This window comes from Shewanella sp. SG44-6 (genome assembly GCF_014164185.1).
Taxonomy (GTDB): domain Bacteria; phylum Pseudomonadota; class Gammaproteobacteria; order Enterobacterales; family Shewanellaceae; genus Shewanella; species Shewanella vesiculosa.
Genome location: NZ_JACJER010000005.1, coordinates 1 through 57671 on the forward strand (window position 1 = coordinate 1; position 57671 = coordinate 57671).

48 protein-coding genes (1 of these 48 running past the window's edge) are annotated in these 57671 nt (G+C 42.9%); 18 read left to right on the forward strand and 30 right to left on the reverse strand.

Annotated elements, in window-relative coordinates:
* The 3 genes from H5185_RS01630 to H5185_RS01640 form a co-directional block, all read right to left on the reverse strand.
* Nucleotides 1–148 (reverse strand): DUF1289 domain-containing protein (locus H5185_RS01630; RefSeq protein ID WP_182741163.1); only part of this gene is annotated, 148 nt, incomplete at its 3' end.
* A gap of 404 nt (nucleotides 149–552) precedes the next feature.
* The gene (groL, locus tag H5185_RS01635; protein ID WP_124015244.1) at nucleotides 553–2190 is read right to left on the reverse strand and encodes a chaperonin GroEL; all 1638 of its coding nucleotides are present in this window, start codon (nucleotides 2188–2190) and stop codon (nucleotides 553–555) included.
* Nucleotides 2191–2247: 57 nt separating this feature from the next.
* Nucleotides 2248–2538, reverse strand: a complete 291-nt coding sequence (locus H5185_RS01640; protein ID WP_124015245.1) for a co-chaperone GroES — start codon at nucleotides 2536–2538, stop codon at nucleotides 2248–2250.
* A 212-nt stretch (nucleotides 2539–2750) separates the two neighbouring features.
* Here H5185_RS01640 and H5185_RS01645 point away from each other — a divergent pair, with 212 nt between their 5' ends.
* Together H5185_RS01645 and H5185_RS01650 are read left to right on the forward strand one after the other, a co-directional pair.
* Nucleotides 2751–4184 (forward strand): MATE family efflux transporter, encoded by a 1434-nt coding sequence (locus H5185_RS01645; RefSeq protein WP_182741164.1) that lies wholly within the window; start codon nucleotides 2751–2753, stop codon nucleotides 4182–4184.
* Between the two features lie 90 nt (nucleotides 4185–4274).
* Nucleotides 4275–4634, forward strand: a complete 360-nt coding sequence (locus H5185_RS01650) for a hypothetical protein (protein ID WP_182741165.1) — start codon at nucleotides 4275–4277, stop codon at nucleotides 4632–4634.
* A 134-nt stretch (nucleotides 4635–4768) separates the two neighbouring features.
* Here the strand turns inward: H5185_RS01650 and H5185_RS01655 are convergent, their stop codons facing one another.
* Nucleotides 4769–5416: an FxsA family protein gene (locus H5185_RS01655; RefSeq protein WP_182741166.1), complete on the reverse strand. Its 648-nt coding sequence runs from the start codon at nucleotides 5414–5416 to the stop codon at nucleotides 4769–4771.
* 202 nt (nucleotides 5417–5618) lie between these two features.
* Between H5185_RS01655 and cutA the strand changes: the two genes are divergently transcribed.
* The 6 genes from cutA to H5185_RS01685 all read left to right on the forward strand — a co-directional run bounded on the left by cutA (nucleotide 5619) and on the right by H5185_RS01685 (nucleotide 12577).
* On the forward strand, nucleotides 5619–5945 hold the full coding sequence (cutA, locus tag H5185_RS01660; protein ID WP_124015249.1) for a divalent-cation tolerance protein CutA: 327 nt from the start codon (nucleotides 5619–5621) through the stop codon (nucleotides 5943–5945).
* A complete protein-coding gene (locus H5185_RS01665) occupies nucleotides 5942–7810 on the forward strand; it encodes a protein-disulfide reductase DsbD (RefSeq protein WP_182741195.1) in 1869 nt (622 codons plus the stop codon). The genes cutA and H5185_RS01665 overlap by 4 nt, the downstream gene beginning before the upstream one ends.
* 306 nt (nucleotides 7811–8116) lie before the next feature.
* Nucleotides 8117–9787 carry a cation:proton antiporter family protein gene (locus H5185_RS01670; RefSeq protein ID WP_182723628.1) on the forward strand — a complete coding sequence of 557 codons (1671 nt, stop codon included), beginning with the start codon at nucleotides 8117–8119 and terminating at the stop codon, nucleotides 9785–9787.
* A 184-nt stretch (nucleotides 9788–9971) separates the two neighbouring features.
* The gene (gene galK, locus H5185_RS01675) at nucleotides 9972–11114 is read left to right on the forward strand and encodes a galactokinase (protein WP_182741167.1); all 1143 of its coding nucleotides are present in this window, start codon (nucleotides 9972–9974) and stop codon (nucleotides 11112–11114) included.
* A gap of 25 nt (nucleotides 11115–11139) precedes the next feature.
* Nucleotides 11140–12174 (forward strand): aldose epimerase family protein, encoded by a 1035-nt coding sequence (locus H5185_RS01680; protein WP_182741168.1) that lies wholly within the window; start codon nucleotides 11140–11142, stop codon nucleotides 12172–12174.
* A complete protein-coding gene (locus H5185_RS01685; RefSeq protein WP_182723630.1) occupies nucleotides 12164–12577 on the forward strand; it encodes a DUF2391 family protein in 414 nt (137 codons plus the stop codon). Before H5185_RS01680 ends, H5185_RS01685 begins: the two co-directional genes overlap by 11 nt.
* Before the next feature lie 118 nt (nucleotides 12578–12695).
* On the opposite strand, the gene H5185_RS01690 is transcribed toward H5185_RS01685, so the two are convergent.
* Both H5185_RS01690 and H5185_RS01695 read right to left on the reverse strand, forming a co-directional pair.
* A complete protein-coding gene (locus tag H5185_RS01690) occupies nucleotides 12696–13133 on the reverse strand; it encodes a hypothetical protein (RefSeq protein WP_124015255.1) in 438 nt (145 codons plus the stop codon).
* 371 nt (nucleotides 13134–13504) lie between these two features.
* Nucleotides 13505–14509 (reverse strand): NAD(P)H-quinone oxidoreductase, encoded by a 1005-nt coding sequence (locus H5185_RS01695; RefSeq protein WP_182741169.1) that lies wholly within the window; start codon nucleotides 14507–14509, stop codon nucleotides 13505–13507.
* A 196-nt stretch (nucleotides 14510–14705) separates the two neighbouring features.
* Between H5185_RS01695 and H5185_RS01700 the strand changes: the two genes are divergently transcribed.
* From H5185_RS01700 to H5185_RS01710, 3 genes are all read left to right on the forward strand, one after another.
* Nucleotides 14706–15497: an ABC transporter substrate-binding protein gene (locus H5185_RS01700; protein ID WP_182696852.1), complete on the forward strand. Its 792-nt coding sequence runs from the start codon at nucleotides 14706–14708 to the stop codon at nucleotides 15495–15497.
* A 169-nt stretch (nucleotides 15498–15666) separates the two neighbouring features.
* On the forward strand, nucleotides 15667–18123 hold the full coding sequence (locus H5185_RS01705) for a M1 family metallopeptidase (protein WP_182741170.1): 2457 nt from the start codon (nucleotides 15667–15669) through the stop codon (nucleotides 18121–18123).
* Complete coding sequence (locus H5185_RS01710) at nucleotides 18123–18638, forward strand: DUF6702 family protein (RefSeq protein ID WP_124015259.1); 516 nt, start codon at nucleotides 18123–18125, stop codon at nucleotides 18636–18638. Before H5185_RS01705 ends, H5185_RS01710 begins: the two co-directional genes overlap by 1 nt.
* A 63-nt stretch (nucleotides 18639–18701) precedes the next feature.
* On the opposite strand, the gene dauA is transcribed toward H5185_RS01710, so the two are convergent.
* The 8 genes from dauA to H5185_RS01750 all read right to left on the reverse strand — a co-directional run bounded on the left by dauA (nucleotide 18702) and on the right by H5185_RS01750 (nucleotide 31950).
* The gene (gene dauA, locus H5185_RS01715; protein ID WP_182741171.1) at nucleotides 18702–20423 is read right to left on the reverse strand and encodes a C4-dicarboxylic acid transporter DauA; all 1722 of its coding nucleotides are present in this window, start codon (nucleotides 20421–20423) and stop codon (nucleotides 18702–18704) included.
* 270 nt (nucleotides 20424–20693) lie between these two features.
* Entirely contained in the window at nucleotides 20694–21950 is a 1257-nt protein-coding gene (locus H5185_RS01720) for a HAMP domain-containing sensor histidine kinase (protein WP_182741172.1), read from the reverse strand.
* Between the two features lie 12 nt (nucleotides 21951–21962).
* On the reverse strand, nucleotides 21963–22646 hold the full coding sequence (locus H5185_RS01725; RefSeq protein ID WP_182741173.1) for a response regulator transcription factor: 684 nt from the start codon (nucleotides 22644–22646) through the stop codon (nucleotides 21963–21965).
* A gap of 17 nt (nucleotides 22647–22663) precedes the next feature.
* On the reverse strand, nucleotides 22664–25825 hold the full coding sequence (locus H5185_RS01730; protein WP_182741174.1) for an efflux RND transporter permease subunit: 3162 nt from the start codon (nucleotides 25823–25825) through the stop codon (nucleotides 22664–22666).
* Nucleotides 25826–25828: 3 nt separating this feature from the next.
* Nucleotides 25829–27037, reverse strand: a complete 1209-nt coding sequence (locus H5185_RS01735; protein ID WP_182741175.1) for an efflux RND transporter periplasmic adaptor subunit — start codon at nucleotides 27035–27037, stop codon at nucleotides 25829–25831.
* Entirely contained in the window at nucleotides 27027–28430 is a 1404-nt protein-coding gene (locus tag H5185_RS01740) for a TolC family protein (protein ID WP_182741176.1), read from the reverse strand. The genes H5185_RS01735 and H5185_RS01740 overlap by 11 nt, the downstream gene beginning before the upstream one ends.
* A gap of 176 nt (nucleotides 28431–28606) precedes the next feature.
* Nucleotides 28607–29986 carry a sigma-54 dependent transcriptional regulator gene (locus H5185_RS01745; protein ID WP_182741177.1) on the reverse strand — a complete coding sequence of 460 codons (1380 nt, stop codon included), beginning with the start codon at nucleotides 29984–29986 and terminating at the stop codon, nucleotides 28607–28609.
* Nucleotides 29983–31950: an ATP-binding protein gene (locus H5185_RS01750; protein ID WP_182741178.1), complete on the reverse strand. Its 1968-nt coding sequence runs from the start codon at nucleotides 31948–31950 to the stop codon at nucleotides 29983–29985. Before H5185_RS01750 ends, H5185_RS01745 begins: the two co-directional genes overlap by 4 nt.
* A gap of 401 nt (nucleotides 31951–32351) precedes the next feature.
* Between H5185_RS01750 and H5185_RS01755 the strand changes: the two genes are divergently transcribed.
* On the forward strand, nucleotides 32352–34142 hold the full coding sequence (locus tag H5185_RS01755) for a flavocytochrome c (protein ID WP_124015267.1): 1791 nt from the start codon (nucleotides 32352–32354) through the stop codon (nucleotides 34140–34142).
* Between the two features lie 289 nt (nucleotides 34143–34431).
* Nucleotides 34432–34839: a VOC family protein gene (locus H5185_RS01760; RefSeq protein ID WP_124015268.1), complete on the forward strand. Its 408-nt coding sequence runs from the start codon at nucleotides 34432–34434 to the stop codon at nucleotides 34837–34839.
* Between the two features lie 204 nt (nucleotides 34840–35043).
* Here the strand turns inward: H5185_RS01760 and H5185_RS01765 are convergent, their stop codons facing one another.
* The 3 genes from H5185_RS01765 to H5185_RS01775 all read right to left on the reverse strand — a co-directional run bounded on the left by H5185_RS01765 (nucleotide 35044) and on the right by H5185_RS01775 (nucleotide 38466).
* Nucleotides 35044–36297: an OprD family outer membrane porin gene (locus H5185_RS01765; RefSeq protein WP_124015269.1), complete on the reverse strand. Its 1254-nt coding sequence runs from the start codon at nucleotides 36295–36297 to the stop codon at nucleotides 35044–35046.
* A 65-nt stretch (nucleotides 36298–36362) separates the two neighbouring features.
* The gene (locus tag H5185_RS01770) at nucleotides 36363–36719 is read right to left on the reverse strand and encodes a cytochrome c3 family protein (RefSeq protein ID WP_182741179.1); all 357 of its coding nucleotides are present in this window, start codon (nucleotides 36717–36719) and stop codon (nucleotides 36363–36365) included.
* Nucleotides 36720–36786: 67 nt separating this feature from the next.
* Nucleotides 36787–38466 carry an FAD-binding protein gene (locus tag H5185_RS01775; protein WP_182741180.1) on the reverse strand — a complete coding sequence of 560 codons (1680 nt, stop codon included), beginning with the start codon at nucleotides 38464–38466 and terminating at the stop codon, nucleotides 36787–36789.
* A 508-nt stretch (nucleotides 38467–38974) separates the two neighbouring features.
* On the opposite strand from H5185_RS01775, the gene H5185_RS01780 reads away from it, so the two are divergent.
* On the forward strand, nucleotides 38975–39667 hold the full coding sequence (locus H5185_RS01780) for a FadR/GntR family transcriptional regulator (RefSeq protein ID WP_182741196.1): 693 nt from the start codon (nucleotides 38975–38977) through the stop codon (nucleotides 39665–39667).
* A 335-nt stretch (nucleotides 39668–40002) separates the two neighbouring features.
* Nucleotides 40003–41739 carry a tannase/feruloyl esterase family alpha/beta hydrolase gene (locus H5185_RS01785; protein ID WP_182723517.1) on the forward strand — a complete coding sequence of 579 codons (1737 nt, stop codon included), beginning with the start codon at nucleotides 40003–40005 and terminating at the stop codon, nucleotides 41737–41739.
* 145 nt (nucleotides 41740–41884) lie between these two features.
* On the opposite strand, the gene H5185_RS01790 is transcribed toward H5185_RS01785, so the two are convergent.
* The gene (locus tag H5185_RS01790; protein ID WP_259396144.1) at nucleotides 41885–42631 is read right to left on the reverse strand and encodes a DUF1499 domain-containing protein; all 747 of its coding nucleotides are present in this window, start codon (nucleotides 42629–42631) and stop codon (nucleotides 41885–41887) included.
* 150 nt (nucleotides 42632–42781) lie between these two features.
* Nucleotides 42782–44362: a nitric oxide reductase transcriptional regulator NorR gene (norR, locus tag H5185_RS01795; RefSeq protein ID WP_182696868.1), complete on the reverse strand. Its 1581-nt coding sequence runs from the start codon at nucleotides 44360–44362 to the stop codon at nucleotides 42782–42784.
* 186 nt (nucleotides 44363–44548) lie between these two features.
* Between norR and hmpA the strand changes: the two genes are divergently transcribed.
* A complete protein-coding gene (gene hmpA / locus H5185_RS01800; RefSeq protein ID WP_124015276.1) occupies nucleotides 44549–45730 on the forward strand; it encodes an NO-inducible flavohemoprotein in 1182 nt (393 codons plus the stop codon).
* 158 nt (nucleotides 45731–45888) lie between these two features.
* On the opposite strand, the gene H5185_RS01805 is transcribed toward hmpA, so the two are convergent.
* The 9 genes from H5185_RS01805 to H5185_RS01845 all read right to left on the reverse strand — a co-directional run bounded on the left by H5185_RS01805 (nucleotide 45889) and on the right by H5185_RS01845 (nucleotide 51705).
* Nucleotides 45889–47046: a PP2C family protein-serine/threonine phosphatase gene (locus H5185_RS01805; protein ID WP_124015277.1), complete on the reverse strand. Its 1158-nt coding sequence runs from the start codon at nucleotides 47044–47046 to the stop codon at nucleotides 45889–45891.
* Between the two features lie 10 nt (nucleotides 47047–47056).
* A complete protein-coding gene (locus H5185_RS01810) occupies nucleotides 47057–47632 on the reverse strand; it encodes a phospholipid-binding protein MlaC (RefSeq protein ID WP_182723520.1) in 576 nt (191 codons plus the stop codon).
* Nucleotides 47632–48081 carry an outer membrane lipid asymmetry maintenance protein MlaD gene (mlaD, locus tag H5185_RS01815; RefSeq protein WP_124015279.1) on the reverse strand — a complete coding sequence of 150 codons (450 nt, stop codon included), beginning with the start codon at nucleotides 48079–48081 and terminating at the stop codon, nucleotides 47632–47634. The genes H5185_RS01810 and mlaD overlap by 1 nt, the downstream gene beginning before the upstream one ends.
* Before the next feature lie 12 nt (nucleotides 48082–48093).
* Nucleotides 48094–48888, reverse strand: a complete 795-nt coding sequence (locus tag H5185_RS01820; RefSeq protein ID WP_182696872.1) for an ABC transporter permease — start codon at nucleotides 48886–48888, stop codon at nucleotides 48094–48096.
* Nucleotides 48888–49685 carry an ABC transporter ATP-binding protein gene (locus H5185_RS01825; protein ID WP_182741182.1) on the reverse strand — a complete coding sequence of 266 codons (798 nt, stop codon included), beginning with the start codon at nucleotides 49683–49685 and terminating at the stop codon, nucleotides 48888–48890. Before H5185_RS01825 ends, H5185_RS01820 begins: the two co-directional genes overlap by 1 nt.
* A complete protein-coding gene (locus H5185_RS01830; RefSeq protein ID WP_124015282.1) occupies nucleotides 49678–50007 on the reverse strand; it encodes an STAS domain-containing protein in 330 nt (109 codons plus the stop codon). The genes H5185_RS01825 and H5185_RS01830 overlap by 8 nt, the downstream gene beginning before the upstream one ends.
* A gap of 6 nt (nucleotides 50008–50013) precedes the next feature.
* Nucleotides 50014–50415, reverse strand: coding sequence for an ATP-binding protein (locus H5185_RS01835; protein ID WP_182741183.1), 402 nt, complete (start codon nucleotides 50413–50415; stop codon nucleotides 50014–50016).
* 3 nt (nucleotides 50416–50418) lie between these two features.
* Nucleotides 50419–51192 carry a VacJ family lipoprotein gene (locus tag H5185_RS01840; protein ID WP_182741184.1) on the reverse strand — a complete coding sequence of 258 codons (774 nt, stop codon included), beginning with the start codon at nucleotides 51190–51192 and terminating at the stop codon, nucleotides 50419–50421.
* A gap of 294 nt (nucleotides 51193–51486) precedes the next feature.
* Complete coding sequence (locus H5185_RS01845; RefSeq protein ID WP_124015285.1) at nucleotides 51487–51705, reverse strand: DUF6500 family protein; 219 nt, start codon at nucleotides 51703–51705, stop codon at nucleotides 51487–51489.
* A 317-nt stretch (nucleotides 51706–52022) separates the two neighbouring features.
* Between H5185_RS01845 and H5185_RS01850 the strand changes: the two genes are divergently transcribed.
* A complete protein-coding gene (locus H5185_RS01850) occupies nucleotides 52023–52769 on the forward strand; it encodes a phosphatase (protein WP_182741185.1) in 747 nt (248 codons plus the stop codon).
* A 113-nt stretch (nucleotides 52770–52882) separates the two neighbouring features.
* Here the strand turns inward: H5185_RS01850 and ssb are convergent, their stop codons facing one another.
* Both ssb and H5185_RS01860 read right to left on the reverse strand, forming a co-directional pair.
* Nucleotides 52883–53593: a single-stranded DNA-binding protein gene (gene ssb, locus H5185_RS01855; RefSeq protein WP_124015287.1), complete on the reverse strand. Its 711-nt coding sequence runs from the start codon at nucleotides 53591–53593 to the stop codon at nucleotides 52883–52885.
* 65 nt (nucleotides 53594–53658) lie between these two features.
* Complete coding sequence (locus tag H5185_RS01860; protein WP_124015288.1) at nucleotides 53659–55026, reverse strand: MFS transporter; 1368 nt, start codon at nucleotides 55024–55026, stop codon at nucleotides 53659–53661.
* Between the two features lie 255 nt (nucleotides 55027–55281).
* Here H5185_RS01860 and uvrA point away from each other — a divergent pair, with 255 nt between their 5' ends.
* Nucleotides 55282–57671, forward strand: the 5' portion of a protein-coding gene (uvrA, locus tag H5185_RS01865; protein WP_182741186.1) for an excinuclease ABC subunit UvrA. 463 nt of this gene lie beyond the right edge of the window; 2390 of the gene's 2853 nt are visible here — the first part of the coding sequence; its start codon is at nucleotides 55282–55284; the stop codon falls past the right edge of the window.

Genomic DNA, 57671 nt, shown 5'->3' on the forward strand with positions numbered 1-57671 from the left:
TAACTTCAGATTTTTTGCCATCATATAGCGAAATCCAATTAAATCGCTCAGTTCTACCCCTTAAGCAACCAATACAGTAACCTTTTACATCTGATTGACAAACACCTATGCAGGGACTCGGTATGGAAAAAAAATTTAATTGCGCCACGTAATACCCTTAGATTTTAATATAAATAATTTACAACCTAACACTGTTAACTTAAGTATATTCATGATTAAACTATTTGATATTACGAGGTGCTCTGGATAAATAAAAGCGTTTCCCAAGTTTAATCAAATTGTAGTGCAAAGAAATAATACTTACACCTGAATTGAAGGAGGGGGAAGTCTGACGAATCCCAAATAACCAATAACAAAAAAGCCCCGATGCTGTTAAGTATCGGGGCTTTCATATTCTTTTACAAGAAGTTTGGCTTTAAGCTTTTAGGCTTGAAACAACAAATGATCTAGCGCAGGATAAATCGGGTTAGAACAAGGCGCTTTACCACGACGTTTAGCTTTCTTAAACGAGTGGTGAAGCAACGCAGTTATCACCGATTTAGACAAGCTAGATTACATCATGCCGCCCATTCCGCCCATACCACCCATTCCGCCCATATCTGGCGCAGAATCTTGTGGTACTTCAGCAATCATCGCTTCTGTTGTGATCATAAGACCAGCAATAGACGCGGCGAACTGTAGCGCGCTACGAGTCACTTTAGTTGGGTCTAGGATACCCATTTCTAACATGTCACCGTAGGTGTCGTTACCCGCGTTGTAACCGAAGTTACCTTCACCGTTTTTAACAGTGTTAGCAACAACTGATGCTTCTTGACCAGCGTTAGTTGCGATTTGACGTAAAGGCGCTTCCATAGCACGTAGTGCAATCACTACACCGTGTTTTTGGTCTTCGTTCAATACTTCAACATCTTTAATCTTGCTTGCTACGCGAACAAGGGCAACACCACCACCGGCGACCACACCTTCTTCAACCGCTGCGCGAGTTGCATGTAATGCATCTTCTACGCGCGCTTTTTTCTCTTTCATTTCAACTTCGGTTGCTGCGCCAACTTTGATGACTGCAACACCGCCAGCTAACTTAGCCATACGCTCTTGAAGCTTTTCTTTGTCGTAGTCTGAAGTTGACTCTTCAACTTGTTGTTTGATTTGCGAAACACGTGCAGAAATTTGCACTTGGTCGCCACTGCCGTCGATGATAGTGGTGTTATCTTTAGTGATGATGACGCGCTTAGCTGTACCTAAATCTTCTAGAGTCGCTTTTTCAAGTTCTAGACCGATTTCTTCAGCGATAACAGTACCGCCAGTTAAGATTGCAACGTCTTGTAGCATTGCTTTACGGCGGTCGCCAAAACCAGGTGCTTTAACAGCAGCAACTTTAACGATGCCACGCATGTTGTTCACAACGAGTGTGGCTAATGCTTCGCCTTCAACGTCTTCTGCAACGATAAGCAATGGCTTACCTGTTTTAGCTAGACCTTCAAGGATTGGTAGCAATTCACGGATATTAGAGACTTTTTTGTCTACTAATAAAATGAATGGGCTGTCTAATTCAATGCTGCCAGTTTCTGGCTTGTTGATGAAGTATGGTGATAGGTAACCACGGTCAAACTGCATACCTTCAACAACGTCTAATTCGTTTTCAAGCGCTTGGCCTTCTTCAACTGTGATAACGCCTTCTTTACCGACTTTTTCCATTGCGGTGGCAATGATGTCGCCGATTGACTCATCAGAGTTAGCAGAAATTGTACCTACTTGAGCAATGGCTTTAGTGTCTGAACACTCTTGAGAAAGTAGTTTAAGTTCAGCAACGGCTGCGATAACCGCTTTGTCGATACCGCGCTTAAGGTCCATTGGGTTCATACCCGCTGCAACTGCTTTTAGGCCTTCAACAACAATAGCTTGTGCTAATACTGTTGCAGTAGTGGTACCGTCACCGGCAGCATCATTGGCTTTAGAAGCAACTTCTTTGACCATTTGTGCGCCCATGTTTTCGAACTTGTCTGTTAGTTCGATTTCTTTAGCCACTGACACACCATCTTTAGTGATCATTGGCGAACCAAAGCTTTTATCTAAAACAACGTTACGACCTTTAGGGCCTAAGGTTACTTTAACTGCGTTGGCTAGGATGTTAACGCCTGCAAGCATTTTTACGCGTGCGTCGTTACCAAATAAGACTTCTTTTGCTGCCATTTTTTGATGTTCCTTTAAATTTAATGATTAAGTGGAAAGTCGATTGATGCGTGAGGCTTAGCCTACTACTGCCATCAGGTCAGCTTCTGACAGGATTAAGACTTCTTCACCGTCAATTTTTTCTTTCTTAACGCCGTAACCTTCATTGAAGATCACTACGTCGCCCACTTTAACGTCAAGTGGAGTAACTGTGCCATTTTCTGAAATACGACCGTTGCCTACAGCAAGGATTTCACCGCGAGTTGATTTTTCTGCTGCGCTGCCTGTAAGCACGATGCCACCTGCAGATTTAGATTCAACTTCTAAACGTTTAACGATAACGCGGTCATGTAATGGACGAATATTCATCTATGAACTCTCCTAATGATTTGATGCCCAAAAAACGAGGCTATTGACTAACAAATAAGGGTTTTCCCCTTGATGCATGTGATATGGGGGTGGTTAGTCGCAGATCCAAGGGGAATTTTAAAAAAAACTCTACTTTTTTTAAGTCTGTTTTATTAAAGTAACGCTAATCCTGATAGAATTCGGCTCCGTTAAAATATCAAAGCTGAGAATTGATGAAAGACAGACACGGGTTGCTCACAGCGCCAATTGGTCGTGTGCTGCTTAACATGACCTTACCGAACCTGATTGGGATTATGACCATTCTTGGTGGCAGTCTGGTAGACATCTTTTTTATCAGTCAGTTAGGCACAGAATCGCTCGCGGCAGTCAGCTTTACTTTCCCGATAACCTTAGTCATTTCCAGTATTGGTATTGGCATTGGCGCCGGCGTGTCGACCAATTTAGGTCGCTTGATTGGTTCTGGGCATGCGCCCGAATCCAGAGTGTTTTTATATGACGCCTTGTGTATGACCTTTGTGATTATTTGGGGCTTATCGATTCTCGGTTGCATCTTTATAGAACCCGTTTTCAGTTTACTGGGTGCTAATAGCGCCAGTTTGCCGCTCATTAATGACTACATGTGGTACTGGTATTTAGGCGCTCCAGCGCTGGTGTTATTAATGGTGGGTAATCAAGCATTACGCGCCACGGGTGACACTCATTCTCCAGCTAAAATTATGATGTTAGCCGCGATTGTTAATTTGATCCTCGACCCGCTACTTATCTTCGGTATTGGGCCTTTTCCACGACTTGAAATCCAAGGTGCGGCGATTGCGACAACACTGTCTTGGGTGGTGGCCATGTCGCTGTCGGGCTACCTGATCATTGTCAAACGTAAACTGGTGCAGTTTGCAGACTTTGATGTTGGCCGGTTAATTTTACACTGGAAAGTCTTATCGCATATTGCCCGCCCGGCAGCATTAATGAATGTGATTAATCCGATTGCCAACGGCATTATTATGGCGATGTTAGCCCGAATTGATCATGCTGGTGTGGCCGCATTTGGTGCCGGTATTCGCCTAGAGTCGGTATTGTTGATTGTGGTGATGGCGCTGTCGTCGAGTTTAATGCCGTTTATTGCGCAAAACTTAGGTGCTGGTCAACATGATCGCGCGAAAAAAGCCTTATTGATGTCATTGCGGTTTGCATTTGTGTTTCAAACGTTATTGTTTATTCCGCTGTATTTTTATGCTGAGTCTATTGCCGGGCTATTCACTCATGACCCACTGGTTATCGAATGGCTGAGTTTTTATATTATGATATTGCCTGTCTCTTATGGGCCGCTTGCCATTGTGATTATGGTTGCCACTAGCTTAAATGCTTATCATAGACCCTTGAGTTCACTGGTAATTAACTTATGCCGCTTAATGTTATTGATGCTACCGCTGGCGGCGCTAGGCTCTTATATTGGTGGCGTGAAAGGGATTTTATTGGCACTCCCCATCGCCAATACGTTAATGGGTATAGCTTGTTATTATCTGGCGACTAAAATTAGCGAACCCGAAAAGATTAAGCATGCTGTGCCTTGCCCAGATAACGCTAATCACACCGCATCTGACGAACAAGTCAATGCAACCAAGCCAAGCACTCGCCTCAGTGAATATTAAACTGTGTTAATAATGGCCGCCGAACTTGCTTTTTAATCGCGCTAAGGTGATTAATAAGCTTATATTTGAACGCAATAAATCTGGTTTATGATGAAAAAGTCCATTTATGCTGCCATGCTCTCAGGCATTATTTGCCCTGGCAGTGGCCAACTCTGGTTAGGGAAAAAGCTACTCGGCTGGGGGTTTATCAGTATCAGTTTGCTGTGCGTGTTGGTGATAATGAACCAGATAATTAGCCGCGCCCAAGTGATTGCCGAGCAAATTTTGGCCGGTGAGATTGGCAATGATTTAAGCTCCATTTATGCTGCTGTCTCTGGGGCGGCACTCGACACTGCAGGTGCCAGCATGTCGGCCTTAACTTGGGTGTTTTTGGCCAACTGGGGCTTAAGCATTATTAGTGCATTTTGGTTAGGCGCGCAGCAAGACAAGCAGCTTCAGCTACAAAAATAAAAACCGCAATAAACACAAAAACAGCCGAGTAATGCATCTGCATCAATCGGCTGCTTATTCTTATCTGTCATCAAAACGCGGTATTCCGTCAACCGCAGATAACGTTGATCAAAGATTAAATTCGTTTAGTGCGATTAAGACGGTTTGTGGTCGTCTTTTGGCTTAATCGGCTCAACATCAATAATATCGTCATACTTATTTTGATCCGTTTTGGCATGCTTATCTTGAGGCGGGTTTTCACTCACATCAACATCATGTTGCTCATGCTCAATTTGATGGCTACGTGGGCGATCATTTTTATGCTCAAAATCACCGTCGAAGGTATTACCCTGCTGATCAAATGGCTTTTGCCCAGCAAAAGGACCCGATTGTCCGAAAGGACTTTGGCCACCAAAACCAGGTTTAAAACCACCATTGGCGACCACACGCAATTGCATACGCTTATATAAAAACGCGGCAATGGGAGAGCGGGTTAATGGGGTTAATAGAATTAAACCAATAAAGTCGGTCACAAAACCAGGAATAAGCAATAACACCCCGGCGGCGGCAAGCATCATGCCTTCAACAATTTCTTGTCCGGGTGCTTCACCACGAGCTAATTTTTGTTGCACGCTCATTAACGTGCTTAACCCTTGGCTACGTACCAATGACACACCAACAACGGCAGTAAAAAGTACCAAGGCGACGGTAGTCCATGAGCCAATTGAACTGGCAACTTCAATGAGTACATTGAGCTCTATAACGGGTACTAAAACAAATATTAACAATAAAATAAAAAACATATTGGCCTCTAATGATCGCTTTTTGATAGAGTGGCGACCGATAAAATAACTGTTGCCGATGAAACTTAAATGGGGGTGAACGGGTCTATTTTCAAGACGCGTCACGAATATCATCTCAGTTTAATGAAAATGATGCTAAAACATCGTACTGTAATGCATTGCAGTATAACGCCTTTAACTTAAGTAAACTTTAAGACAACTTATGTATAAACCTGAACAGCTACTTATTTTAACCTCTTGCCCAAATGCTGAGGTCGCTGCAGGTATTGCGACAAAATTAGTCGAAGCGAAATTGGCAGCATGCGTACAAATAGGCCAAGCCGTTGAGTCAATTTATCGCTGGGACAATAAAATTTGTCAGTCAAATGAAGTACCAATACAAATAAAATGTATGGCATCAGATTATCATTCAATTGAACAACTCGTGATCAAAATGCATCCTTATGAAGTACCAGAATTCATTGCCACTCCGATTATCGGTGGTTTTGGCCCTTATTTACAATGGATAAAAGACAACTCACCATCATGAAAAAAATCGTCGCACTATGCCTAACATCTCTGTTACTGATGTCATCAATCCTCCTCGCGCCAGTAGCACACAGCGCGAATGCCTTGGGGAATAAATTCAGCTTTTTAAGCAGTGAACCTGAATTAATGAAGGTCAACGATGCTTTTGTGTTTGACTACCAACAACAAGGTAATCAGCTCAAAATCAACTTTGTGATTGCTGAGGGTTATTATCTATACCGCGACAAGTTGCAGTTTTCTGTCGATGGTGCAGTTATTGGTGATATTGAATTACCTCATGGTAAAAACCACCATGACGAATATTTTGGCGACCAAGAGGTGTTTTACTCGTTCGTTGAAATTCCGATTGCGTTTAAAGAAGCCCAAGAAGGTGCGGTGTTTCATGTCACCTTTATGGGTTGTGCTGAAGGTACTTTGTGTTACCCACCGACCAAGCGTGATGTGACCTTATCAGCCATTGAAGCGAATGATGGCAAGATAGTCAGCAAAAAAGTGATTGGCGCCCCTGATGACACGCAATCAGCAAAAGTAACCAATGCAACTGATGCTCCTGCAACCCCTATCACTGAGCAAGACACGTTAAACCAAATGCTGCAAAACGATAGCCTGTTGTGGACCTTAGTGATTTTCTTTGGTTTAGGTATCGGCTTAGCATTAACACCATGCGTGTTCCCTATGTACCCTATTTTATCGGGCATTATTGTTGGCCAAGGCCAAAAATTGTCAACGGCCAAAGCCTTCACCCTCTCTATGGCCTATGTACAAGGCATGGCGATTACTTACTCCTTACTCGGACTAGTTGTTGCCTCTGCTGGACTTAAGTTTCAAGCAGCCTTGCAACACCCTGCAATTTTGATTTTCTTAGCAGTGATGTTTGTATTGCTGAGTTTGTCGATGTTTGGCATGTACGATTTAAAACTGCCATCTAAATGGCAGGAAAAAATGAACTCAATGTCGAACAACCAAAAAGGTGGCAACCTGATTGGCGTGTTCATGATGGGCGTGATTTCAGGCTTAGTCGCCTCACCTTGCACCACAGCGCCATTATCTGGCGTGCTTATTTACGTGGCGCAGTCTGGCGACTTGCTACAAGGCTTTTTAGCCCTATATGTACTGAGTATGGGCATGGGCTTACCGTTATTAGTTATTGGCACTTCCGGTGGTAAAATTTTACCTCGCGCAGGGGCTTGGATGGACATTATTAAAACCATCTTTGGCTTCTTGCTGATTTCAGTGTCTATTGTGATGATTGGCCGTATTTGGCCAGGTTTAGTATCCGATTTACTCTGGTCTGTATGGGCAATCAGCTTAATTGCTTACTTAATGCATCAAAATAGATTGTCAGAGTTTAACTGGAAACAAAGCACCCGTGGAGTACTGCTATTGTTGGCGTTAATGGCAAGCTTCTCTTATGGTTTCCAAGCAATGATGGCTGGCTTTGGCCATACCTCTGTGCAGATGAACCAAGCGGGTGTTGAAGGTAAAACCAAAACCGAAGCGAATCACTTTATCCGCATTAAATCGCTAGACGATTTAGAAGTAGAATTAGATAAGGCCAGTATTAGCGGCAAAACGGTAATGTTAGATTTATATGCCGACTGGTGTGTGGCTTGTAAAGAGTTTGAAGCCATTACCTTTAAAAATGCTGATGTAGAAGCACGGATGAAAGAAATGGTGTTATTACAAGCGGACGTGACTGCCAGTGATGATATTGATATTGAGTTGTTAGAGCATTATGGCGTATTGGGTTTACCGACATTATTAATGTTCAATACCGACGGCAAACAACGTGAAGATTTACGGGTAACCGGATTTATGGGACCAAAAGACTTTGCAGCCCATTTAGATATCCTTTTAGCAAAATAAATCGCCTGAGTAATATCGCGCATTAACGCAATGCGCGATATCTACACGGCAAATATAATGCATTCACTTTATTGACTAAATAAGTTACCTAACAGGCTATGTTGCTCATCATACTTAGCTGTAAGTAGGGTATTAAGTGCAGTTATAAAGATAATCTGTTAGTAAAATCTTTGCCTAGAACACAATATAAAACAGTATCTTTAATCACTAAAGATGCTGTTTTTTGCTTTTGTGGTATTAAAGTCACCGTAAGTTAACCTTTTTCTTATACAATATAATTTTTATATTCCTCATCTAAGGAGTTTTATGGAACCCGCTATCCTTATTATCACTCTGCTTTGCGGTATGTTGGTTAGCCGTGTTGGTTTACCGCCACTCATAGGTTATCTTGCTGCTGGTTTTGTATTATTTACCTTAGGAATTAAAGACACTAGCTTGCCTATTTTGCAACAGCTTGCCGACCTAGGCGTTACCTTACTGCTGTTTTCCATTGGCCTTAAACTTGATCTAAAGAGTCTTTTTAAAGCCGAAGTATGGGCTGGTTCAAGTTTGCATTTAATCGGTTCAATTCTGTTTTTTGTGCCTGTACTTAAGGTATTAGGCTTTTTAGGCATTGAGCAACTAGATGGGTTTAGCTTTAATCAACTGATGCTAGTTGCGTTTGCTCTGAGTTTTTCAAGTACTGTATTTGCGGTAAAAGTACTTGAAGACAGCGGTGATATGCAGTCTCTATATGGTCGAGTAGCGATTGGTATCTTAATTATGCAAGATATCTTCGCGGTAATATTTTTAACCATTTCCAAAGGTAACATTCCATCTGTTTGGGCCTTTGCCTTGTTGTTACTCCCATTAGCAAAGCCACTGATATACAAAGTGTTTGACCGAGTAGGCCACGGTGAAATGTTAGTGTTATTTGGCCTAGTAATGGCCTTAGTTGTGGGCGCATGGCTATTTGAAGCCGTAGGTTTAAAGCCAGATTTAGGCGCTCTAATTGTGGGGATTTTACTCGCAGGACATGCTAAATCATCTGAATTAGCTAAATCGATTTATTTCTTTAAAGAGCTATTCTTAGTCGCATTTTTCTTAACCATTGGTTTAAACGGTTTGCCGACACTGGCAGATATCGGCTTAGCCGCTATTTTAGTGGTGTTAATCCCGGTTAAGATTGTTATGTTTATCTACTTGCTAACCCGCTTTAAATTACGTTCGCGCACCTCGTTATTAGCCTCATTTAACTTAGGTAACTACAGTGAGTTTGGTTTAATTGTAGCTGCTGTTGCGGCGCAAAAAGGTTGGTTACCACCGCAATGGCTGATTATTATTGCGGTCGCCTTAAGCATTAGTTTCTTATTTGCAGCACCGCTGAATAACAGCGTCGCGAAGATTTATTTACGTTATCAAACCAGACTAATGAAACTAGAACGCCATCCTTTGCACCCTGAAGATCGCCAGATTCCAATTGGTAATCCACGCTTCTTAATTTTAGGTATGGGCCGAATTGGTTCAGGTGCTTATGATGAATTACGTTCAAAATACATAGGCGAAATATTAGGTATTGAGCATAAACAAGAGCTGGTCGACTTTCATCGCAATCAAGGTCGTAATGTCGTTCAAGGGGATGCTGGCGATACCGATTTTTGGGAAAAGCTCGAACGAGCTCCTAATTTAGAGTTGGTTTTACTGGCAATGCCAAATCACGTCGGTAACTTGTTTGCCGTTCAACAACTAAAAAGATTAAATTACGAAGGTAAAATCAGTGCCATTGTACAATACACAGAAGACGCCGATTCGTTAAAAGACTCAGGTGTGAATACTGTGTACAACTTGTATGAAGCAGCAGGTAGAGGTTTTGTTGACCATGTGATTAAAGAGCTACTTGATTCGCCATCAGTCATCGCATCTGAATCCGCCGGCGAAATAACCAATGAGAATCACGCTATAGCGGCAGATGAGCAGCCCGTTAAGTCAACATCATAAAATCTGTCCCTAAGTTGCGATCCATTTAAAACGCCTAGAAATATCTCTAGGCGTTTTTGTTTTCCACAACGTATTTTCAATTTTGCGTCGGATAAACAAATCACAGTTACAGATCGAGTAAAGTCATGCTATAACTCCACTAATAAGACTTTTTCTTGTCACCCTTTGTTGGATTTTTTGAAGTATGTCAAACCCTGCTCAACGCGCGACTAAATTATTCGTGCAAACTTTTGGCACTAAGCCCGATGATTTATACCAAGCGCCCGGGCGAGTTAACATTATGGGCGAACATACCGACTATAACGAAGGCCTCGCATTACCTGCCGCCATTAATTTTCATACTGTTATTGCTGTAAAGCATCGCGATGATGATTTATTTCGCGCGGTCAGTACCGCTTTTCCGGGGCACATTAAACAATGGTACTTTGGCGAAGAAGGAACCGTAGCTGCTGGCGATGATTGGAGCCATTATTTAAAGGGCGTTACAGCCGCAATGAACCAATCAGGTTTACAGGCAAAAGGCTTAGACTTAGCGATTGTCGGTGATGTGCCGCTTGGGGCAGGTTTATCATCTTCAGCAGCACTGGAAATCGCGTTTGGTACTGCTATCAGTAATGCCAGCCAATTACATTTATCACCTATTGCTATTGCCCAATTAGCACAGCGCGGTGAAAGCCAATTTATGCAATTAAATTGCGGCATGATGGACCAAATTATCAGTGCGATGGCAGAGCCCGATCATGCCTTATTGATTGATTGCTTAGAACTAGAAAGCGAAGCTGTGCTATTGCCTGAAGAATTAAGCTTGATTGTGATTGATATAAAACAAGATCGTCATGTTTTTACACAGCAGTTTGAACAGCGCAAACAAGAATGCAGTCAGATCACTGCGATACTTGGCCTCGATTCTCTTCGCGATTTATCACTCGCCCAACTGAATCTAAATAAAGAGGTATTGAGTGATGAGCAGTTTCGCCGTGCTCGCCATGTGATCACTGAAAACCAACGCACCAGTAATGCAGCCCGAGCATTACAACAGAATAATATTGCTCGTTTTAGTGAGTTAATGGCGCAGTCTCAAGTTTCAATGCGTGATGATTTTGAGATTATTACCCCAGAAATCGATTGCTTGGTGACTATGGTTGCATCGCTGATCGGCGAACAAGGCGGTGTGCGGATGAGCGATGGCTGTGTATTAGCTCTGGTTAATCATGATCTCACCGATGAGGTGATTAATGTGGTTGAAAAGCAATATTTTAAGCAAACAGGTATCGAAGCAACAATATACTTGTGTTCAGCAAGCGGCGGTGCAGGACGCATCAGTTAATATTTTACAAAAGTGGGAAGCATAAATGGTACGTTTTAGTGTATTGGAACCTTGGCAAGATCCCCGTGGTGGAGAGATTGAACGGGTAAGAATCGATAATGGCATCATCGCACTCGAAGTATTAAGTTTAGGCGGCATTATTCGATCATTATGGACTCCCGATCGCAATGGTGAACGTAAAAATATTGTCTTAGGTTGCGACAGCGCCGAAGATTATTTAGCCCAACAAGCACATTTAGGTGCGATTGCAGGACGTTATAGCAATCGTATTGCCAATGGTAAAACTCAATATAATGGCCAACAATACTCACTGAGTATTAATCAAGCGACTAACTGTTTACATGGTGGCGCGGAGGGGTTTAATCGCAAATTATGGCAGCTTGGGCCATTAAGTGATGGCATGCGCTTAACCTTAAAAAGCCCTGACGGCGACATGGGGTTTCCAGGTAATTGCACCGTACAGCTCGATTACCGCTTAGCGGGTAACAATGTGTACATTGAAATGCTGGCCAGCACAGATAAAGCCTGCCCCATTAGTTTAACCCAGCATAGCTACTTTAATTTAGACGGTAATCGTAGCGATACCAATGCTCAACATACTCTACAAGTGGATGCTAAACATTACCTCACAATGAATGATGTTGGCATACCAACGTCAATGCAAGCTACCGCAGGCAGCGATTTAGACATGGCTGTACCTACACCAATGTCGGTGCAGACCGAGCGCGCAGCATTGGCCGCCACTAAAGGTTTTGATCATTGTTATGTGTTAGATAACCCAGGGGCAGACTTGCAACGTTTTGGTTGCTTAGCCAGCCCAAATAGCGGCCGCAGTATGACGGTTTATACTAACCAACCCGGCATACAAGTTTACGGGGCTAATTTTTTGCAAGGCACTATTGGTAAAAAACAACGTCCACTTTGCGATCACCAAGCCGTGTGTATTGAACCGCAGATGCTACCTGATTCACCTAATCAACCAGACTTAGCTGGTGATGTGTGGGTAAAACCGGGACACGTTTATCATCACATCACTCGATATCAGTTTGATGCAGAATAATCCGCCTGTTAAATCTGATTTTAATGCTGAAGACATTGGCCAAATTGCCATAGGGGCTTTTGCCCTGTCGGTGCCGATTGCATTTTCTGAAGAAGCTTGGCATTTATCAGCCAGCTTACCAAGCTTAAATTTGGTCTTGATAGTGGTACTGTCGCTAGCGTTTATTGCCTTATTTGCCTACCAGAGTGTATTTCAGGCCAATATTATTAAGCGCAGACAAGCATTTCTATTACGAGTCGTTGCTGCCTATATATTGACGTTATTAGTCGTGGGAATAGTGCTTTTAGCATTAGATAAATTGCCGTTATGGGACGATCCCATTTTAGCATTTAAGCGGATGATATTAATTGCGATGCCCGCATCGATGGGCGCAATTATTGTTGATAGTTTTGACAAAGAATAAACGTCATAAGCAATAAAAAATTATTGCTTATGACGTTGTCAATCTATGACCAATATAAACCAGTAATGCGGCTAATCACACAATACATTAAGTCTAAAACTTAATGTATTGCACAGAATTAATCGTCTATGCTATCACCTATTTCATCAAAGCTGTCATCATCATCATCTGAGTCATCAAATTCTGGAATGTCATCATCTGAATCAATAACTTCATCTGGTTCTGGCACTGGTTTAGCCTTACGAGGAGGCGCTGTGTCTGGTACTTTTGACAAGTCGATACGTGATTGATGCTTTAACATAAACTCAGCACGTGCCGCTTTCCAAGCATCATTAAACTCAGCGATTGCCGCTTTTGTTTGCTCATCATCTAAGTCATGTAAATTCACTTTAACGATGTCTTCTACATACTCAACAATCGTATTACGAATTGTATTGTAAAAGTAGATGCGCCCTGGAGACGCTTGTGGCAGTTGGTTATCATGAACAACAATAGTATTACCTTTTGATGTTCTTAATTCACCAAACCAAACCTGTTTTTTTGCTGTGTTATACATATATGCTAACGCCCTTAAATCAACACATATCCTAAAAATGATGCAGCTTGATGGCTAATAAAACAGCCAATCTACAACACGATTATTTGTTCTGTATTTACGTGGGTATTTAAACAGAATATTTCTGAGAATCAATGCCTAAAACGATGATTTTTTCAAGTAATCGCATAAAAATGTCCGTCGTAGTCGATTTTTAACACTTTACTGTCTTTTTTCTCACAAAATAATCGTCCACAAAGGCAATTAGCCACTTTTAGGCTAACCACTTTGTCTTGACGACTTTAGCTTAAAAAAATCAAGCTTCAAGTTTTTTAGCAAAATATATGCTGATAAATATTCCGAATGGATCGGCACACACATAACGCCGCGGCTTAGGCTTGTAGATTTAATACAATCTTGCCTTTATGTTGCCCAGATTCCATACGCTGATGTGCCTCGACGACTTGAGCAAAAGCAAATACGCTATCTACAGGAATACTCATTTCACCACTGTTTAATAATGGCCATACATATTGCGCTAAGCCTTGAGCAATTTGCGCTTTATTTTGCACGCTTTGTGGTCGTAATGTTGAACCTGTCCACACTACCCGTTTTGCCATAATGCGAAAAATATCTACATTTGCCTGAGGACCCCGTTGCATCGCGACGGACACCATACGCCCATCAGTGGCTATGGCTTTGAGATTTTCATTAATAAAGTCGCCACCAGCAATGTCCATAATCACATTGACCCCTAGGCCATCCGTTGCCGCTAAGATAGGTTCGACAAAGTGCTCTTCATTATAATTAATGGCCACACTGGCCCCTTGATCCAAACAATATTGGCATTTTTCAGCGCTACCAGAAGTCGCAAATACCTTAGCACCTAAGCGACTGGCCATTTGGATTGCGGTCGTGCCGATACCGCCAGATCCACCATGGATCAGTACGGTTTCACCTGCTTTAAGCCCGCCACGAATAAATAAGTTACCCCACACAGTAAAAAAGGTTTCTGGCAGAGCTGCCGCTTGTACGTAACTGTAACCGGTAGGAATAGGTAAACAATGGGCGGCATAAGTGTTAACCAGCTCGGCATAACCACCACCAGGCACTAACGCACACACTTTGTCGCCGACCTGCCACTGAGTTACATCATCTGCCACGGCAACAATTTCACCGGCCACTTCTAAACCTAGGATTGGGCTAGCATCTGCTGGCGGTGGATAAGCCCCCACACGCTGTTTAATGTCTGGGCCATTCACTCCAGCAGCATGTACCTTAATCGTCACTTGACCCGCGGATGGCATCGCAAGAGTTGATTGTGCCATGGTCATCACGCTTGGTTCGCCAGGTTGCTCAACCATCACATGAGTAAATTGTCTATCTAATGTCGCCATAAAAATGTTCTCTCGGTTAATTGCAGTTAAAAAGTAACCAATGTTAACTATCTGTTATTGGCACACTGTAGCTGTTCACAATATGAACATATTTGTTAGTAAATACTTAAATAGTATCTTTTTTAATCAAAAAAAGATTGCCTCTTCACTTTAAACAATTACTATACGCGCCCGTTCATCCCATGGAGCACAATACTTGCTAAAGTACCTGTTCATTTTACTGTCTGTTTTCAGTATTCACGCCCATGCCGCGCCAATTCGTATTGCCTCAGATATTTGGTGCCCATATGCCTGTGATACTAACACTGGTTATGTTGTGGAATTGACTCGTCGCGCTTTTGAAATTCAAAATCAACCTGTTGAATTTATGATAGCCCCTTTTAAACGAGTCATGCTTGAACTTCAAAGGAACAATGTCGATGCTGTCATTGGATTGTCTAAAAAAGCGATAGGCAACTATCAATTACTGAGTAATGACGTGATTGTGGGCTATAAAAGTAACGACTTTTATACTCTAGTTGACAGCACTGAGTCATTTGAGCAAATATCCGACCTCAATAATACCCAACAGGTTGCCGTTGTCACTGGCTACCAATATGGCAAAGAACTGGATACATGGCTTAACTCCCACCCGAGCACCTATTTTGCCTCGGGTAATGACCCTATCGCGATGAACATTATTCGCCTTATAAAAGGCCGCCACTCGGTGATTATCGACAACAAAAATGTCATTGAGTACACCGCAAGTCAACTAAACTTAAATCAACAACTTCGTTATGCAGGCACTATAGGTAAACCGGTTCCTTTATATATTGGTTTTAACCCGCAAAATAAAGCCTATGTGAGCGCTTTTGACCGCGGCATACAGATGCTAAAAGCCAATGGCGAATATAAGCAAATTATGGATAAATACAAAATATTACCGGAAGTCACCTCAGCCGACGCCCGCTATAAAAACCTGCAAAAGTTTTTACCTATCCTTGATTAAACTCGCTGTTTTTATGCCAGAGGGAATTGGCATCAGCAAGGTGCAAAACTTAGTAACACTCTTCTCACTGCATAACCTTGTCATTTTCGTTACACTGCGCCAACAAAAAAATAATAAATCATCATTTTGGGATTAATGGCATCAGCTTGCTGAAGTCATAGGAGTATTTATGCGCGTGTATCTTCACCTGCTGATATTGGCATTGACCAGTTCAGCAATCTTCACCAGTTCGGCTTCAGAAATTGTCCAGAGTAAAGGTCGGTTCGACGACAAATTTCGACAACTTGAAGAGAGCCTTCCCACACCAAATGATTATCGCAATGCTGCTGGCGAACCAGGTAAAGAATATTGGCAACAACAAGTAGATTATAAAATCAATGTCACATTAGATGAACAAAAGCGTGCTATTCAAGGTGAGCAAGTCATTACTTATCATAATAATTCTCCGTATACGCTTAAATATCTGTGGTTCCAATTAGAACAAAATCGTTTTAAATCTGACTCAATTGCTGAACGAAGCAGCGCCTTTTATGGGGTTGATGGGAGCGTTAGGGCTGAGAACACTTATGGCGATAGCGCATTTGCAAAGATCAGCCTGCAAGATCTTCGTCGGCAACAATTTTTAGCCGACAATAACTTGGGTTACCAAATTGCGGCGGTAACCGGTGCCAATAAAAAACCACTGAAATACACCATAGTTGGCGCTCAAATGCGGGTCGATTTACCGACGCCCCTAAACAGCAAGCAATCGACGCAACTGCGCATTAATTACGGCTACAATATTTTAGAAGAAGATGCCGTAGGTGCTCGCTCTGGATATGAGCATTTTCCAGACGATAATCGTGAAGGTGGCAATGACATCTTCTTATTAGCGCAGTGGTTTCCGCGAGTCGCCAGTTATTCAGATTACGAAGCATGGCATAACAAAGAATTCTTAGGCAGCGGCGAGTTTACGCTCGAGTTTGGTAATTACGATGTGAGCATGACAGTACCTAGTGACCATATTGTGGCCGCTACCGGCGTGCTCCAAAACAGTAAAAGCGTGCTGTCATCTGAACAACTCAAGCGTTTAGATAGCGCCAAAAAAGCTGACAAACCAGTATTTATTGTCTCTAAAGACGAAGCTCTAGCCAATGAATCGAGTACAGCCAAAGGCACTAAAACTTGGCATTTTAAAGCCGAAAATGTGCGTGACTTTGCTTGGGCATCATCACGTAAATTTATCTGGGACGCTCAAGGCTACCAACAAAAAAACAGCCAAAACCCACATGTAATGGCGATGTCGTTTTATCCTAAAGAGGGTGGCGAGCTGTGGCAGCAATATTCAACAGCGGCAGTGATTCATACACTTGAAGTCTATTCACGCTTTACCTTCGATTATCCCTACCCTGCAGCGATCAGTGTTAATGGTCCCGTTGGCGGCATGGAATACCCGATGATCAGCTTTAATGGCCCACGTACTATTTGGCATGAAGATGGCAGTCGCACATACACCTTGGCTGAAAAACAATTCTTAATCGGCGTGGTGATCCACGAAGTCGGTCATAACTATTTTCCGATGATAGTCAACTCGGACGAGCGTCAATGGACTTGGATGGATGAAGGCATAAACAGCTTTTTAGACGGCATTGCCACCCGTGAATGGGACCCTAGTTTATCTTGGGGACGTGAGCCAACTGATGTTATTGAATACATGAAGTCTAATGTCCAAGTTCCGATTATGACTCAGTCAGACAGTGTGTTGCAGCTTGGTCCCAATGCCTACATTAAACCTGCTGTTGCATTAAACATTTTGCGTGAAGTGATATTAGGCCGTGAGCTATTTGATTTTGCCTTTCAAGAATACAGCCGTCGTTGGATGAATAAGCGCCCGACACCAAGCGACTTTTTCCGCACCATGGAAGAAGCCTCTGGGGTTGATTTAGATTGGTTTTTCCGTGGCTGGTTTTACACCACAGATCATGTCGATATCTCGCTAGATCGTATTTATAAACTGCGCTTAGACAGCAATAATCCTGATATTGATTTTGATCGTCGTCGCCAAGATTATAACGATAAACCTATGCCTTATTCGGTTGAACGTAATCAACAAAGTGGCCAAAAAACCTGGGTAGAACTTAATCCAGGTAATACTGATTATCATGACCAACATGATCAATTCAGCGTCACCAATAAAGATCGTAACAAGTACAACAAAAAACACGCCGAACTGGATCCGTGGGAGCAACAAGTCTTGGCGCGGGCATTGAAAGAAGATAAAAACTACTATGTGTTTAACTTCTCCAATCTTGGTGGTTTAGTGATGCCAATTTTGCTCGAACTCACGTTTGAAAATGGTGATACCAAGTCATTGGTGCTGCCAGCTGAAATTTGGCGCCGCTCACCGTTTGAAGTCAGCAAACTGATTGTGACCGACAAAGATAATGTATTAGTGTCTGCTGTGGTTGATCGTCGCGGCGAAACTGCCGATGTGGATATTGAAAATAACTATTATCCTCGTCAAATTATCCCATCACGCATTGAAGCCTTTAAAGAGGAAGAGCGTAAGGGTAATAAGTATCGCGATATCATGCATGACAATAAAGAAGCCCTGAAAGATCCTGTAATTAAAGTGAAGAAAAAGTAATGCGTCAATTGGTTCTAATATTACTGAGTGTTATTGGCTTAAGTTTATTGGCTGGCCAAGCCCATGGCCACCAGCAAAAAGAAGCCTACACCAGTATTGTGTTTAATCAGCGCAGCGGTATGTTGGAAATTCAGCATCGATTTTACTTACACGACGCTGAGCATGCTGCTCAACAAGTCATTGATAGCAATGCCGATTTAATTAGCGATCCCGTGAGTCGTGAAGCTTTTGCATATTACGCTATATCGACATTTTCGATGCAGGATCAGCAGCAACATCCGTTAACCCTGACCTATGTGGGCACTGAGTTACAGGGTAAGTATTTGTGGGTTTATCAGGAAACACCGATCACCACTAATATGGAGGGTTTTTATCTTAAGATGACGACCCTACAAGAATTGTGGTCAGAACAAACTAACCACATTAATGTTGAGCGCAATAAACACGTAACCTCAGCAAGACTGCATATTGCAGATTCTTGGCATTATATTGAAGTGGCAAAAGCCAGCGAATAAACACTGAAAGCTCGAGCCAATATCTAGCGCCCTATTGATGTTCAGTAGGGCGCTTTTTTATTTCTATCTGGCCACATCATCGAGTGCATCGGCCAAAGTTGAGTAAGTAACACACTGCACGCCATCTGGCTTAAAGCCTGCTTTAGCTAAGGTTTTAAGTGGCTGAAATTGAAAATCCGCGAGCAATACTCGGGTATTGTGGTGCTTACATTTCGCAATATACTTATACAATGCAGAAACACCACCAGAATCTAAAATAGACACCCCATCGAAATACAACACCACCCCATCTTGATCAGCGCTCAAATGCGCCAACTCACCAAAGACACTGTCGGCGGCGGCAAAAAATAACGGGCCATTGATTTTAAAGACTTTCCAACGCGGCGGTAATTCAACATGAATATGCTTTTTCTGCTCGCTAATGTCTTGCACCTTGGTCATATCAGCCACTTGTTTCATGAACAACAACGACGCCAAAATGATCCCCGCACTGATCGCAATCACCATGTCGAAGAAGATGGTCAATAACAAGCACACCAGCAATACCAGCACCTCGCTTGCGGGCGCTTTTTTTATAAGATGCACAATCTTAGGGGCTTCGCTCATGTTCCAAGCCACCATAATGAGTAATGCCGACATGCCCGCCATGGGGATATACGCCAAAATAGTACTCAGCGATAACAAAGACACTAATACCACCAGTGCATGGATCATCGCTGCTACCGGACTCACCGCGCCAGCTTTATAATTAGCCGCTGAACGAGCAATGGCCGCTGTAGCAGTAATACCGCCAAAAAATGGCGCGATAATGTTACCGATACCTTGGCCGAGCAGTTCGCTATTAGCACTGTGCTTTTTACCCGACATGCCATCGAGCACCACAGCACACAGTAATGATTCAATTGCCCCCAACATGGCAATCGCAAATGCCGCCGATAATAAATCGCTAGCCAATTGCCAACTGAGTTCAATAGGTAATTCGCCCGACTGGGTCCGCAGCCAAGGCCATTGAAAATCAGGCAACATGGATGGAATACCGGCGCCAATTGATCCATCGGCGAAAGTGAAACTAAAAGTAGAACCAATCGTCGCAACAGGAAAGCCTTGCTGATTGAGCACTAGCGCCACCAGACTGGCAACCACCACAGCCGGAAGATGTGCTGGCACAGGTAACTTGAGCTTAGGCCACAAAATAAACATCACTAACGCACTTAACCCCACCACCAGTGTAGGCAATGACAATGTCGGTAATTCTTGCGTTAATACGGCAACTTTACCGACAAAATTTTCAGGCATGTCACTGATGCTTAGACCGAAAAAATCTTTAACTTGCAGCACAGCAATCACTACCGCAATACCGCCGGTAAAACCTAAGGTGACTGACTCGGGGATATATTGGATATAGCGACCTAGGCGTAACAACGCCATAGCGATGAGTATCACTCCAGACAAAATACTCGCTAGCAATAATCCAGACAGACCATATTGATGCACTATGGGGTAAAGGATCACCACAAACGCCGCAGTAGGACCAGATACGCTATAACGTGAGCCACCGGTCAGCGGGATAATAAACCCGGCAATAATGGCGGTATATAATCCGTATTGCGGTGCAACACCAATAGCAATTGCCAGTGCCATCGCCAGTGGAATGGCAATAATGCCAACCGTTAAACCAGCTAATAAATCTTTAGAGAATGCATTGGCTTTGTAGGGAGCGTCTTTTAACGACTCTCTGAGCGCATGCCCAATACGAAGAGAAAATAAATGTGTGAGGTATTTCATTGCAGCGATCCCATAACCTAGTACGGCGTCAAGATACCCCTCATTATAGGCCGATTACTTTGCAGTACAATCGAATTAAGTTAACACCTAATGATAATATAATTATAATCACATTATAACGATTAGTTTTATCTGAATTGACGTAATCACAAATGACCCGCAAAAAAGCCAGCGATGGTGTCGCTGGCTTTGGCTAGGTAGATATTCATAGTGATTGATAGTGTAAACAATGGCTATCTTTACCCTGTAGCCTAATGTTAAAGAGCAATTTTAACGGCTAAAATCGATAGACACTTTGTGGCCGCGATTAGTATCTAGATTTTGATAATCCCAGTCATATTGCGTAATGAGTCTAGTGGTTAACTCAAGCCCTAAACCAAAGCCGAGCTCTTCAAAGCTATCAGCATAAGAGTCACACTGATTCGCGATACTCACCAATGTGGACGATTGACGAATGGTTACGCTGCCATCAATGGTGTGCTGTAAAGCATTACGGATTATGTTGGTGATAATAATTCGACAGAGAGTATCAGGCAGTTGATGAGTAGAGTCATCGGTTTCAATACTAATTTCAATATTCTTGCCGTGGATTAAATACCTTAACTCTTGCACAAGCTGACGAATAAGCTGACCCAAATTAACGTCGTTCAAGGGTAAGCTTTTACCTTCGCGCCGGGTTAACCACAATAAGGTTTCGGTGAGATCTGTCATGGTGAGCCCTGCACGTTCAATACGGTTAAGCACTTGGGCTTGCTTTTCTGCGCTCCCACCTTTGCTTATCAGCTTTTGCAGTAATTCAGTATTAGTCCGAATAACCGCTATTGGGGTGCGTAACTCATGGCTGGCATAGCCTAAAAATTGTTGCTCACGATCTAAGCTTTCCTGCACAGTGCCTAAACTCGTTTTAACAATATCGGCTAAGGTATTTAATTCGCTAAAATGAAAGTCGGGTATTGGCTGAGCTAATTGCTGGCTATTTAATCCTTTCGCCCAAGTTCTTAAACGCTTCATTGGCCGCGCCACTTTTCGCATCATTAACATCAACACGATAGTAAACATCACAATACCTAAAATTGCAGTCGCTAATATCACCACAAAAAAGGGAATGCCTTTAGGAGGAGACATAGTGCCAGCTTGACTGTCAAAGGTACTGGAGACATATCGCACCTCATTGCCTTTAAGCACTTTTATAACAAAAAAGCCTTTTACAGGAGGCGTGATGGGCGAGCCGCCAATAATGTTTTTATACAAGACGTTAAACTCGCTAGGCTCAGACTTAATATTTTGTTGGATCTCTTCGGGTAGGTCTTGCCAACGTGAAGCCACCGTAAAAAAATGTGATGTTTTTGGCTGACCATCGATAACCTGTTGATCTTGTGCTTGAGCGTACATGGTAGATTGTAGGATTTGGTCCATACCAGAAATAAAATAGTGCACACTGAGCATCGATAAAATTAAAATGGTACTAGTACCAGTAAACAACATGACCAGTAGTACAAAAATTCGCAGGCTCGGGGTTAATTTCATGTAATGGCTATCCTACTGGTTATCTTTAATGGCAAAACCATGACCACTAACGGTATGCAGCAACTTGAGTTCCTGGTTGCCATCAAGGTGTTTACGTAAATTAAACATGTGTACTTTTAAACTATTACTGTCTGGTTGGTCATCTCCCCACACACTTTGCATCAGTTTTTCACGCGACACAGGGTTAGGGCTCGCTCGTATTAACACGTCTAAAATTTTAAACGCTGTCGGCGATAGCTTTAAGCCTACTCCATTGCGAAATGCCTGCTTCTGCTGCAAATCGAGGACCAAATCGGCCACGGTCAGGCGCATAGCTTGACCACTTCGGCGACGGGATAATACTCGAATGCGTACAATGAGCTCTTCCATTGCAAACGGCTTAATGAGGTAATCATCAGCACCTTTGGCAAAGCCGTCGAGCTTATCGTTAAGCGTGTCGCGCGCGGTAAGCATCAGTACTGGTACATCGATACCTTGCAGCCGCAAAGATTCACACACTTGCAAACCGTTCATTTTAGGTAAGTTCAAATCCAATATCACTGCATCATAGCGATTGAGTAAAATCAGATTCAGCCCTGCACTGCCATTGGCAGAATGGTCACAAAGAATACCTTCTAGCTCTAGGTACTCGATCACCGCGGTAGCTAAATCAAGATCGTCTTCAACCAATAACAAATGCAATTTGTCGGTGAACATCGAATATATTCCTCGGTTTACGACGCCACTGAGCTAGTCGTATGATGATTTGGGCGCAGTTTAGCCATAACGTGATTGATAAATGCTTTCGACTCACATTGAATGAGCAACAAAGATGGCGTCAAAATCAAGGTGATGAAGGTAGCAAATAAAATACCATAACCCAGCGCTGCCGCAGCAGGTATTAAAAACTGTGCTTGTGATGAGGTTTCGCCTAACAAAGGTGCTAAACCAGCAAAGGTCGTCACTGAGGTAAGCAATACCGCACGAAGGCGGCTGGTACATGACTCAACAATAGCATCGTGTACCGACAAACCCTCTTCTTTAATCAACTCGTTATAGCGCGATACCAGCAATAGACTGTCGTTTACCACCACGCCACTTAAGGCCAAAATACCATTTAACGATAAAATACTAATGGTTAAGTCATTCCACCAATGGCCTAAAATGGCGCCAACAATACCAAACGGAATCGCGGTCATGATAATCACCGGTTGTATGTATGATTTTAACGGGATGGCTAGCAAGGCATAAATGGCAATTAACGCCAGTACAAACATCGACCCTATCGAGCTTGTGGTTTCAGCTTGTTGCTCAGCTTCACCGGCAAAATTAAAACTCACACCGGGGTATTGCACTGCTAATTGCGGCACTAACGTCTGCTTTAGCTGACTAACAAGCTCGTTTGAGGCAATTTTATCTTTGTCTAGTACAGCACTGATGTATACCGCCCGTTGACTGTCAATACGGGTAATGTTCGACGGTTGGTAATCATTAAAAATCTGCGCCACGTGGCTTAATGGCACAATAGTACCGTCGCTAGTTCGAACATTGGCAAGCTTAATATCTTCGATGGTTTGACGATCTTCATCAGGGTAACGTACTCGAACTTTTACCTCATCTTTACCACGTTGAAAACGCTGTACTACACCGCCGCCAAATGACTGCAATATCTGGCTCGATAAGGTTTCGGTGTCAAATCCTAGGGCACGACCTTGCGCGGTTAATTCAAAACGATATTGCGGCTCGCCTATGTCTAAATTGTTATCGATACCACTGACGCCATCCATGGTTTCTAGCTGCGCTTTTATCGCTTGGCCAACAGCAAAGACGGAATCGGTATCGCTGGCTTTAATTTCCACTTTAAAATTATCGAGCATTTCTTGCTTCGATAATATTTTCAGCTTTTTTATACCTTCCATTTGGCCAACAAGCTCAAGCCATTTTTGGCTAAATTCCTTGAGGCTATAAGGACTGTCTGGCGCTAACTCAACCTGAACTTGGCCCGAGTCACTGCTGCTTGCCATAACATGCAAACTGGTTAAATAGCTGTCCTTATTATGCTGTTGTTCGGCCACCAGCTGAGCATCGACTTGTTTTGCAGCAGTTTCTAAAGTCATTAAATTTTTATAGGTCTGGCCAAAACTGGCGTCATTTTGCATCGAAAAGTCAGCAACTACTGTGTCGCCAGCAATATCAGGGAAAAATGCCACTCGCACGCTACCCGTTATCGGCATACCTGCAACCACAATAAACAGTGCGATAAACAGCAATACCACCGCATAACGAAACCGTAATGCAAACTCAATAAGTGGCTGATAAATCACTCGACTAAACCACTGCAAGCCACTATCGGCAGCATGTTGGATATGATTAAACCATGATTTCTTGGCACTTTTTTGAGTATTAATATGCGCTAAATGCGACGGTAGAATAAATTTAGATTCAACCAACGACAACATCAAACAAATTGCAACGACAGTACCAAACTGGGCATAAATCTGGCCTAAATTACCTTCAACATTAGCTAAGGCAACAAAAGCGACTACTGTGGTTAACACACCAAATATCGTTGGGGTCGCCACTTTTAAAGTACCTTTGATAGTGTTGTCGATGTTGTCGCCGTATTTTTGCCGAGTGCTATAAACACTCTCGCCCACCACCACTGCATCATCGACGACAATCCCCAGCGCCATAATAAATCCAAAAGTGGTCATTTCATTTAGGCTTAAGCCAGCAAAAGTATTGCTCATAAAAAACAAGGTGCCGAAGAACACAAACGGTAACCCTGCAGCAACCCAAAACGCCACTCGCAAGTTTAAAAATAACGCTAAAATAATGAATACCAAAGCGATACCACTCAAGGCATTTTTAACCAATAAGCTCAAGCGTTCGATAATCAGCGTGCTTTTGTCATGCCAAGTAGCAATACTGACGTTATCGGGTAATACATTAGAACTGCGCCATTTTTCGACGACTTGCTTAGCTTGCTCGACAATATCAACAATATCGCCATTTTCGTCCATCACAATTTCAATCGCGCTTGAGTTAGCTTGGTTATAACGCGACAACACAAAGGTATCGTCGGCAAAACCGTCTTTAATAGTCGCAATATCACCTAAGGTTATCAGCGAACCTTGACTGTTGGTGATCACCGGAATCGCCATAAAATCGTCTAATTGGTAAGCTTGCTGTGATACTTTTAGCCGCACGGTTTTGTCGTCGTTATATAGGCTAGTCGAAATGGATGCTGACGATTCGGCATTCACAGCACTGGCCACGGAGGCAAACGTCAGTCCATAGGCTTGCAACTTAGCTTCATCAATTTCTATAGAAATCATCGGCTCAGCTTTGGCTTTAATCTCGAGATCGTGAATGGCTGACTGACTTAATAAATCCGATTTAAGTTGTTCGGCTAATGCCTGCAACGTCGCGCGGTCGGCATCGCCGTAGATCTCAATCCACAAGGCATGATCTTGCATGCGCATTTTATCAATAACGGGTTTTTCAGCTTCACTAGGAAAGTTATAAATCGCATCGACATTGGTTTTAATGTCAGTGAGTAAAGTGTCTAAATCATAAGCGCTGGTTTTCTCAATTATCACACTACTGCCATTGGCGTTGGATGTTGACGTTATCCGTTTTATGCCCGGCACGGTTTCTAATGCATCTTCAATTTTAATGGCTATGCCTTCTTCAGCCAGCACTGGGTCGCCACTGTCGTAAGTCACCGACACGGTTACCCTGTCGGGTTCTAAACTCGGAAAGGCCTCTTTGCGTAAGCTGCCTAAGGAGAAAAGACCCACGATTATCATGGCAATTAACAGCAAGTTAGCCGCTACTGAATTTCTAGCAAACCAGGCTATCGCCCCTGAGTGTGTAGATTGAGATCCCGACATGGCTTAAACCTCTAACTTAGCAAGCACCTTAGTGCCCACTTTAAAGCTGCTTAAAGGGCGCTTAACAATTTGGATTAAGCTCGGTCGACCTCTTTGTTCACTAACAATAGGCAACACATACACAAAACCGTCTTTTTCAAAGGCGATATTGGCAGCTGATTTAGCCAATTGACTGCTATCATTGATAAACCAAATATCACCTTGTTGTGAAATAGCCGACGACGGTAATTGCCATAAATCACTTAATGATTTGCCGTTGATTTGTGCTTTAACAAAGGTGCCTGGATACAAGTGAGTTTGTTGCGTGAGTGGATTGTCGACCACCACAATTAATGAACGTTGACGACTAGTTTGGGTTAAATGTTGTTCAACCCGCTCAATATACCCTTGCCACTGGTTACGGCCATCGGCGCTGTACAAGGTGACATCCCAAGGGGTTTTAGCAAGCTGTGCATTGTCAAACTCTGGCAGGTTTTGCCACTGTAAATCTGACAATGGCACATTAATTTCAACGTCTGCAACGCTGTATAAAGTGCCCAGTTGGGTGCCGGTTTGTACATAACTTCCGGGCTGAATATCACGACTCACCACTAGCGCATCAAATGGCGCAGTAATCTTGGTATAAGCCACATCTTGCTTAGCTTTTTTAAGGATTAACTTGGCGTTCTCTAATGCGGCAGTCGCTTGGGCTAATTGTGGTGTTCTGAGCACTAACGGTGATTCAGGCTCACCAGAAAAACCTGAACGTAACCATTCTGATTTTGCTTGTTCACCTTGGCGTTGTTCCTCGAGTAAATCGAGCTCAGCCTGGGCGACATCGGTTTGCGCTTGCGTTAATGCTTGCTGATAACTGATATCATTAATTTGGCCTAATACTGTGCCTTTTTTAATTACCTGACCGGATTCAAACTGACGATGAACACTGTCAATCTTACCGCTTACTTCGGCGCTTAACGTAAGTTCATAACGTGGTCTTGCTTCACCAAAACCGATGACTTCAGCTTGATATTGTTGTCCGTTGACAGCCACTACCCCCACTTGAGGTAATAATGAGATTGCTGCTGTACTCGCCACTGGGTTAATAGGTTGCTCTGTAGTAGATGCTTGTTGGTTAGGCGCAGGCGGTAATTGCGAGACGGTATAACCTAAGGCAGCAAAAATACTGCCCAATGATAATACGGTGACAATAACGTTTAGACGATTAAGCTTCATGTAATACCCCTAAGCCCAACGCTAGGCCTAAATCAATACGGTTTATAAGACGGTTATAAATGGTGTTAGCAAGTTGCGCTTTAACATCAAAGGTTTGCTGTTGCACGGTTAGTAAATCAAAAATGTCGACTAAGCCTTGACGATACTTTTGCTCGTAACTGACAAAACTGCGCTCGGCGCTGAGTTGCGCTTCAATTAAATGCTGTTGTTGTTTGGCGAGGGAGTATTCTTGGCCCACAGTGTTTTCCACTTCGTTAACCGCATTTAATAGGGTTTCTTGATAGACCCAATAGCGCTGCTCTGTGGTTAATTGGGCTAACTCAGCTTGTGATGATAATTTGCCACCTTGGAACAAGGGCGCAGATAATTGCCCCAGCACACTCCATAAAGGTCCGGTGAGTAATGCATCTGTTGGCGACTGCGCCATGTCGGTCAAACTGGCTGATAAACTGATCGACGGCAACATAGCCTTATAGGCGGCATCGGTACGTAATACTTCGGCTTCAATATTGTAAAATGCAGTTTTAATATCAGGACGTTGACTTAGATTTTGTTGCCCTAGTGAGTTAATGGGATTCAACACAGCAGGAAATTCCGCAGTAATGTTTACCGCTAAATCGTTGCCGGTCCATTGCCCTGTAAGCAAGGTCAAATCACGCTTGCTTTGGGCAAGCTGTTGTTGATAATCGGCTAAGGTAGCTTGTGTACTGGCGACACTAGTATTGGCATTATCGAGATCTTCTAAACTGCCTAAGCCAACACGATAACGCGCTAAAATAAGTGCTTTATTGTTGTCTAATACCGTTAAACGCTGGGTTTCAATCGCCACAAGTTGTTGTTTAAGGCTAATGTCTAACCAACTGCGCATCACGTTGGCGGCGACTAAGTCTTGCGCGCTTTGAAGACTGGCTTGCGTGCTGGCAATGTCTTTTAATGCAGCGTTGCTGCTGTCAGCAATTTTTTGCCATAAATCCAGCTCCCAACTCACGGTAATATCAGTGGTATAACTGTCATCGCTGTCTTCGGTTGAAGTGCCGCTAAAGCTGGCATCTACTGACGGTAAACGGCTAGCAGAAGTAATACCGTGTTGGGCATAGGCCATTTTCAATGCCACTACGCTTTGTTGCAAACTAGGGTTATTCTGCAAAGCAGCAGATATAAAGCTCTGCAATTCAGGCACATTAACCAAATCCGTTAATCGCGCTATCGATTGTGTCGGCACATCTGGTGTCTTTGAGGCCAGCAGCAACTGATCAATTAAACGTTGGCTCGTATCCGCCTCTGCTTGACTGGCTCGGTCAGCGTAATTGACATTATCGACACTGCTGCAGCCCAAAAGGCTCGTCACCATCAGTGCCAGCATCGCTTTTCGTAGCGCCGGTTTTACCATCATCAACTGCATCCCCAAACCTGTGTATTACACAATAATGGCACTAGCATACTGATGGAGGGGTTAAGGCGAGGTTAAGGTGAACGTTGTTAGGTAAATGAATCTCAAAGAGCCATATTGAAATGCGAAAAGCGTAAATACGAACAAAATTATGTTTTATAAATATTCTGTATTTAGCTCTAACTCCCTTTAAGTCGGCGGCTCAGCGCACTTTGACTAATACCCAGTATTTGCGCTGCTGCGGTTTGGTTATTGGCAGTGCGGCTCATGGCTTCGTCCATTAATGCTTGGTTCATCTGCGCTATCGTGGGCAGTTGTTTGGGGAAAATAACGCGGTCTTGCGGCGCTGCCGTTAATGACTTGTGTTCATTAATCGCTTCCATAAAAGCAGAGGTATTAAGCGCTATGCCATCACTTCTGCTCACAGCATCAAAAACCATGCCTTTGAGTTCATGAAGGTTACCAGGAAAATCATAACTGGCGAGTTTGGGCGCTAAATCGGGAGGCTGAATAGGCGCAGGTAGATTCATTTCAGCGGCAGCAAGGGCGATGAAATGATTGATTAACATAGCAATGTCTAACTGCCGTTCTGCTAACGGTGGTAATTTAATTTTATGAGCCCGTAAGCGGTAGAGTAAATCGCTTCTAAACTCACCAGCTTGGTGTAGTTTGAGTAAGTCATCTTGAGTCGATACCACAAACTTACATTTAACCGGATAAGCGGTGTCGCTGCCTAAAGGGTAATATTGTTTAGTGTCTAACAGCGCTAATAGCTTAACTTGAGCATCCAGAGGCAACGCGCCTATTTCATTCAAATACAGCACCCCACTTCCGACTTGATGCAATAGGCCTGCAACCGCTTCAAGCTCGCCATTATGGTGATGATACAGCTGGCCACTCATTTTTTGCTCAAAGGACTCGCTACTAATACCGGCAAGATTAATGCTAATAAAAGGTTCATTCGGGTTATAAAGCGCATGGCAAGATTTGGCGAACTCGCTTTTGCCAGTGCCGCTTTCACCATAAATTAGCAAGGGTTCAGGGCTACAAGATACGGCTTCAAGATAACGAAATTGATCTAATAACTGTGGCTCACAAGTTAAAATATTATTGAACGCTTGCGGGTTATCTAGAGTACGACTTAAGAATTTTTCTTTGATATACAGGTAGTTTCTTTCAAGCCCAACCACTTCTAGCGCTCGGCGTACCGTACGCGCGAGATTATCGACATTGTCTGTTTTGATAAAGTAGTCATAAGCGCCATTTTTAATACAGCGCACTGCGGTATCAACCTCATTCACCCCAGTCACAATAATCACCCGAGTATTGGGAAAGTCACTGCGGATCATCGCTAACAGCTCTTCGCCAGAGTGAAATGGCATAGTAAGATCGACCAGTACTAGCGCATAATCACCCACTTGTAAGCGGCTGTGTACTTGACGGCTGTCTAGACAAGTATCTATGTCAGCCTCAGGAACGAGACGGTTAAGGGTTATCGCCAGTGTGCGTAACCAGGCGGCTTCGTCGTCGATTAACAGAATATTTCTGGCCAATTTCATATGTGTTGTTCCAATGCAAAAATCAGACTAATTTGCGTGCCTTTACCTAAACTCGACTGCATCTGCATTTCGCCTTGATGCTCTTTAATTATTTTACTGCATACCGATAAACCCAAACCACTACCGCCCTCGTTGCGACGGGTGGTAAAAAAGGGCTCGGTAATACGTTTGAGCGTGGCGCTATTCATGCCGCAACCGTTATCGATAATGCTCAATATTGCCGTATTGCCAGCAATGCGAGTTTCTATAATAATCTCGCCATGTTGTTCAGTGCAGGCATGACAAGCATTTTGAATAAGGTTGATTAATACCTGATGTAACTGTTGCGCATCGCCCTTAATTATAGGACTAGGTTGACATAACCTCATGCTGATCTGATGGACCTTGGTTTGATTGGCAGTAAGACGCTGGGCAACTTGAACCACGTCATTTAGGCATACTCGAGCATATTGATCGGCAATATGCGGCATGGCATAACGTTTTAAGTCATTAACAATTCGGCTGATACGTTTGGCGCCCTCTTCAATAGAGCCGCAACTGTACTGAAGCTCTTCAATGGCAACATCTGGGGTTAATCCTGCAATAAGCCAAAAAGGATTTTGTTGCTGATAGTGCCTTGCTGCTGGGGTTAAGTCTTTTAAGGCCGCGGTAAATAATGATACCGCATGCACAATCAGGCCGGTTGGATTATTGATTTCATGAGCAATTCCCGCAGACAACTCCCCTAGTGACGCTAAGCGGCTAACTTCTTCATTTGCTTGCCTCAATCTATGCTGTTCAGTGGTTTCCTCAAGTAGAATCACCACTTGTTTTTCTGCAATAGGATGGATTTGTAATTGCCAAAACTGCTGTTGATAGCGCATCTCTGCAATCAAAGGGGTTTGGCTAGAGAGTACCTCGAGCACCGCCGTTTTAAGAACAAATGCATGGTTGTCGATATAGTAAAATGCTGCTGAATCTAACAAATGAATATTGTTATCGTTACTCCATAAATGCTGCAAGTCTTGGTTTACTATGGTTACACCATTGGGGATGCCATCGAGAACAGATTGGAACTGTTTAGACAGTTCAGATATCTCAGCTTCAATGCGCCTGCGCTGAATGAGTTCGGCATCAAGGGCTTTAGTATGACGGCGTAAACTAGCGCTTATCAATCCGGTGAAAATCATCCCGATAGCAGAAATAATCGCCACTAAAATGGCTAGAGCAAACATGCGCTTTTCAGAAGAGGTTAAATCCACTTTTTCACGCCCGGTACCAAACCATTTATTAACCAGTCTGTCGTATTCGCCTGATAATTTTAACTGCCTAAGCGCTTCATTAATTTGATACATGAGTTCAGTTTTCGACTCATTAGCGACAAAATTAAACGCGCCATAAATGAGGGCATCACTCGAACTGCGCACCGATGGATACAACGGAAGTAAACGCCGCGCAACAAAGCTTTCAGCAATCACCACGTCGACTTGATTTTTAATCAGTAATTGAAAACCGGTTTCATACAAATCAACATCCACGCGGTCGAAATTTTGCAAATGGTCAGATAAAAACACATCAACAAAAGCGCCTTTTTTAATGGCCACCCGCTTACCAATTAAATCTGCCCAACTGTTAATTAACCCCTTACCCTGCAAAGTATAAGCTTTAGCGTGGGTAGCATAGATAGGATCAGATTGAGCTAACTTGCGATCCATGTTCACCGGGCTCACCACAACAATCACGTCAATATCGCTGTTAGGGTTATACACATCTTGAACTAATTGCTGAAAACTCTTACGCCGCACAAGAATGCGCTTGTTAGTAAGCTGACCAATTCTATCCATCAACTCAATGTTAAATCCTTGATCCACTCCGTTATTACGCCACTCTAATGGCGCTGTTTTTGAATGCACACCTAGCACAATGCTGTCTTGCGCGAATGCAGGAAAAGTGAGGGTAATAACTAATAGTAATAGGATCTTCATACTGCGATGTTAACTATTTCGCTCATTTGAAACTGTGCCGCATTCCGCGAATTAGTAAATCATTATGTACCTTTTACCTAAATATTAATTCGATGTGATCTAGCGCCACATAAGCTATGCAAAAGTGCATATACGCCCTTATAGCTATGCATCTTTGCATAGCACCTTTTCATGCTTGTGATTGAGTTGTCATTTCTGTCACTGCTGGTGTTTATCTTATTGCTGGTTTTAGTGGCATGGATAAAGATTAAGGTAAGCAGAAGTAACCGCTGAACAACTTAACACCTAATTTTAGACCGAACTTTTAAAGTGAAGTGATCTCACTTCAGCCACACTAAAACAATAACTGGCTTTTATACCTAATCAACTAAGCATCATTAGGTTTAGAAGGAGGAGCAAAAATGAAAAAAATGAAACTTGCAGTCTGCCTTGCCACGCTAATGGGCACAGCAGGCCTAATGGGCAACGCTGTTGCGGCTGATAACTTAGCTGAATTCCATGAGCAAAACCAAGAGTGTGATAGCTGTCATACTCCAGATGGCGAGCTATCAAACGACAGCTTAACCTATGAAAATGCCCAATGTGTTTCTTGCCATGGCACTTTAGCTGAAGTGGCTGAAACCACAAAACATGAACATTACAATGCCCATGCTTCACATTTTCCTGGTGAAGTGGCTTGTACCTCATGTCACAGCGCGCACGAAAAATCGATGGTGTACTGTGATTCTTGCCACAGCTTCGATTTCAATATGCCATATGCTAAAAAATGGAAACGTGACGAACCCACTATTGCTGAACTGGCCAAAGATAAAGCAGAACGTCAGGCTGCTCTTGCTAGTGCACCTCACGATACGGTTGATGTAGTGGTTGTCGGTTCTGGTGGCGCAGGTTTCTCTGCGGCAATATCGGCAACAGATAATGGTGCGAAAGTCATTCTGATTGAAAAAGAGCCGGTTATCGGCGGTAACGCTAAATTGGCTGCAGGTGGCATGAACGCTGCTTGGACTGATCAACAAAAAGCCAAAGAAATTAAAGATAGCCCTGAGCTAATGTTCAAAGACACCATGAAAGGCGGCCGTGATATAAACGATCCAGCATTAGTTGAAGTCTTAAGCTCACACTCTAAAGGCTCAGTTGATTGGATGACCAAAATGGGCGCCGATTTAACCGATGTTGGCATGATGGGTGGTGCATCGGTTAAGCGTGCACACCGTCCAACTGGTGGCGCAGGTGTGGGTGCTCATGTTGTTCAAGTGCTTTATGATAATGCCGTAAAACGCAATATCGACTTACGCATGAACACTCGTGGCATTGAAGTACTTAAAGATGACAGCGGCAAAGTGAAAGGTATTCTGGTTAAGGGAATGTATAAAGGTTACTACTGGGTGAAAGCCGATGCAGTCATCTTAGCAACGGGTGGTTTCGCTAAAAATAACGAACGTGTCGCTAAGCTTGATCCTTCATTAAAAGGCTTTATCTCTACTAACCAACCTGGTGCTGTAGGTGATGGTCTGGATGTGGCTGAAAATGCTGGTGGCGCTTTGAAAGACATGGAATACATCCAAGCTCATCCAACACTATCAGTAAAAGGTGGCGTAATGGTCACTGAAGCGGTACGTGGTAATGGTGCGATTTTGGTTAACCGTGAAGGTAAGCGTTTCGTCAACGAAATTACCACTCGTGATAAAGCATCTGCGGCAATCTTAGCGCAAACGGGTAAATCAGCTTATTTGATTTTTGATGACTCTGTACGTAAATCACTGTCTAAAATCGATAAGTATATTGGTTTAGGTGTTGCACCATCGGCAGACAGCTTAGTGAAATTAGGCAAGATGGAAGGTATTGACGGTAAAGCGTTAACCGAAACAGTTGCACGTTATAATAGCTTAGTGAGCAGCGGTAAAGATACTGATTTTGAGCGTCCAAATCTACCTCGTGCACTAAACGAAGGTAACTACTATGCAATCGAAGTGACACCTGGGGTTCACCACACTATGGGTGGCGTGATGATCGACACCAAAACTGAAGTCATGAATGCTCAGAAACAGGTTATACCTGGCTTGTATGGCGCTGGTGAAGTCACTGGTGGTGTTCATGGTGCTAACCGCTTAGGTGGCAATGCAATTTCAGGCATCATCACCTTCGGTCGCTTAGCAGGTGAAGAAGCGGCAAAATATTCTAAAAAGAACTAATCGATTTAGAATTAACTGACTCGCTAGTATCAGTAAGCCACAGTTCATTACTGTGGCTTTTTTTATGCGTCAATATCTCCAAACCTGACCAATTAACGCGTCAATAGCGGGCCTGTTGCAAGTCTTCTCATGTAAAAAATAACGCAGTTAGCAAGGCAAAGAGCTGTTTGCGAGGCATTTGTTATCCCGAGTTCAGGTTAATTAATGCATAATCGATGGCACAGTAAATTTTGCATTAACTCACTAGCTAATATACAACGCTAACTTACAAAGCTATCAAAGGATAATAATGAAACAGTCTATAGTTCACATCGCGCTAGTGGTGAATGATTACGATGAAGCCATCGATTTTTATGTCAATAAATTGAAGTTTGAATTGATTGAAGACACCTATCAAGCAGAACAAGACAAACGCTGGGTTGTAGTCGCACCTCCGGGTTCAAACGGGGTATCTTTGCTGTTAGCGCGGGCATCAAAACCAGAGCAACATGATTTTATTGGTAACCAAGCTGGCGGACGGGTATTTCTTTTTTTGAATACCGATGACTTTTGGCGCGACTATAACCGCATGCAACTTGATGGGATTAAGTTTGTGCGCCCGCCTCAAGAGCAAGACTATGGCACTGTGGCGGTATTTGAAGATCTTTATGGCAATCTTTGGGATTTACTGCAGTTAAATGATAAACATCCGAAATAGATAATTAAACCATTCATAATTCCAGCAAAATTATAACGACACACTTGATTCTTACACCGAGGAAATCAGCGTAAATCATTTTATGCTGACAACCTAAACCACATATTGTGCAAGCTAACTGACATAAAAAAGCCAGTTGGATATTCCAACTGGCTTAACAAAACGTCACTCTATTTTAGAGCTAGTCTATATGCTGTAACCCAATTACAAAGCAAATTTATAGTAGACGTAAAAACGAGTGTCAGTTAGGTCATCGCCTGTAGAGTAATTAACAATGGCATGACGTGCGCGTACACTTAGACCATTTACAAACTGAGAAAGATCGTAAGTAACAGACAAGTCGGTTTCATCAATGTCTTTACTTGAATCACCATCAATCTGATAACTAGCCCAGTTAAGATATGTGCTCACACCACTGAGAGCAGAGTCAGGTGCAAAGTTGTATGCTAGCTGAGCACCGTAACCTTCTTCATTAGCACGCGAAGACTGAACCACCTGCTGAATGATCACTTTTTCATCACCAAATGGGGCAACAACATCGCCATCACCGGTTTTTGCGTACTTAATCGTGGCATCAAACCCACTCCATTTCATCCCTAAATGGAACCCAGCCTGGTAAGTGTCAAACTGTGCAGCGCTCTGATCTAGCTTACCTGTAGAGTCTTGTTTTAAATAAGACGGAATGAAGTACCAGTTGGCAGCGCCCATTTTACCGCTCATGTCCAATTTCACATGATACTGATTGTAAACGTCTTCCATGGAGTAGTACCACAGACTGGTTTTGGCTTTGACCGCATTTAACGGCAGATTGTAATCTAAACCTAAGGCGTAAATAGGGTTGTCTTCAACATCGATGAAAACGCCCTTACGTGCAAATTCCCCCCGGATACCATCAGCCACACTAGCAAACTCTTCGTTGGTCCAGCCCATGTAATCAGTGATATACAGCGCTGACACGCCCAAGTTCTCAATTGAGGTATTCTTAATACTGGCACCGCGATAGGTAAACGGGATTGCTCTTAATGGGAACGGGTTCATCATGGGAGTTCGTAACTCTTGCGCACCAACCACTATTTTAGTGTCGTACCAGTTGCCGCTAACAAAGTATTCTTGCAAACGGTTAACAGATGTACGTTCAACCTTAGAGCCCGGCGCTCCACCACCAACAAGGCCATACAGACCATCATCGTTTGCATCCCAAATTGGGTTAGCTGAAGCAAATGAACTGCCAAAGCTTATACCGTTAGCTTCTCCGGATCGCAGGTAGAAAAGACCACCGAATGATGTATCACGTCGATCAGTACTATCGCCATCAAAGTTACGTTGGAAGTCAAATAATTGAAATTGACCATTTACACTGCCGTCATTAAATAAATTGGCCATTGGCTCGGCCGCAAAGGCTGGGCTTGCTGCTAGGCATGCCACAACCAAAGGTAGTAGTTTTGTTTTCATCATCATTTTTCTCATCCTAATTATTGTTAACTGTTCTTATGGTCGAGATATTAAGTTGCCAAATGGCCGACTTATGGCACAACAAAGTCAAAACGAAGGTGGCAACTGCCACAGTAGTTCTCTGACTTTTGGTGTACGCTGTGACATTTAAGGCAGTCAGTTTCAGTGCCAAAATGACGATTTTCATGTGGATTTGTAGGTTTCACATTCTTGGTTTTGGCTGCTAGCTTTTGGGTGTTATGACATGTCACGCATTTAGACATAGTCACTGGTTGACGAATTTCAGCTTTACCGTGGCAGCTAGCACATTTGAGTCCTTTAGCCGCATGAGTTTGATCCAATAAGGTGTTATTGTTTGCCATTGCACCGCTTGCGAAAAAGCTCAATGCAAGACAAAGCATGATGTTGCGCAGTGTTAATTTCTTCATTGTGTTATTCCATTATTCATTGGGAAGGTTGCCAAGTGTCAGGCATCCATTTAACTGGGTGTTCGTTTTATAGCTTGGCCACATACCTACCTGCTAAGTAGCCAAACGTATAACAACGTCCTAGTGACAATCCGAATACAGTCAGTGGGTAATCAACGCCACCATAGAAGCCACCACCTAAGTTACCGATAACGAATAAGCCGCCAATTTTGTTGCCATCAGCATCAAGCGCTTGATGATTTTTATCGACTAGCATTCCTGAACAAAGGGTTGAGATACGCATGCGGCGGTGAATGCCATAGAAAGGGGCTTTAACAACAGGAAGCATTTTTGATGAAGGCTTACCAAAATCGTCATCTTTACCGGTTTTGCAAAGCTCGTTGTAGCGCTTAACATTGGCAACGAAGGTTTTAGGGTCACATTCCAGTTTTACTGCAAGCTCTTCCAAGGTATTGGCTGAGTAGGTATTTGTCTGAGATGCAAACACGCCGACCTTAGGCGCTGGATCTTCAGGCATATAGATTTTCATTTCTTCAGGTGAGTACAGTTTTCCAGGCCAGTTAGCAGCTTGGTCCATGTAATTAGAATCAAAGACTTGAGAGTAGTTACCCGCATTTTCTGCATCACGTAGGTAGTTATTCATCAATGACATTTCAACCGTTTCATTGACGAAACGATTACCTTTGCGGTTAACAGCAAGGAATGGCATATCACACATTGAAGCTGGACCGGCGTCAAAATCGTGCAACATTTTGGTATGACCGATAGGTTCGATTACGCCACCGGCCCAGTAAGCCATAGAGAAACCATCGCCAGTACGATCCATTTGCTTACGTTCAAAATGCTTCAAATCAGGAATGAAGAAGTTACACATTGCTTCGTTATTCTGATAATCACCAGATGACAAAATCACACCTTTTTTAGCAAGGTATTTGTGGTATTTGCCATCACGGTCTTTGGCAATAACACCAATAACTTTGCCAGATTCATCTTGGATTAGTTGTTGTGCAGGCATGTTGAAGAAGAATTTAACACCCGCTTTTTCAGCTACTTTAGCTAAATCACGCATGCCGTCACCTGTGGTGTATGGCTTAGGGCCACAAAATGAGGTCACAAAATTGAGCTTATGTTCAGTGACACCACGAATACCATGTTGCACTTTAGTGCCTTGGTCTACGATTTGCGCGCCACCTTTTTTAGCACGATCGATAACCCAAGAAACTGCCTCACCAGAGTTATACGCCCATTCTCTAACAAGTTCAGGGTGACAACGGTGAGCACTGTCGCTCATTAAACGGCTAACCATGGCTTCGACACCAGCCTTATCGCTGTTGGCCAAATCAATACCAGAACCTGTGTTACCTTGAGAAACGACAATCGCTTGTTTTTGTAATACCGCAACTTTAGCGCCATTCTCAGCCGCTGATAGTGCAGCAGGAACACCTGAAGCACCCGCACCAACCACAACCACGTCGAACGTTTGTGTCGATACGATCAGTCTGTCAGAAATCGGTTTCGGCTTAGGCATAAACTCTAACGTTGCGCCGCCATCTGAACTTTTAGCTGCGTTTTGGCAGGCGTCATCTGTTGCAGCAGAAGCCATTCCGCCACTTAGACTGGTAAATGCAACTGCGCCAGTACCCACTGCAGCACGAGTTAAAAAGCTACGTCGTGAAATACCATTTTGCAGGACATTCGCGGTGTATTGATCGATTGCTTCCGGCTTCTTTGAATCATTATTACTCATTGTCATACTCCTTTTGCCCTCACTGTCACAATGGGGCCAACAGCATTAACTGCGATATTGGACCCGCTCATAACCGTACAGAGCTACTGTGTTCTACTTGCATCAAAAGTAGGGTTCGCTCAGAAAGTGGGGAAAAGTCTTAATATGATAATAGTTAATGTTAACCCCAAATTTGATACGTTAAATGTATGACATATGATATTAACCATAAAGGGATAGTTATTGCATCTTTGGAGTAGCTCTCAAAAAAAAGTGATTTTGTGACTTTCTAACGACAAAAATATAATAGGCATTACCGATGAGAGAAATTTAACAGATGAATATCAGCAGAAAGCAAATAATCAAAGTTGAGTCATATACTTACAAGCAGTTGTGACGCATAAATAGGAGTGGGAAAACAAGGATATTTCATCAGCATAACTATTAAGCATATGTATGAGCATGATAGAATATAAACCAGAACAAATTTAGGACACTGAACTTGGTTAACTTTACCTCAGTCAAACACATGAAAGCTTCCGATGAAATAGGAAACCAACTAAAGAATGCTATTTTTGAAGGTAAGTATTTAGCTGGTGATAAACTACCATCCGAACGAGAACTCATTGAATTGTTTCAAATAAGTCGCACTGTAGTGCGAGAAGCAATCAAAGGACTTGAAGCGAGTGGCCTTGTAGAAATTAAACAAGGTGCGATGGGTGGCGCTTTCGTAAAACTGATGACATTTGAACGACTGACTAATGTGTGTCAGGAATTGTTCCTCATGGAAAAAATGTCATTCGCCGAAGTCTGCGAGGCAAGATTACAAATTGAGCCTATAGTGGCTAAATTAGCAGCGCAAAATTGCACCCCTGAACTGGCAGAAAAATTACGTGAGGCCTCTCGCTGTGAAGAACACATATTAGACTATTCTGATACCGTTTATTCACGCCAGAAAGTGCATTATATTTTAGCTGATATGTCAGGAAATCGTTTTCTCGCGGCTATCGTCAAATCTCTGTTGCAAGTTATCAGTAATGCAACTTCAAAATTTGAACCTAGCCATGACAAAGTCCATCCAGTAGGCCTGCATGACGCAATTATTGCAGCGGTTATCGCACAAGACGGTCAACAAGCTGAGGCAGAAATGCGCACACACTTACAAGCATTTACCCTAAGGCTCAACGCTGTAGAAAAAGATTATAGAGACACTGAAAAATAAGCATTATTATACTGTACAGTCTTGATTATACGCAGGTTCATGTTTATTCATGAGCCTTTTTTTATACCCATAGTAAAACAAAGCTCAACAAGATTTGCAGCCTCTGTACAAAACACCTCAGCCAATCCAAATGACATTATCACATTGCTAGCAAAGTATTTATCTTAGTTAAAAGCTGCTTAAATTTCTGTTTTGTCAAACCAACTGCGATCTATTTCCCAACAATGTAGAAACTGAGACCCATTAGTCATTAAATTCTTATCAGTATTTACCCTGCAAATCATATGTTATACGTTTAACATATTACCATTCAGGTATGAACAATGAGGATTAATATGAAAACGGAAAATCTATGGATTCCCTTAGCTTTAGCACCTTTGTGTATTGCTCTTTACGGCTGCAATAGTGACTCATCTACGGAAGGCATTCCACAACTTGAGGCCGCCATACCTGCAAGTATCACCAGTTGTGCCACACTCGCAACTGAGTTCAATTATGCCGACACTACAATTATCAGTGCAGAACTTATCCCCGCGGGTGATGTGGAATATGACGCAGGCGAAATTTACCCGTCTCCTTCACATTGTTTAATCACAGGGAAAATGAACGAAAGAACTGGCATAGGGATGGATGGTGATGCCGAGTACGCTATTGGTTTTGAAATGCGTTTACCGTCAGACTGGAATGGCCGTTTTTATTACCAAGCCAATGGCGGCTTAGATGGTAAAGTGCAAAAAGCCGTTGGTCGTTTCCTTACATCTGCAAGCAAGGATTCTGGTGCGCTAAACAAAGGCTTTGCAGTCATCAGTTCCGACACCGGACACGCATCAGCAACACCCATGTTTGGGCTAGATCCTCAGGCACGCTTAGATTATGGCTACAATGCGGTTGCCGAACTCACGCCAATGGCTAAATCTTTAATTGAAACCGCGTATGGTAAACAGCCTGATCGTTCTTACTTTGGAGGTTGCTCAAACGGTGGACGCCATACCATGGTTGCCGCAACACGCTATGCCGATTTATATGATGGTTTCTTAGTGGGTAACCCAGGGTTCAACTTACCCAAAGCAGCTGTTTCACAGCTTTATGGTATTCAGCAATATTCAAGCCTAGTAGATATTGACGTCGAAAATGTGCTCGCATCTTTACAAAATGGCTTCACCCAAGAAGAGTTTGCACTCGTTTCAAGTAAAGTCGCACAGCAATGTGACGCATTAGATGGTGCAAGCGACGGAATGGTACAAGATACTTATGGTTGCCAAGATGCATTTGATTTAGATCGAGATGTGCCAACCTGTCCTGCTGACCGAGATGGCACATGTTTAACTGCTGCGCAGAAGTCTGTAATGACAAACATTATGTCTGGGCCACGTAATAGCAATACAGATGCGGCCATTTATTCAGACTTCCCTTATGATGCGGGCATGGGCACCAATGATTATTATAACTGGGAATTTTTCATGGCGATGATGAGAGATCCAGGCGCTGTGGCATTTATATTCTCAACCGCACCAACCCCTTATAATGGTTCAACGGAACTCGGTGCATATGAATTTGTGATGCCTTTTGATATGGATACCGATGTTGAGCGTATTTATGCGATTGATGATACTTACACCCAGTCAGGAATGACATTCATGACACCACCAAATCCAACTGATCTAACTGTATTGAGAGATCGAGGCGCTAAGATAATGGTCGTTCATGGTACTTCTGACGCAGTATTTTCACCTAACGATACAGTTAACTGGTACAAAGGCTTGCAAAACGTCAATGAAAATCAAGCCGACGAGTTTGCTCGCTTATATTTAGTCCCTGGTATGAACCATTGCGGTAAGGGGTTAGCTACAGACCGCTTTGACATGCTTGACTCTCTCGTTGCATGGGTAGAACAAGGGCAAGCACCTGAGAGCATAAATGCTTCTGTTCGTTCTGAAAATACTGAGTTACCCGCTAACTGGTCTAAAACACGGACAAGACCATTATGCCCTTTCCCACAAGTGGCAACCTATAGCGGTACAGGTAACATGGAAGATGCAGTTAACTTTATCTGCGTGACTCCTGAGCAATAGAAACAATAAGCCACATAATGACGCACTAGATTGTGGAACAAGATATCCATCACTGTAACGCATTTGGGCACCTATTTATTTAATAGCTAACAAGTAAAAAGGAGCATTCTATGCTCCTTTTACTTGTTAAAACCTGCGACTTAATTTATTCAGCAAACCGCAGGCTAAATTCTTGAATGCGTTGTGCATTGACACCGCGATCGCCGATTCCAACCCGCGATACACTGCGCAAATCAATACGGCTACCCTGCTCTAATACAGATACGACCACAACAATATCGTCTGCGAAGTTAAAAAATGGGGTTCTTGAGGTACTTTCAAAACGACGTGCCTTTGGGTCTTGAGCGACAATAGTCCAACCCATTGACTCAGCAACCATAAGTGCCTTTTGATAAGCCGCATCAGGGGTTAAGTCTGACACTATAGGGTTAATATTAGGAAAAGCTTGCAGTTGCTGCGCAGCGATTTCGGGGCCACCATAAACTAAGCTGTTTTTAGCGCCTTCACGGCTGTCAGTTAAAAATTCGAATTGCGGTGGCGATTGGGTATTAGTGGTTATATCGTGAATAGGTGGGTATTTAACTGGCTCAATAACCAATGCCACAATACTCGGCGCCAATATGCCTAATCCAAGCACTAACGCTATGGTCGAATTGATAAGCCCTTTACCCTTAGCACGACTGTTTTGCTTAATGGTAAAGCTGGTAATTAATGCCACTAACCCAATCACGACGACAACATATCCCAGCAAGTTATTGTAATTACGGCTGGCCATGAAGCCGACTATGGGATCCCATAATCCTATTGTCGATCCAAATACCATTAATACGGCAAGAGCTACTGCAACCAATGCCACCACTAACGCAATATTACTTAAACTGCTTTTTTGCATCACATTCATCCTTTAGGTAATCCTAATTTATCTCACTCAACTTACATTGACCTGAATTTGTGCTAATAAATTTCTCAAACAACAAAAAAATATTCTGACTCAATAAGATAAGCTCGAACCGTTTACTGACTTAACCAGTGTTGTTTCGCTTTACTCACCCGTATTAGGATCAAGCGCTAAACGACGCATGGTACGAATTAAATTACTTCTATCTAGCTTTAAGGACCTTGCAACTGCAGCTAAGTTACCTCGCTCAGTCACAAATACTGTTTGTATGACTTGCCGCTGATACTCATCGGTGGCATCACGCAGTCCTTGGGTTATCACTTGGGATAACCTAGCCGTTGAATCATTGGTGGATTGATTCTCCATCGCGGTTTGCTGTGGTGCTTCAGAATGACTCGCCATAAACTCTGACCCCAGATGCACAGGGCTAATACTAATAATACTAGCATGACGACCTTGTTCACTAATGGCCCTTAAGGCAGCGCGACTAAGCAAGTGCTCTAACTCACGCACATTGCCAGGCCAATGATATTGGGCTAATTGATTAATCGCGCTTTGTTGCAACCTCAGTTTCGCGACCCCAAGTTGATGTTGGCTTTTTTCTAAAAAATAGCCTGCCAATAAAATAACGTCTTTACCGCGATCTCGTAATGCTGGCACAGGCAGTGGATAAACACTTAAACGATGATACAAGTCAGCTCTAAACCTACCTTCTTTAACTTCTAGCTGCAAATTACGATTAGTTGCAGCAATAATTCTGACATCCACCACAATAATATTGTCGCTACCAACACGCTGAATTTCACCATTTTGCAATGCACGCAATAACTTAGCTTGTACAGCTAACGGTAATTCACCCACTTCATCTAAAAATAATGTGCCGCCATCGGCAAGCTCAAAGCGGCCCCGACGATCGCTTACCGCACCAGAATAGGCACCTTTTACATGACCAAAGAGTTCACTTTCAACGATGCTTTCTGGCAGTGCTGCACAGTTAATTTGCACTAACGGTTGCTCGCTACGACGTGATTGTTGATGAATGCTTTTGGCAACCAACTCTTTACCCACACCAGTTTCCCCGGTAATTAATACCGATAGATCGCTGGCGGCAACAGTATTTATCTCTGACAATAAATCCGTAATTGCGCCACTGTTACCAATAATGCTCGACGGCCCTGCAGTCGCTAACATGCACTGTGCCACTTGATGATTACGTTCAACTTGAATTTCTAACGCTTCAATATGTTCACTGGTACTAATCGCAGCGGCCACAGCAGCAATATAAGCACGGGTTTCGGTTGGATTAAGCGAATCAAAACTACCTGCTTGCATAGCGTCTAAGGTTAAAACGCCCCAGGCTTTACCATCGATATAAATGGTGCTACCCATGCAGTCATGCACGTGCAATTGTTCACTGCCATCATCGACTAAACCGTCATAGGGATCGGGCAGTGTTGAGTCGGCATCGAAGCGGGTAACGTGTGGGTTAGCTAAAATTTGCTGCAAGCGTGGATGGTGGTTAATCGAAAATTGTCGCGCTAACGCTTCTTGCTTTAAGCCCACCACAGCTACAGGCACCAAATGATCTTGTTTAAGCTTCAGTAAGGCTACAACATCGCACGGAATAGCGCGTTGAATCGCTAAAATCAGCCGCAAGTAACGCTCCGATTTTATCAAGTCACGATTTAAGTCTTCTACAATGTCGATAAAGGGAACAATATTCATAATAAGTCAAATAAACCTAATTTAGGTTAATTTGACACACTTATCGATCTAGGTCAATTTAACCTTTATTAAATTTATATGTTTAAAATCAGTGTGATAAATATTGGCACGTTCTGTGTAATGTCTAGGTATACAAGGTAATTGATTGAAGCTTATCGCTATTTACTCCCCAAAAAGGAATCATGAATGTTAGACACTGCAACTGTTCAAATTATTAAGGCCACTGTCCCCGCTTTACAACTTTACGCCAATGACATTACCAGCCATTTCTATCCATTACTGTTTGCCCAGCATCCTGAAGTATTGCCTTATTTCAATCAAACTAACCAAGCTAAAGGCACTCAACCTAAAGCACTGGCTAACGCTGTGATTGCTTATGGTGCCAATATTGATGAGCTAGGTAATTTAAGCGCTGCGGTCAGTAAAATTGTCCAAAAGCATACCGCACTAGGTATATTGCCGCATCAATATGATGCGGTTGGCAGCTGTTTATTACAGGCCATTAAAGCCGTACTCGGCGATGCTGCAACAGACGAAGTAATTGATGCTTGGGCCAAAGCTTACGGTCAGTTAGCCAACATATTAATTGCGGCTGAAGAGTCAATTTACACACAGAACGAACAGAAAACTGGTGGCTGGCGCGGCGAGCGTGAGTTTATTGTAGTCAAACGTGTAGATGAAAGTTCAGTAATTACCTCATTCTACTTTCAACCATTTGATGATAAAAGTTTGCCAAGCTTTGAAGCCGGTCAATTTCTAACCTTAGTATTTGATGATATCGATGGCGTATCAATGCGTCGTAACTACAGTTTATCTGACGCGGCAGGCAAAGATTACTTAAGAATTAGCGTCAAGCGTGAACCTAATGGTGTGGTATCAAATCACTTACATAACCACATTCAGTTAGGTGATAAAGTGAAATTGCGTGCCCCCAGTGGCGATTTTACTTTACGCAAAAATACCAAACCATTAATTTTACTCACCGGCGGTGTGGGCATTACGCCTGCAATTAGTATGCTCAATACTGAAGCTGGTTCAGGCCGTGATATTCGCTTTATTCATGCGGCTCTTAATAGTGATGTTCATGCGTTTAAACACCATGTTGATCAACTTGCCTTAACCCATGACCACATCAAGCCGTTGTATGTTTACAGCCAACCAGGACAATATTGCCAACCTCATGCGACAGGCTTCATCGATGCATCATTGATTGCGGAGCAACTGCCTGTAGACCGCGATGTAGAATTTTACCTACTTGGCCCTACTGGCTTTATGAAAGCAGCATTAGCTATCGCCACCAGCTTAGGTATACCAGAAAACCAAATTCATTATGAATTCTTTGGCCCAACTGAAGCATTAAGCGCTTAATCACCCAACAAACCCGTAAGATAGAAAAAGCCCTGAGCGTTAACTCAGGGCTTTTTAGTTATTGATAAAAAACGATTAAACCTATGGCTGGAGATGTCCTAAAACGGGATATCGTCATCCCAATCTTCATCTTCTCAATGATTAAATACTCTATTAACTTAAATAAACTGGATAGCACACATGGTTAAGTCATCCTGAAACTCTGAAAAACCGCAAAATAGTTTCATTTGCTGTTCAAGATACTCCAGCATAGCTTCGGGTTCATCGGGGGCGGCACTAATGGCTTTTTCTAAGCGATCAAAGCCAAATAGCTCTTTTTGGGCATTTTGAGTTTCGATGACAACATCAGTATAAACAAACAAAATATCACCAACATCCACGCTAACCCTGTAGGTATCCCAATTTTGCTCACGCAGTACACCTATCGGTATCCCGCCCTGATCTAGAGCAACCAGTCGATTGGCTTTTTTCAAGTACGCATGCGGATGGCCAGCATTGGCATAAATGAGTTCTTTGTCTTTACAATTATAACGAAGCACTGTGGCAGTTAAAAAACTGCCGCGGGGCTTTTTAGTGAAAAAGTGTTGATTGATATAATTGAGTACTTCTGAAGAGCTACTGGATAAGTTCTTCGGCTCAAAGGTGCGTAAAATCGCATCTATCATTGCCGTCTCTACGGCAGCGGCTGGGCCATGCCCCGATACGTCGGCAATAATCATTCCTATATCACCTTGAATGTCAGGACGACTTTTACCGAGATCGACAATATCTAAATAATCGCCACCGGCGCCTTTCATTGCTTTGTAGGTGTAGGCCATTTTAACGGAGCTGAGTTCAATACCTTTGTCTGGCAACATCAGCTGTTGTAAGCGGGTAATCTCTTCTATCTCATCGCGGATCCATACTTGAGCGGCATTGAGCTGTGAAGATGCTTCAGAGAATTGAAAACTTTTTAGCTGGTATAAAAGCTTGAAATACAATGAACTAACATGATGCGACTCTACATTGGCAGGCAAATCGAGCAAAATGATACAGTCAAATAAGCTCGAATCTTTACCAAAAGGCAGTGCCCAAGACGTCTTGCCATCATCATTTAATGGCAATATCTCAATGGTACTGTGCTGTAACGACAATGCTTGAAACTGTTTATACAGGTTAGTGTAATGTTGATCACACAAGGATGAAAAATTACAGCTAATTTGGCCATTTTTCTTAATGAGGTAATAATTAAACTCAGTTAACGTGAGCGCCAAGGTGGTTTTAAACCACAAGGTTTCATCAATGATATTATTAGCTAATGCTCTGTCTATACTCAAAGGGAAGACCTTACTTTTGGGCTAATTTAGCAGCAAGGGCTTCATTTAAACCAGAAACACCACTTTTCTTTAAGGTACTTTGATAGTCTTTACTAAAGGTACGGATCATTGATAAACCTTCCGCTACAAAATCGTAAATTTTCCATTCATCATTGCGCTGATAAAGCTGGTAAGAAACTGGAATGATATTGTCTTTGGTATGTATGTCGGTATCTACCGTTGCATAGACTTTTTTCTTGATGGTCTCGCCAGTGTAAGCAACAGTTTCATTATCATATTTTTCTAACAATACAATATAAGTATCGACTAGCACGCCTTTTAACAACACCATAAATTGACGCTTTTCGCTGTCGCTGGCTTCTCTCCAATACTTACCTAATACGCGTTGCGCAGACGCTTGAATATCCACATGCTTTTCAATCACATCACTGAGCGATTGTTTTTTTTGTTCAACCGACAAAGCACTATCAGAAGCAATACTAATGATATCTGACACACCCAATTTAACCCGATCTGTCGGTCCTTGTGCTGCTAAAGCTACAGACGACATCACTAACATTATGATTAAAGCTATTATCGATTTCATTATTTATCCTGACTAAACATATATTTACTAACTAATTCTTCGATGCTAATTGATGACTCTGTATCAATAAACTCATCACCATCTTCCATATTGATGTCTGATCCACCGCTGGATATTTTAAGAAACCTGTCACCGATAATCCCAGATGTACGAATAGACGCGACGGAATCATCTGGCACGGTAATGCTGTTGTCTAATGACACTGTAACCACAGATTCATACGCTTTAGGGTCGTACTTAATCGATTTAATTAATCCAACCCTTACACCGGACATTTCAACAAAAGCCCCCTCTTTTAAACCTGAAGAGTTTTCAAATTTAGCGACTAAGGTATATTGACCGCTATTAGAAATAGATGCCCCGCCAATGGTAACAGACATAAATACCAAGGCTCCAATCCCGCACAGCACAAACAGGCCGACGAGAAAATTGACGTAATTGTTTTTCATTGTTACCTCGAGTTATAGCGCTAATGAGCTAACGATGTAGTCACTAAATAGCATAATAATTGCACTCATTACCACTGCCTGAGTGGTGCCATTACTGACGCCTTCAGCGCCCATATTTTTTTGATTCAGGTGTAAGTAAAAGCCGTAATACAAGGGTATCCACATAATAAATAAACCAAATACCAACGACTTTATTTGACCAACCAGCACATCTTTAAAGCTAATCGTATCCAGCACACCTTGAATATATGCACCAGGGTTTTCGCCTTGGATGTGAACGCCAACGATATAACCACCGCTTATCCCAACCAGGTCGAACACTGCCGTTAGAATAGGCACACAAATTAACGCAGCAAGTAAACGTGGCAACATTACATAGCGATAGCTGTTAATCGCCATGCAATCAAGCGCATCAAACTGCTGCTCATTGCGCATAATACCAATTTCAGAGCAGGTAGCAGAGCCTACTCGCGCAATCAGCATCAATGCAGTCATTACCGGGCCCAGTTCTTTAATCAAACTCAAGGCCACTGCCGAACCCAACAAATCCACCGATCCAAAGCGCACTAAGGTGTCGTAAAATTGCAGCGCCACCACCATGCCAGTAAATAATGCTGCGACAATAATGACGATTAAAGACCGATTACCGATAAAGTATATTTGCTTGAGCACTTGTTTAAATGACACCAGCCCAGTAAATAGGCTGCTGACAATGCGCAGTAAAAACATTGTCGCTAGGCCTAAACTGTCGATATTTTTTCGTGTTGCGGCGCCCAGGTTACTGATCGCATTAAATAAGGCGGTCATTAAATGTTGTCCTTATCTAACAGTCGATTGAAGTAAACCTCGCCATCGTCTCGGTAAGTATTAGGTTGGCGGTTAATCATATTTTGAATACGTTCATCTGGCGAATTTTTAATCTCGTCAACCGTGCCATTTGCCACGACTTCGCCGTTAAACAATACCACCACACGATCGGCAATTTTAAACACACTTTCAAGCTCATGAGTCACCACCACTATGGTCATGTTCATGGCATCTCTTAAGGTTAAAATAAGCTCATCCAACTCTACTGCGGTAGTCGGATCTAGTCCTGCCGACGGTTCATCAAAAAACAGTAACTTAGGGTCCATGATAACCGCTCTAGCTAAGCCGGCACGCTTTAACATGCCACCCGATAATTCAGAGGGCATCATATGACCAGTGCCGGCCATATTCATGAGTTCAAGCTTCATCCGCACCATAATATCGATAGTTTGGGTGTCTAAAGAAGTATTCTGCTCTAAGGGTAACCTGACATTATCGGCCACAGTCAACGAGCTCAGCAGTGCGCCACCTTGAAAAGCAACACCCATTTTTTGACGTAAATGACGTAATTGCTTACTTTTAGCCGTAAAAATATTCACACCATCAATCGTGATAGTGCCAGAAACCGGTGTTTTAAGCCCAAGTATGTGATTGAGTAAAGTACTTTTACCTGAGCCTGAACCGCCCATCACCACCAGAATCTCTCCGGGGTTGACCTCTAAATTGACATCCTTAAGTACTTGGGTGTCACCATACTGGGCAAACAAATGCTCTACGGTAATAATAGGCTTAACCATTGTGAGTTACAGCACCTACTGAATCCGCTAAGTTAAACACTGTGTTTAAGCGGGTTAATTGCAATACTTGAAGCGGCGAACCATTAGCACCAACAATATGAAACTCAGTATGGTTTTCTTTTGCCTCATTAAACGCCTCAACTAATGACGCCATACCTGAGCTATCGATATATTGCAGATGGGTAAAATCGACAATAACGTTATTTTTACTCTTAATTAATTTGATGATGTCGAGTTTAATGCTGCGTGAATTGCTCAGATCGACTTCACCATAAAGCTTAACGACTTGATAATTATTTTGTTGCTCAATTTCAATATTCATTTCATATCACTCAAATTTAACCGTCAATTCTAACCAATTACCTTTACCTTTATGTGGGAGCAATCTTACGGTTTCTGCCACATAATGGATCAAGCAAAGGCCTAGGCCACCCGGTTCACATAAATTGTTTTCTGGCGGTATTAATTGTTTATCAGTAATCTGCGAACACACATCTTTAATCACAAATCGCGCATGTTCATGGTCACTGCTGATCTCTATCTCTAAACAGCCTTTTTTCGACATGTGGTAACCATGGCGAATCACATTGGCGCAAGCCTCATCAACGGCCAATACGATTTCATTAACTTTATCTCCGCGAAAGGGAAAGTCTTGGCAAGCATGTTCCACAAATTGGCGAATATTTTTTAATTCACTTGTACAAGATGAAAACGTTTTGATGTTTGACATGGGCTAGTCCGTATTTTTTATATCAGTTTGATCGCCTATTTTTTTATCTACTGGAGCTTCATCTAATAGCTCATCATCTAATAGTTCGTCATCGAACTCTAGATCAAATTCTTCTGTATCAGCCTCATCTACTTTTCCGTCACTGACTAAGTGCGCGTCTCGCTGTAGATAGACATCTTTAACATAGCCATAAGGATCTAATGACTTATCTAAGATAGGTTCATATTGCTGAAATTCAATCCTACTGTCTAACCCTTCAAGCACAAATTTCCCCGCTCTTTGCTCAAATGTCAGAATAGACAAGGGATAGACAAAAATATCAACAAAATCACCGACGGTATTACGTGCCGTGCTGGCCCCATAAACAGGCCACATAATGAATGGTCCATTACCTATCCCCCAAACACCAAAGGTTTGTGCGAATGTTTCTTCTTTTTTAGCCAGTCCCATGTCTGTAGCAGGATCAAAAATACCGACTAAGCCGATTGTTGTGTTGACGACAAAACGTAACACGCTGCTGCCACTGTCAGTCACTTTCCATTGCAAGAGGTTATTTAATGCGTAAAGCGGTTCACTGAGATTTGATAAAAGGTTAGTCACCCCTTGTCGGATAGGCTGAGGAATGTTTTCATAGCCTTGGGCTGCTGGTTTTAACGCATATTTATCCATAACCTGGTAATTAAAATCCCAGCTTTTTCGATTAACCGCTTCGAACGGATCGCCCGGTGTTGAGGTACTAGCACACCCACTTAACAAGAGTAAAGTGCCTATAATCACAACTAATCGCCCCATCACTTCCACTCATAACTCCAGCTTTTAAATTGAAAAAATCTGCTAACTATATTGGTAGTGAGCATTATATTTAGATCAGCTAATTGTGCTCAAGATTGAAAATATAACATTAAAACCATGCAAACGATAAATACAATTTGATTGATCGTTCAAAAATAATTTATTCGATCATTGACTTCACAATATGTAACCGTTCATCAATCAAGGCATCAGTAGGCTTACTATCGAGATGGCTTATTGAATTAATGATGACCCATAGCGTATAAGTGCTGCAGATGATTACAAGCCATTATTCACCATGTGTTTAATTTTATGGGCTTTGACAAAATGATCTAATTGATGGGTTTCAATCCACCATGTTGCCGCTTCCATCAATAGTGCCGGATTATCATTTTTATTGGCAAAGAAAGCATAAAATGACAAACCGACGTTATCGCCTTTCAAGGCCATTTTCTTATCACACACTTCGATGATTTTTGCTCTTAGTTCGGCTCTCATTATGTCCTCTTCACTTAAAATTAACTGACTAAAAATAGCCTATATCTTATTAATATCTGATACACACATACTGCTATGTTTAGCACATCGCCTAAGAGTAACCAATACAATAATCAACAGTACTATGCTAAAAAAGTAATCTACGCTAAACAATAAATAAACTGTTAAATCATCGTTATACTTGTCGTCGAAGTATTAATATAACGTTTCATTTAATGAGAGGGTTTACTATTTTAGCTGGAGTGATCATAGAGAACAGTCACGTAACGGAGTAGACTGAATGTCTACATTCTTTAATTTGGACAATGAGACTCGCCATGAAATTCCTTGTTGATACTCACGCTCATACTATAGCGTCGTCTCACGCCTATAGTACCTTATACGATTACCTGTCTGTTGCGAAAACCAAAGGGCTTAAGTTATTCGCCATTACCGATCATGGTCCAGATATGGCTGACGCTCCCCATTTTTGGCACTTTGTGAATATGAAAGTGTTACCTCGAATTGTTGATGGCATTGGTGTACTGCGCGGCATTGAAGCTAATATCAAAAATGAGCATGGCGAAATTGACTTTTTTGGCGATTATTTAAAAGAACTCGATATTGTATTGGCAGGTTTTCATGAACCCGTTTTTCCGCCATCAACCAAAGAGGCTCACACCACGGCGCTAATCAATGCGATTGCAAGCGGTAATGTCGACATAATTACTCATCCTGGCAATCCCGCGTATCCCATCGATATTCAGCGTGTTGCCGCGGCCGCAGCAAAATATAACGTGGCACTAGAGATAAATAACTCCTCTTTTTTAGCCTCTAGAAAAGGCAGTGCACCAAATTGTATTGAAATTGCTAATGCCGTAAAAGAAGCCGGTGGACTGCTGGTTATGGGCTCTGATTCTCATGTCGCGTTTAGCTTAGGCGAGTTTGAAAAAGCTGTTGAGGTCATTGAAACAGTCGCGTTTCCAATTGAACGCTTACTAAACCGAAGCCCTGAAGCGTTGTTGAGCTTTCTGACGGCTAGAGGTCATAAGTCACTTGACGAATACTCTGCTTTAATCGACTAGCAGATCCTATCCCAAACGGCACTGTGACAGGCGCATTTATCTTAGTTATCTGACATAAAAAGGCCTGCAAAAGCAGGCCTTAAAGGTTTAGTTAACACGATAAATCATGTGTCCTAGAACGGGATATCGTCATCCCAACCTTCATCTAAATCTGGGGTAAAATTTTGCTGTGGCTGTGGAGCTGGACGCTGTGCAGGGGCATTTTGTGGTTGGAAATTACCCTGTGGTGCCGCAGGCTTTGGTGCGTAAGCTGGTGCAGCTTGTTGTGCTGGCGCAGCCTGTTGCTGATAACCGCCTTGCTGACCGGCATTTGGCTGAGCTTGGTAAGCTGCATTACCTGTAGCAGGTGCAGCTTGATTGTATTGTGCCTGTGGCGGACGAGCTTGAGGAGCCGGTGCAGGACGAGACTGTTGTTGTCCCATGTTTTGTCCCGAGCTTTGACCTTGTCCCTGATATTGACCACCACCGCTGTTATCACCAGAGTTGCGGCTGTCTAACATTTGCATTTCCATGGCGTTAATTTCAGTCTTGTAACGGTCTTGACCGGTAGCCTGATCTTGCCACTTGCTGGTTTGCAATTTGCCTTCTAAATAAACTTTAGAACCTTTTTTTAAGTACTCGCCAGCAATTTCTGCAAGACGGCGATACATCACAATGTTATGCCACTCAGTACGTTCTTGCATTTGACCTTGCTGGTCTTTCCACGACTCACTTGTCGCTATAGTAAAGTTGGCTACGGCGTTGCCGTTTGGCATGTAACGAACCTCAGGATCTTTACCTAAGTTACCTACCAAAATTACTTTATTCACACCACGACTGGCCATCGAAATCTCCTGAGATTTTTATCTGTTTACTTTATCTGAATACTAAGCTGTACGATCAACACGATCTAATTCACAGAGCCTAACACAGCTCGCGCTTCGCTTAAATTGAATTTATCATCGACCTTTAAATAAGCCACTTTATCTTCAAGCACGACTATGGCCTCGACAACACCGATTAGCTGCGACAAACTACTGGCCATATTTTGTGCGTCGGATTTATCCTTTACTGTTGCTTCAAGCGTATAGCTTTTCAATAACACAGGTTTTTGCATGCCTATGGTTAACAATAACCACACGCACATTAGCCCTAATGCGACAAAAAATACCCCAGAAGCGCCCACAAGTTGATAGGCTCCGCCGCCTAACATGCCGCCACAGAATGCACCTAAAAACTGGCTGGTTGAATACACGCCCATAGCCGACCCTTTATCGCCGACAGGACAAAACTTAGCAATTAAACTCGGTAATGATGCTTCGAGGTAATTAAAACCGGTAAAAAATAATACCACGGCGCCACTTAACACCCAGAGGTTGTTGGCATAAAGCCCCATCGCCGCCAGTGATACCATCATGATGATCAACGCGATTTGAAACATGGTTTTAGTATTGTTGCGTTTAACCCCAATAATGATTAATGGCACCATTAAGAAAAAGGCACCAACAAAAGCGGGGAAATATAGCATCCAATGTTTTTCTTTCACTAAGCCGGCATCAACTAAATCGAGCGGCAATGCTACAAACACAGCGGTGAGCACTAAATGCAGAATAAAAATCCCAGCATCTAAGCGAAACAGCTGCGGGTCTTGCAACATACGCTTAAGTTTTGTCGGTGTCGCGACGGTATCGCCTTTAGGCGCATGGCGAATAGGATTAGGCACAAAAAACTGCACTATCAACATCCCCAATACCGCTAACACCGCTGTTAACAAAAATAGCCCAGTTAAGCCCATGTATTGCGCTACAATCGGTCCAACTAATAACGACAAGGCGAATGAAAAACCAATGCACATGCCGATAATGGCCATGACTTTGGTACGTTGTTCGTCTCGGGTTAAGTCGGCAGCAAGTGCTAGCACTGCCGCAGCAATGGCGCCCATACCTTGTACTGCGCGGCCAAACACCACACCGTAAATATGGTCAGACGATGCAGCAATTAAACTCCCAATGGCAAACAAGACTAAACCACCAAGAATAATTGGCTTTCGTCCGTATTTGTCGGACAAAATCCCCATAGGGATCTGTAAAAAAGCTTGAGTTAATCCGTAAGCACCAATGGCAATACCAACCCAAAGCGGCGAGAAACCTTCTAAATGCTGACCATACAGCGCGAAGACAGGCATAATCATAAACAAGCCCATCATGCGTAAGCCAAACACACTGGCTAACGAAAATGCGACCTTTTTCTCCATACCCGACAGTCCATTACTGGCCATGCTGTTGCCCTTCGATAAGTCATTCAACAATATTATAAGATGCGCATATTATCACAGCGTCATAAATTAGCTCAAAAGGAAATCACAGTTTTGTATATAAGGTCTTTTATTTGTACATGTTAAATTTTAGTCCTGAACTTTAGCGCGGTTCGATGCGTACCATAAAATCGACTTAATCAAAATTGATATGAAGTCAGCTAACAAACTATGCGATACTGATCGCTGTTTTATTTACATAAGTCATAGAGTGAAACGATGGATAAAATTGAAATACGCGGTGCCCGAACCCACAATCTTAAAAATATCAATCTAACCATTCCCCGTGACAAACTTATTGTGATAACTGGGTTATCCGGTTCAGGAAAATCATCATTAGCCTTCGATACCTTGTATGCAGAAGGCCAACGTCGCTATGTTGAATCGCTGTCAGCCTATGCTCGTCAATTCTTGAGCTTAATGGAAAAACCTGATGTCGATCATATTGAAGGCTTAAGCCCCGCCATTTCAATTGAACAAAAATCCACTTCACATAATCCGCGTTCAACGGTCGGTACTATTACCGAAATCTATGACTACTTACGCTTGTTGTTTGCCCGAGTGGGCGAACCGCGCTGTCCAACACATAATCAGCCTTTGTCGGCGCAAACGGTTAGCCAAATGGTAGATAAAGTGTTGGCCATGCCAGCAGACAGTCGCCAAATGCTGCTCGCGCCTGTGGTTAATGACCGTAAAGGCGAACACGTTAAACTGCTGGAAAGCTTATCAGCACAGGGATATATCCGTGCGCGTATTGATGGCGAGGTGTGTGACTTAACCGATCCACCAACATTAGATTTACACATTAAACACACTATTGAAGTGGTCGTTGACCGCTTCAAAGTACGTGAAGACATGAAACAGCGTTTAGCGGAGTCATTTGAAACCGCATTAGAGCTGTCTGGCGGTATTGCCAAAATAGCCAGCATGGAAGATAGCAGTAAAGAAGAACTGATTTTTTCGGCTAACTTTGCCTGTCCGCACTGTGGCTATTCGATGGCAGAACTTGAGCCGCGGATCTTTTCGTTTAACAATCCCGCTGGGGCGTGCCAAACCTGTGACGGTTTAGGTGTACAGCAGTTTTTTGATCCCGACCGAGTGATCGCTAACGATGAATTATCCTTAGCCGGTGGCGCCATTAGAGGTTGGGACAGACGCAACTTTTATTATTTTCAAATGCTCAGCTCACTCGCTGAACATTATAAGTTCGACGTTGAAAAACCCTATGCCGAGCTGAGTGACAAAATCAAAAAGATTGTTCTATACGGTTCAGGCAAACAAAGTATTGCCTTTAAATACATCAACGATCGCGGTGATGTGGTGGTGCGTAACCATCCGTTTGAAGGCATTTTAAATAATATGGATCGCCGCTACCGCGAAACCGAAAGTAATTCGGTGCGCGATGAGTTGTCTAAATTTATTAATATGCAACCGTGTAACAGCTGTAGTGGTTCGCGCTTACGTGAAGAAGCCCGTAACGTGTTTATTGGCGAACTCAATCTACCGCAGCTCACCACTTGGTCAATTGGCGAAGCCAAACAGTATTTCGACACGGTCGAGTTTGCAGGGCAACGTGCACAGATTGCCGAAAAAATATTAAAAGAGATCAGCCAACGTTTAGGTTTTTTGGTTAATGTTGGCCTTAACTATTTGAGCTTATCGCGATCAGCCGAAACCTTATCTGGTGGCGAAGCACAACGCATTCGCTTAGCCAGCCAAATCGGTGCCGGGCTAGTAGGCGTAATGTACGTGCTGGACGAACCGTCAATCGGCTTGCATCAACGCGATAATGAACGCTTACTGCAAACTCTTATTCACCTACGTGATTTGGGCAATACCGTCATTGTGGTTGAACACGACGAAGATGCTATTCGCCTTGCAGACCATGTTATTGATATCGGCCCTGGCGCTGGTGTGCATGGCGGCGAAGTCATTTGTGACGGTACCTTAGAAGACATTCTTAACTGTGAAGCATCGGTCACGGGTCAGTATATTTCCGGTAAAAAGCAAATTCACATTAGTGACGAGCGCACGCCGATGAACCCAAAACAAGTGATTGAACTATTTGGCGCATCGGGTAATAACCTAAGAGATGTTGATTTAACCATACCTGTTGGCTTATTTACCTGTATTACCGGGGTATCTGGCTCAGGTAAATCGACACTGATTAACGACACCTTCTTTAAAATAGCCCATAGGATGCTCAATGGCGCTACCGTCGATGAACCTGCGCCTTATAGAAGCATTGAAGGCATGGAGCATTGTGACAAAGTCGTTGATATTGACCAAAGCCCCATTGGTCGCACACCGCGTTCAAACCCTGCTACTTATACCGGTATTTTTACCCCAATCCGTGAGCTGTTTGCTGGCACGCAAGAATCACGTACCCGGGGTTATCAAGTGGGGCGCTTCTCGTTTAACGTCAAAGGCGGTCGTTGTGAAGCCTGCCAAGGTGATGGTTTAATTAAAGTCGAAATGCACTTCTTACCTGATGTTTATGTGCCTTGCGATTCGTGTAAAGGTAAGCGTTATAACCGTGAAACCTTAGAAGTAAAATACAAAGGCAAAAACATTCACGAAGTACTGCAGATGACCGTTGAAGATGCTCG

Bases quoted from the DNA above. Each gene is read 5' to 3' on its own strand.
- H5185_RS01670 (WP_182723628.1), top strand. From the start codon at position 8,117: ATGGAACCCGCTATCCTTATTATCACTCTGCTTTGCGGTATGTTGGTT.
- H5185_RS01740 (WP_182741176.1), bottom strand. From the start codon at position 28,430: ATGATGGTAAAACCGGCGCTACGAAAAGCGATGCTGGCACTGATGGTG.
- ssb (WP_124015287.1), bottom strand. From the start codon at position 53,593: ATGGCCAGTCGTGGTGTGAATAAAGTAATTTTGGTAGGTAACTTAGGT.
- H5185_RS01665 (WP_182741195.1), top strand. From the start codon at position 5,942: ATGAAAAAAATCGTCGCACTATGCCTAACATCTCTGTTACTGATGTCA.
- H5185_RS01860 (WP_124015288.1), bottom strand. From the start codon at position 55,026: ATGGCCAGTAATGGACTGTCGGGTATGGAGAAAAAGGTCGCATTTTCG.
- H5185_RS01780 (WP_182741196.1), top strand. From the start codon at position 38,975: ATGAAAGCTTCCGATGAAATAGGAAACCAACTAAAGAATGCTATTTTT.
- H5185_RS01850 (WP_182741185.1), top strand. From the start codon at position 52,023: ATGAAATTCCTTGTTGATACTCACGCTCATACTATAGCGTCGTCTCAC.
- H5185_RS01710 (WP_124015259.1), top strand. From the start codon at position 18,123: ATGCGTCAATTGGTTCTAATATTACTGAGTGTTATTGGCTTAAGTTTA.
- H5185_RS01730 (WP_182741174.1), bottom strand. From the start codon at position 25,825: ATGTCGGGATCTCAATCTACACACTCAGGGGCGATAGCCTGGTTTGCT.
- H5185_RS01790 (WP_259396144.1), bottom strand. From the start codon at position 42,631: ATGCAAAAAAGCAGTTTAAGTAATATTGCGTTAGTGGTGGCATTGGTT.
- H5185_RS01810 (WP_182723520.1), bottom strand. From the start codon at position 47,632: ATGAAATCGATAATAGCTTTAATCATAATGTTAGTGATGTCGTCTGTA.
- H5185_RS01745 (WP_182741177.1), bottom strand. From the start codon at position 29,986: ATGAAATTGGCCAGAAATATTCTGTTAATCGACGACGAAGCCGCCTGG.
- H5185_RS01680 (WP_182741168.1), top strand. From the start codon at position 11,140: ATGGTACGTTTTAGTGTATTGGAACCTTGGCAAGATCCCCGTGGTGGA.
- mlaD (WP_124015279.1), bottom strand. From the start codon at position 48,081: ATGAAAAACAATTACGTCAATTTTCTCGTCGGCCTGTTTGTGCTGTGC.
- H5185_RS01725 (WP_182741173.1), bottom strand. From the start codon at position 22,646: ATGTTCACCGACAAATTGCATTTGTTATTGGTTGAAGACGATCTTGAT.
- H5185_RS01825 (WP_182741182.1), bottom strand. From the start codon at position 49,685: ATGGTTAAGCCTATTATTACCGTAGAGCATTTGTTTGCCCAGTATGGT.
- H5185_RS01650 (WP_182741165.1), top strand. From the start codon at position 4,275: ATGAAAAAGTCCATTTATGCTGCCATGCTCTCAGGCATTATTTGCCCT.
- H5185_RS01785 (WP_182723517.1), top strand. From the start codon at position 40,003: ATGAAAACGGAAAATCTATGGATTCCCTTAGCTTTAGCACCTTTGTGT.
- dauA (WP_182741171.1), bottom strand. From the start codon at position 20,423: ATGAAATACCTCACACATTTATTTTCTCTTCGTATTGGGCATGCGCTC.
- H5185_RS01760 (WP_124015268.1), top strand. From the start codon at position 34,432: ATGAAACAGTCTATAGTTCACATCGCGCTAGTGGTGAATGATTACGAT.
- H5185_RS01830 (WP_124015282.1), bottom strand. From the start codon at position 50,007: ATGAATATTGAAATTGAGCAACAAAATAATTATCAAGTCGTTAAGCTT.
- H5185_RS01655 (WP_182741166.1), bottom strand. From the start codon at position 5,416: ATGTTTTTTATTTTATTGTTAATATTTGTTTTAGTACCCGTTATAGAG.
- H5185_RS01820 (WP_182696872.1), bottom strand. From the start codon at position 48,888: ATGACCGCCTTATTTAATGCGATCAGTAACCTGGGCGCCGCAACACGA.
- H5185_RS01750 (WP_182741178.1), bottom strand. From the start codon at position 31,950: ATGAAGATCCTATTACTATTAGTTATTACCCTCACTTTTCCTGCATTC.
- H5185_RS01770 (WP_182741179.1), bottom strand. From the start codon at position 36,719: ATGAAGAAATTAACACTGCGCAACATCATGCTTTGTCTTGCATTGAGC.
- H5185_RS01765 (WP_124015269.1), bottom strand. From the start codon at position 36,297: ATGATGATGAAAACAAAACTACTACCTTTGGTTGTGGCATGCCTAGCA.
- norR (WP_182696868.1), bottom strand. From the start codon at position 44,362: ATGAATATTGTTCCCTTTATCGACATTGTAGAAGACTTAAATCGTGAC.
- H5185_RS01705 (WP_182741170.1), top strand. From the start codon at position 15,667: ATGCGCGTGTATCTTCACCTGCTGATATTGGCATTGACCAGTTCAGCA.
- H5185_RS01845 (WP_124015285.1), bottom strand. From the start codon at position 51,705: ATGAGAGCCGAACTAAGAGCAAAAATCATCGAAGTGTGTGATAAGAAA.
- hmpA (WP_124015276.1), top strand. From the start codon at position 44,549: ATGTTAGACACTGCAACTGTTCAAATTATTAAGGCCACTGTCCCCGCT.
- H5185_RS01775 (WP_182741180.1), bottom strand. From the start codon at position 38,466: ATGAGTAATAATGATTCAAAGAAGCCGGAAGCAATCGATCAATACACC.
- H5185_RS01695 (WP_182741169.1), bottom strand. From the start codon at position 14,509: ATGGCGACATTAGATAGACAATTTACTCATGTGATGGTTGAGCAACCT.
- groL (WP_124015244.1), bottom strand. From the start codon at position 2,190: ATGGCAGCAAAAGAAGTCTTATTTGGTAACGACGCACGCGTAAAAATG.
- galK (WP_182741167.1), top strand. From the start codon at position 9,972: ATGTCAAACCCTGCTCAACGCGCGACTAAATTATTCGTGCAAACTTTT.
- H5185_RS01690 (WP_124015255.1), bottom strand. From the start codon at position 13,133: ATGTATAACACAGCAAAAAAACAGGTTTGGTTTGGTGAATTAAGAACA.
- cutA (WP_124015249.1), top strand. From the start codon at position 5,619: ATGTATAAACCTGAACAGCTACTTATTTTAACCTCTTGCCCAAATGCT.
- H5185_RS01685 (WP_182723630.1), top strand. From the start codon at position 12,164: ATGCAGAATAATCCGCCTGTTAAATCTGATTTTAATGCTGAAGACATT.
- H5185_RS01735 (WP_182741175.1), bottom strand. From the start codon at position 27,037: ATGAAGCTTAATCGTCTAAACGTTATTGTCACCGTATTATCATTGGGC.
- H5185_RS01645 (WP_182741164.1), top strand. From the start codon at position 2,751: ATGAAAGACAGACACGGGTTGCTCACAGCGCCAATTGGTCGTGTGCTG.
- H5185_RS01835 (WP_182741183.1), bottom strand. From the start codon at position 50,415: ATGTCAAACATCAAAACGTTTTCATCTTGTACAAGTGAATTAAAAAAT.
- H5185_RS01755 (WP_124015267.1), top strand. From the start codon at position 32,352: ATGAAAAAAATGAAACTTGCAGTCTGCCTTGCCACGCTAATGGGCACA.
- H5185_RS01640 (WP_124015245.1), bottom strand. From the start codon at position 2,538: ATGAATATTCGTCCATTACATGACCGCGTTATCGTTAAACGTTTAGAA.
- H5185_RS01720 (WP_182741172.1), bottom strand. From the start codon at position 21,950: ATGAAATTAACCCCGAGCCTGCGAATTTTTGTACTACTGGTCATGTTG.